The organism is Pseudalkalibacillus sp. JSM 102089 (genome assembly GCF_041366475.1).
GTDB lineage: Bacteria > Bacillota > Bacilli > Bacillales > Guptibacillaceae > Guptibacillus > Guptibacillus hwajinpoensis_B.
This window is the reverse complement of sequence record NZ_JBEWYW010000014.1, coordinates 1-57,671: the sequence shown is the minus strand read 5'-3', so window position 1 is coordinate 57,671 and position 57,671 is coordinate 1. Positions and strand designations below refer to the sequence as shown.

56 protein-coding genes, 10 tRNA genes and 2 rRNA genes (1 of these 68 running past the window's edge) are annotated in these 57,671 nt (G+C 40.4%); 11 read left to right on the top strand and 57 right to left on the bottom strand.

Features of this window, described 5'->3' with window-relative positions; all coding sequences use genetic code 11:
- The 4 genes from alr to acpS all read right to left on the bottom strand — a co-directional run.
- A protein-coding gene (alr, locus tag ABVF21_RS20220) for an alanine racemase (RefSeq protein ID WP_371018854.1) crosses the window boundary here: on the bottom strand, positions 1-1,007 show its 5' portion. It extends 160 nt beyond the left edge of the window; the window shows 1,007 of its 1,167 coding nt (coding positions 1-1,007); it begins with the start codon at positions 1,005-1,007; the stop codon falls past the left edge of the window.
- A gap of 291 nt (positions 1,008-1,298) precedes the next feature.
- Positions 1,299-2,303, bottom strand: a complete 1,005-nt coding sequence (locus tag ABVF21_RS20215) for a LolA family protein (RefSeq protein WP_371018853.1) — start codon at positions 2,301-2,303, stop codon at positions 1,299-1,301.
- A 60-nt stretch (positions 2,304-2,363) separates the two neighbouring features.
- Positions 2,364-3,896 (bottom strand): NAD(P)H-hydrate dehydratase, encoded by a 1,533-nt coding sequence (locus ABVF21_RS20210; protein WP_303535779.1) that lies wholly within the window; start codon positions 3,894-3,896, stop codon positions 2,364-2,366.
- Between the two features lie 57 nt (positions 3,897-3,953).
- Positions 3,954-4,313: a holo-ACP synthase gene (gene acpS, locus ABVF21_RS20205; RefSeq protein ID WP_303535775.1), complete on the bottom strand. Its 360-nt coding sequence runs from the start codon at positions 4,311-4,313 to the stop codon at positions 3,954-3,956.
- 175 nt (positions 4,314-4,488) lie between these two features.
- Here acpS and ABVF21_RS20200 point away from each other — a divergent pair, with 175 nt between their 5' ends.
- On the top strand, positions 4,489-5,250 hold the full coding sequence (locus tag ABVF21_RS20200; protein WP_303535773.1) for a rhomboid family intramembrane serine protease: 762 nt from the start codon (positions 4,489-4,491) through the stop codon (positions 5,248-5,250).
- 47 nt (positions 5,251-5,297) lie between these two features.
- Here the strand turns inward: ABVF21_RS20200 and ABVF21_RS20195 are convergent, their stop codons facing one another.
- From ABVF21_RS20195 to ABVF21_RS20175, 5 genes are all read right to left on the bottom strand, one after another.
- Complete coding sequence (locus ABVF21_RS20195) at positions 5,298-6,068, bottom strand: STAS domain-containing protein (protein ID WP_303535770.1); 771 nt, start codon at positions 6,066-6,068, stop codon at positions 5,298-5,300.
- Positions 6,058-6,711: a cobalamin B12-binding domain-containing protein gene (locus tag ABVF21_RS20190; RefSeq protein ID WP_371018852.1), complete on the bottom strand. Its 654-nt coding sequence runs from the start codon at positions 6,709-6,711 to the stop codon at positions 6,058-6,060. Before ABVF21_RS20190 ends, ABVF21_RS20195 begins: the two co-directional genes overlap by 11 nt.
- A gap of 82 nt (positions 6,712-6,793) precedes the next feature.
- Positions 6,794-8,236, bottom strand: coding sequence for a PH domain-containing protein (locus tag ABVF21_RS20185; RefSeq protein WP_371018851.1), 1,443 nt, complete (start codon positions 8,234-8,236; stop codon positions 6,794-6,796).
- The gene (locus tag ABVF21_RS20180) at positions 8,229-8,711 is read right to left on the bottom strand and encodes a PH domain-containing protein (RefSeq protein ID WP_303535758.1); all 483 of its coding nucleotides are present in this window, start codon (positions 8,709-8,711) and stop codon (positions 8,229-8,231) included. Before ABVF21_RS20180 ends, ABVF21_RS20185 begins: the two co-directional genes overlap by 8 nt.
- Before the next feature lie 317 nt (positions 8,712-9,028).
- Entirely contained in the window at positions 9,029-9,928 is a 900-nt protein-coding gene (locus tag ABVF21_RS20175) for a hypothetical protein (RefSeq protein ID WP_303535756.1), read from the bottom strand.
- A 356-nt stretch (positions 9,929-10,284) separates the two neighbouring features.
- On the opposite strand from ABVF21_RS20175, the gene ABVF21_RS20170 reads away from it, so the two are divergent.
- Positions 10,285-10,923: an O-methyltransferase gene (locus ABVF21_RS20170; protein ID WP_303535754.1), complete on the top strand. Its 639-nt coding sequence runs from the start codon at positions 10,285-10,287 to the stop codon at positions 10,921-10,923.
- A 95-nt stretch (positions 10,924-11,018) separates the two neighbouring features.
- Here ABVF21_RS20170 and ABVF21_RS20165 read toward each other — a convergent pair whose 3' ends face one another.
- A complete protein-coding gene (locus ABVF21_RS20165) occupies positions 11,019-12,008 on the bottom strand; it encodes an NADPH:quinone oxidoreductase family protein (protein WP_303535752.1) in 990 nt (329 codons plus the stop codon).
- A 129-nt stretch (positions 12,009-12,137) separates the two neighbouring features.
- Between ABVF21_RS20165 and ABVF21_RS20160 the strand changes: the two genes are divergently transcribed.
- Positions 12,138-12,725 (top strand): TetR/AcrR family transcriptional regulator, encoded by a 588-nt coding sequence (locus ABVF21_RS20160; protein ID WP_303535750.1) that lies wholly within the window; start codon positions 12,138-12,140, stop codon positions 12,723-12,725.
- A gap of 260 nt (positions 12,726-12,985) precedes the next feature.
- On the opposite strand, the gene uvsE is transcribed toward ABVF21_RS20160, so the two are convergent.
- Entirely contained in the window at positions 12,986-13,951 is a 966-nt protein-coding gene (uvsE, locus tag ABVF21_RS20155) for a UV DNA damage repair endonuclease UvsE (protein ID WP_303535746.1), read from the bottom strand.
- Between the two features lie 147 nt (positions 13,952-14,098).
- Here uvsE and ABVF21_RS20150 point away from each other — a divergent pair, with 147 nt between their 5' ends.
- A complete protein-coding gene (locus ABVF21_RS20150; RefSeq protein WP_303535744.1) occupies positions 14,099-14,956 on the top strand; it encodes a DegV family protein in 858 nt (285 codons plus the stop codon).
- Positions 14,957-15,170: 214 nt separating this feature from the next.
- The gene (locus ABVF21_RS20145) at positions 15,171-17,114 is read left to right on the top strand and encodes an FAD-dependent oxidoreductase (RefSeq protein WP_371018850.1); all 1,944 of its coding nucleotides are present in this window, start codon (positions 15,171-15,173) and stop codon (positions 17,112-17,114) included.
- Positions 17,115-17,172: 58 nt separating this feature from the next.
- Here ABVF21_RS20145 and ABVF21_RS20140 read toward each other — a convergent pair whose 3' ends face one another.
- From ABVF21_RS20140 to mscL, 5 genes are all read right to left on the bottom strand, one after another.
- Complete coding sequence (locus ABVF21_RS20140) at positions 17,173-17,925, bottom strand: nucleotidyltransferase domain-containing protein (RefSeq protein ID WP_303535740.1); 753 nt, start codon at positions 17,923-17,925, stop codon at positions 17,173-17,175.
- A gap of 95 nt (positions 17,926-18,020) precedes the next feature.
- Positions 18,021-18,350: a tRNA-binding protein gene (locus ABVF21_RS20135; RefSeq protein WP_194222513.1), complete on the bottom strand. Its 330-nt coding sequence runs from the start codon at positions 18,348-18,350 to the stop codon at positions 18,021-18,023.
- An 89-nt stretch (positions 18,351-18,439) separates the two neighbouring features.
- Positions 18,440-19,078: a nucleotidyltransferase domain-containing protein gene (locus ABVF21_RS20130; protein WP_303535738.1), complete on the bottom strand. Its 639-nt coding sequence runs from the start codon at positions 19,076-19,078 to the stop codon at positions 18,440-18,442.
- Positions 19,079-19,181: 103 nt separating this feature from the next.
- Positions 19,182-19,868 (bottom strand): alpha/beta hydrolase, encoded by a 687-nt coding sequence (locus ABVF21_RS20125; RefSeq protein ID WP_371018849.1) that lies wholly within the window; start codon positions 19,866-19,868, stop codon positions 19,182-19,184.
- Positions 19,869-19,958: 90 nt separating this feature from the next.
- Complete coding sequence (gene mscL / locus ABVF21_RS20120; protein ID WP_303535810.1) at positions 19,959-20,468, bottom strand: large conductance mechanosensitive channel protein MscL; 510 nt, start codon at positions 20,466-20,468, stop codon at positions 19,959-19,961.
- Positions 20,469-20,641: 173 nt separating this feature from the next.
- Between mscL and ABVF21_RS20115 the strand changes: the two genes are divergently transcribed.
- Positions 20,642-21,859, top strand: coding sequence for a DUF819 domain-containing protein (locus tag ABVF21_RS20115; protein ID WP_194222516.1), 1,218 nt, complete (start codon positions 20,642-20,644; stop codon positions 21,857-21,859).
- 54 nt (positions 21,860-21,913) lie between these two features.
- Here ABVF21_RS20115 and ABVF21_RS20110 read toward each other — a convergent pair whose 3' ends face one another.
- From ABVF21_RS20110 to ABVF21_RS20085, 6 genes are all read right to left on the bottom strand, one after another.
- Positions 21,914-22,663, bottom strand: coding sequence for an SDR family oxidoreductase (locus tag ABVF21_RS20110; RefSeq protein ID WP_194222517.1), 750 nt, complete (start codon positions 22,661-22,663; stop codon positions 21,914-21,916).
- Between the two features lie 113 nt (positions 22,664-22,776).
- A complete protein-coding gene (locus tag ABVF21_RS20105; RefSeq protein ID WP_371018848.1) occupies positions 22,777-23,241 on the bottom strand; it encodes a thioredoxin family protein in 465 nt (154 codons plus the stop codon).
- Positions 23,238-23,675 carry a disulfide oxidoreductase gene (locus ABVF21_RS20100; RefSeq protein ID WP_303535728.1) on the bottom strand — a complete coding sequence of 146 codons (438 nt, stop codon included), beginning with the start codon at positions 23,673-23,675 and terminating at the stop codon, positions 23,238-23,240. Before ABVF21_RS20100 ends, ABVF21_RS20105 begins: the two co-directional genes overlap by 4 nt.
- 132 nt (positions 23,676-23,807) lie before the next feature.
- Positions 23,808-24,908 carry a M24 family metallopeptidase gene (locus ABVF21_RS20095; RefSeq protein ID WP_303535726.1) on the bottom strand — a complete coding sequence of 367 codons (1,101 nt, stop codon included), beginning with the start codon at positions 24,906-24,908 and terminating at the stop codon, positions 23,808-23,810.
- A 174-nt stretch (positions 24,909-25,082) separates the two neighbouring features.
- Positions 25,083-25,622 (bottom strand): hypothetical protein, encoded by a 540-nt coding sequence (locus tag ABVF21_RS20090; protein WP_303535724.1) that lies wholly within the window; start codon positions 25,620-25,622, stop codon positions 25,083-25,085.
- Between the two features lie 299 nt (positions 25,623-25,921).
- Positions 25,922-26,122: a hypothetical protein gene (locus ABVF21_RS20085; RefSeq protein ID WP_303535723.1), complete on the bottom strand. Its 201-nt coding sequence runs from the start codon at positions 26,120-26,122 to the stop codon at positions 25,922-25,924.
- Between the two features lie 145 nt (positions 26,123-26,267).
- Between ABVF21_RS20085 and ABVF21_RS20080 the strand changes: the two genes are divergently transcribed.
- Complete coding sequence (locus ABVF21_RS20080; protein WP_371018847.1) at positions 26,268-27,170, top strand: aldo/keto reductase; 903 nt, start codon at positions 26,268-26,270, stop codon at positions 27,168-27,170.
- 184 nt (positions 27,171-27,354) lie between these two features.
- On the opposite strand, the gene ABVF21_RS20075 is transcribed toward ABVF21_RS20080, so the two are convergent.
- From ABVF21_RS20075 to ABVF21_RS20065, 3 genes are all read right to left on the bottom strand, one after another.
- A complete protein-coding gene (locus tag ABVF21_RS20075) occupies positions 27,355-27,747 on the bottom strand; it encodes a DoxX family protein (RefSeq protein ID WP_303535719.1) in 393 nt (130 codons plus the stop codon).
- Between the two features lie 64 nt (positions 27,748-27,811).
- Positions 27,812-28,378, bottom strand: a complete 567-nt coding sequence (locus ABVF21_RS20070) for a biotin transporter BioY (RefSeq protein WP_303535716.1) — start codon at positions 28,376-28,378, stop codon at positions 27,812-27,814.
- Positions 28,379-28,450: 72 nt separating this feature from the next.
- Positions 28,451-29,194, bottom strand: coding sequence for a divergent polysaccharide deacetylase family protein (locus ABVF21_RS20065; RefSeq protein WP_303535808.1), 744 nt, complete (start codon positions 29,192-29,194; stop codon positions 28,451-28,453).
- A 145-nt stretch (positions 29,195-29,339) separates the two neighbouring features.
- On the opposite strand from ABVF21_RS20065, the gene ABVF21_RS20060 reads away from it, so the two are divergent.
- Positions 29,340-30,074, top strand: coding sequence for an arylamine N-acetyltransferase family protein (locus tag ABVF21_RS20060; protein ID WP_303535714.1), 735 nt, complete (start codon positions 29,340-29,342; stop codon positions 30,072-30,074).
- A 98-nt stretch (positions 30,075-30,172) separates the two neighbouring features.
- Positions 30,173-30,685 (top strand): acyl-CoA thioesterase, encoded by a 513-nt coding sequence (locus ABVF21_RS20055; protein ID WP_226616780.1) that lies wholly within the window; start codon positions 30,173-30,175, stop codon positions 30,683-30,685.
- Positions 30,686-30,962: 277 nt separating this feature from the next.
- Here the strand turns inward: ABVF21_RS20055 and ABVF21_RS20050 are convergent, their stop codons facing one another.
- The 11 genes from ABVF21_RS20050 to ABVF21_RS20000 all read right to left on the bottom strand — a co-directional run bounded on the left by ABVF21_RS20050 (position 30,963) and on the right by ABVF21_RS20000 (position 44,432).
- Positions 30,963-31,292 (bottom strand): DUF1516 family protein, encoded by a 330-nt coding sequence (locus tag ABVF21_RS20050; RefSeq protein WP_303535712.1) that lies wholly within the window; start codon positions 31,290-31,292, stop codon positions 30,963-30,965.
- A gap of 211 nt (positions 31,293-31,503) precedes the next feature.
- Entirely contained in the window at positions 31,504-32,649 is a 1,146-nt protein-coding gene (locus ABVF21_RS20045; RefSeq protein ID WP_371018846.1) for a mannitol-1-phosphate 5-dehydrogenase, read from the bottom strand.
- A gap of 2 nt (positions 32,650-32,651) precedes the next feature.
- The gene (locus ABVF21_RS20040) at positions 32,652-33,089 is read right to left on the bottom strand and encodes a PTS sugar transporter subunit IIA (protein ID WP_160921705.1); all 438 of its coding nucleotides are present in this window, start codon (positions 33,087-33,089) and stop codon (positions 32,652-32,654) included.
- Between the two features lies 1 nt (position 33,090).
- Positions 33,091-35,214 (bottom strand): BglG family transcription antiterminator, encoded by a 2,124-nt coding sequence (locus tag ABVF21_RS20035; RefSeq protein WP_371018845.1) that lies wholly within the window; start codon positions 35,212-35,214, stop codon positions 33,091-33,093.
- A gap of 27 nt (positions 35,215-35,241) precedes the next feature.
- Positions 35,242-37,008, bottom strand: coding sequence for a PTS mannitol-specific transporter subunit IIBC (locus ABVF21_RS20030; protein ID WP_371018844.1), 1,767 nt, complete (start codon positions 37,006-37,008; stop codon positions 35,242-35,244).
- Between the two features lie 290 nt (positions 37,009-37,298).
- Positions 37,299-39,413 carry a heavy metal translocating P-type ATPase gene (locus tag ABVF21_RS20025; protein ID WP_303535699.1) on the bottom strand — a complete coding sequence of 705 codons (2,115 nt, stop codon included), beginning with the start codon at positions 39,411-39,413 and terminating at the stop codon, positions 37,299-37,301.
- 102 nt (positions 39,414-39,515) lie between these two features.
- Entirely contained in the window at positions 39,516-40,235 is a 720-nt protein-coding gene (locus ABVF21_RS20020) for a ZIP family metal transporter (protein WP_303535696.1), read from the bottom strand.
- 141 nt (positions 40,236-40,376) lie between these two features.
- Positions 40,377-40,583: a copper chaperone CopZ gene (copZ, locus tag ABVF21_RS20015; protein ID WP_194222535.1), complete on the bottom strand. Its 207-nt coding sequence runs from the start codon at positions 40,581-40,583 to the stop codon at positions 40,377-40,379.
- Positions 40,584-40,604: 21 nt separating this feature from the next.
- Complete coding sequence (locus tag ABVF21_RS20010) at positions 40,605-43,010, bottom strand: heavy metal translocating P-type ATPase (RefSeq protein ID WP_371018843.1); 2,406 nt, start codon at positions 43,008-43,010, stop codon at positions 40,605-40,607.
- A gap of 13 nt (positions 43,011-43,023) precedes the next feature.
- On the bottom strand, positions 43,024-43,353 hold the full coding sequence (locus ABVF21_RS20005) for a metal-sensing transcriptional repressor (protein WP_303535692.1): 330 nt from the start codon (positions 43,351-43,353) through the stop codon (positions 43,024-43,026).
- A 137-nt stretch (positions 43,354-43,490) separates the two neighbouring features.
- Entirely contained in the window at positions 43,491-44,432 is a 942-nt protein-coding gene (locus tag ABVF21_RS20000) for an arginine deiminase family protein (RefSeq protein WP_303535689.1), read from the bottom strand.
- Between the two features lie 134 nt (positions 44,433-44,566).
- On the opposite strand from ABVF21_RS20000, the gene ABVF21_RS19995 reads away from it, so the two are divergent.
- Positions 44,567-45,877 carry an amino acid permease gene (locus tag ABVF21_RS19995; protein WP_303535687.1) on the top strand — a complete coding sequence of 437 codons (1,311 nt, stop codon included), beginning with the start codon at positions 44,567-44,569 and terminating at the stop codon, positions 45,875-45,877.
- Here ABVF21_RS19995 and ABVF21_RS19990 read toward each other — a convergent pair.
- From ABVF21_RS19990 to sigW, 8 genes are all read right to left on the bottom strand, one after another.
- Positions 45,874-46,632 carry a YqcI/YcgG family protein gene (locus ABVF21_RS19990; RefSeq protein ID WP_303535685.1) on the bottom strand — a complete coding sequence of 253 codons (759 nt, stop codon included), beginning with the start codon at positions 46,630-46,632 and terminating at the stop codon, positions 45,874-45,876. The two genes, ABVF21_RS19995 and ABVF21_RS19990, sit on opposite strands and share 4 nt — an antisense overlap.
- A gap of 63 nt (positions 46,633-46,695) precedes the next feature.
- Entirely contained in the window at positions 46,696-47,325 is a 630-nt protein-coding gene (locus tag ABVF21_RS19985) for a LysE family transporter (RefSeq protein WP_303535682.1), read from the bottom strand.
- A gap of 149 nt (positions 47,326-47,474) precedes the next feature.
- Positions 47,475-49,280 carry a glutamine--fructose-6-phosphate transaminase (isomerizing) gene (glmS, locus tag ABVF21_RS19980; protein WP_371018842.1) on the bottom strand — a complete coding sequence of 602 codons (1,806 nt, stop codon included), beginning with the start codon at positions 49,278-49,280 and terminating at the stop codon, positions 47,475-47,477.
- A 493-nt stretch (positions 49,281-49,773) separates the two neighbouring features.
- Entirely contained in the window at positions 49,774-51,117 is a 1,344-nt protein-coding gene (glmM, locus tag ABVF21_RS19975; protein WP_303535678.1) for a phosphoglucosamine mutase, read from the bottom strand.
- A 39-nt stretch (positions 51,118-51,156) separates the two neighbouring features.
- Positions 51,157-52,395, bottom strand: coding sequence for a CdaR family protein (locus tag ABVF21_RS19970; RefSeq protein ID WP_303535676.1), 1,239 nt, complete (start codon positions 52,393-52,395; stop codon positions 51,157-51,159).
- A complete protein-coding gene (gene cdaA, locus ABVF21_RS19965) occupies positions 52,395-53,213 on the bottom strand; it encodes a diadenylate cyclase CdaA (protein WP_194222558.1) in 819 nt (272 codons plus the stop codon). Before cdaA ends, ABVF21_RS19970 begins: the two co-directional genes overlap by 1 nt.
- 239 nt (positions 53,214-53,452) lie before the next feature.
- Entirely contained in the window at positions 53,453-54,082 is a 630-nt protein-coding gene (locus tag ABVF21_RS19960; protein ID WP_303535674.1) for an anti-sigma factor family protein, read from the bottom strand.
- A gap of 16 nt (positions 54,083-54,098) precedes the next feature.
- A complete protein-coding gene (gene sigW, locus ABVF21_RS19955) occupies positions 54,099-54,662 on the bottom strand; it encodes an RNA polymerase sigma factor SigW (RefSeq protein WP_194222545.1) in 564 nt (187 codons plus the stop codon).
- A 216-nt stretch (positions 54,663-54,878) separates the two neighbouring features.
- Between sigW and ABVF21_RS19950 the strand changes: the two genes are divergently transcribed.
- Entirely contained in the window at positions 54,879-55,091 is a 213-nt protein-coding gene (locus ABVF21_RS19950; RefSeq protein WP_303535673.1) for an aspartyl-phosphate phosphatase Spo0E family protein, read from the top strand.
- A 22-nt stretch (positions 55,092-55,113) separates the two neighbouring features.
- Here the strand turns inward: ABVF21_RS19950 and rocF are convergent, their stop codons facing one another.
- The 13 genes from rocF to ABVF21_RS19885 all read right to left on the bottom strand — a co-directional run.
- Entirely contained in the window at positions 55,114-56,016 is a 903-nt protein-coding gene (gene rocF / locus ABVF21_RS19945; protein ID WP_194222547.1) for an arginase, read from the bottom strand.
- A gap of 259 nt (positions 56,017-56,275) precedes the next feature.
- A tRNA-Ala gene (locus tag ABVF21_RS19940) sits at positions 56,276-56,351 on the bottom strand.
- 3 nt (positions 56,352-56,354) lie between these two features.
- Positions 56,355-56,428, bottom strand: a tRNA-Gly gene (locus ABVF21_RS19935).
- Between the two features lie 10 nt (positions 56,429-56,438).
- A tRNA-Gly gene (locus ABVF21_RS19930) sits at positions 56,439-56,513 on the bottom strand.
- 3 nt (positions 56,514-56,516) lie between these two features.
- Positions 56,517-56,592: transfer RNA gene (locus ABVF21_RS19925), tRNA-Lys, on the bottom strand.
- A gap of 4 nt (positions 56,593-56,596) precedes the next feature.
- A tRNA-Tyr gene (locus ABVF21_RS19920) sits at positions 56,597-56,681 on the bottom strand.
- Between the two features lie 11 nt (positions 56,682-56,692).
- Positions 56,693-56,768: transfer RNA gene (locus ABVF21_RS19915), tRNA-Thr, on the bottom strand.
- A gap of 78 nt (positions 56,769-56,846) precedes the next feature.
- Positions 56,847-56,922, bottom strand: a tRNA-Val gene (locus tag ABVF21_RS19910).
- 22 nt (positions 56,923-56,944) lie between these two features.
- Positions 56,945-57,019 (bottom strand) — tRNA-Glu (locus ABVF21_RS19905).
- Between the two features lie 6 nt (positions 57,020-57,025).
- Positions 57,026-57,101 (bottom strand) — tRNA-Thr (locus ABVF21_RS19900).
- Positions 57,102-57,105: 4 nt separating this feature from the next.
- Positions 57,106-57,180: transfer RNA gene (locus tag ABVF21_RS19895), tRNA-Asn, on the bottom strand.
- Between the two features lie 10 nt (positions 57,181-57,190).
- Positions 57,191-57,307 (bottom strand): 5S ribosomal RNA (rrf, locus tag ABVF21_RS19890).
- A 133-nt stretch (positions 57,308-57,440) separates the two neighbouring features.
- Positions 57,441-57,671 (bottom strand): 23S ribosomal RNA (locus tag ABVF21_RS19885); the annotation flags it as partial.

Here is a 57,671-nt window from a genome sequence, read left to right as displayed (position 1 = left end):
ATTAGCGTCACATGAGTTCCTATTTCAACTTCAGAAGAAAGACGAACCATGAGTTGATCCATACAGATACGGCCCACAATAGGTGCACGCTCGCCATTTATGAGAACATAAGCATTACTTAGTTTACGTATCCATCCATCAGCATATCCAATAGGAACTGTTCCAATCCATTCCCCTTCAGCTGTGTGATACGTAGACCCATAGCTAATCGGCTCTCCTGTGCTCATTTGCTTCACGTTAACTAGCTGACTATGAAGACTAAATGCAGGTTTAAGCTCAAAAGGTTGAATGGACTTCATCTCTTGAGAAGGAATCAATCCATACATTGAAATACCGATACGAATTAAATTTCCAATTCGATCAGGATAGCGAATCGCTCCTGCACTATTTCCAAGATGAACCCATTTAGGCTCAATACCTTCACTTTGAAAATAATCTTTCATTTTTTTAAAAGTTGCTATTTGAGATTCAATGAAAGCATTATCCGGTTCATCCGCTGTCGCGAAATGAGTGTAGATCCCCTCAACGATAAAAGAAGTGTACTTTCTTAAACTTTCTATAATCGTAGTTGCTTCTGTTTCCTTTTTTATTCCAAGACGCCCCATCCCAGTGTCAACTTTCAAATGGATATTAAGTGATAGTTCCCCTAGTACTCTCGCAGCTTGTTCGATCCAATCTTTTTGGAAAGCAGTAAGGGTAATGTCATGTTCTGCTGCCATTTTCACATACTCAGGAGGCACCCATCCCAATACAAGAATGGGAGCATCAACTCCTTCTTCACGAAGTGCAAGTGCCTCATCAAGAATAGCCACCGCAAGGTATTTAGCCCCGGCGCTTAAAGCCTTCTTAGCTGTCGCAACAGCTCCATGTCCATACCCATTTGCTTTCACAACAGCCATGATGGAAACATCTTTCGGCACATATTGCTCATATGATCTTACATTCTGTTCAATGGCATCCAGATTAACCTCAGCCCAAGTTCCACGATAAAACGCCCGATTGTCCATTCCAACTTCCTCCTAAAACAAATCACTCTGCCCTCTATTTTAGGAGATTTCAAGAAAAGCGCAAGTGTCTCGTTAGTTCCGACAAGCGCTGGAAGCTTTTTTCCTGAACACGCCCTTTGTGTTCTGGGAAAAAGCTGAAGCGACTCGAGGAACTAGACACTGGAGCTAGACAATAAAAGCGCAAGTGTCTCGTTAGTTCCGACAAGCGCTGGAATATTTTAAATATGGTTAGCTGTAGCTATTTCTAAAAAAGGTTCAGCCATGTAATCATAGCTGAACCTCTTTGAAGTGTTATTTAATTTCCGTCATACCATACACTGACCTTGCCACAGATGCCATCTCTTCTTGAGTTAAATCATTTGAAGCCAGGAAGAAATCAACACCATTATGGTTCCAGGTAACTGTCGTATCTGTCATGACACCCATTGTAAAGCCTAAGTCCACCGGTTGACCCTCGCCTACCGAGACGGGGGCACTTGTTTCGAGCACTGCCTCACTTTTCTCTTCTATTAACGTAAAGGACTTTTCACCAGTGAAGCTTAACATAACTTTGTTTGTGCCTACTTCTTTCTCATCTGTAAGACCTGTGCCTTGTGGTTCATACATTGGATACACAACTTCAAACGGTTCATTTGTTGTAGCAATGACAGGTACTTCTAACTGAGCAGCTGTCATATTTCGTTCCATATCAAATGCACCCTTATCGAATGAAGCGTTGAATTTCATATTAGAGAATTCAATATCAACAAGAGGTTTCTGATCTTGATTCATAATTGTAACTTTCTCTGGCGCAAGGTCTTTCTTATTTAATTGGATAGACTGTTTTGATAAGTTCTTGTTCTGATAGTTTGTTTTCGTAGTAAACACATAATCATTTTCTTTTGCTTCAAATTCTGCTCCTGAATCATTTAGTATATCTAGAACAAGCGTGTTATAGAGATAAGCCTGGCTACCGTTCTCAGGCCAATCACTCTGGAATCTAAAACTTTTATTAAGAGCAGGTGTCAGAACAAATACCCCTTCATCGTTACGCAAGATAATTTGACTCTGTTCTTTTGAAGCGTTTTTTAACTCAACACGATAAAAAGAGGGCTTTTGGTACCAGATCTCTACATCATAACGCTGTGGTTCTTCACCTGTTTCAAGCGTCATTTTGGCATTTACTTTATAGCTCTCCATCTCATTCAACTTTTTGTCTAAAGCATCTACAACATCCTGCTGACTTTTCTGTCCGCATCCCGATAGCGCCACAAGCATCAGTACTCCGATAAGAAAAACGACTCCGAACTTTTTCACTCTATCCAACTCCTTTGCCTCATTTAAAACGACAAAGGAGGTTCCTGTCATGTGAAAAACCTATCCGTGATGTTGGTTAAGAAATGAATGCAGAACGGTTGGAATCGTAGCAATAACATCAGTCGCCAGTACGTCAAGAGTAGTGTGAGTTGTTTGAACAAGGGTATCTGCTGCTTGCCCATGTAGAAATACCGCATTGCTTATCCCTTCTTGGATGGACGAACTGTGCATAACGAAAGCAAGTACCATACCAGTCAGGACGTCACCGGTTCCTCCCTTAGCAAGCGCTGGATTACCTGTTGTGTTAACGAACTGACTTCCATCCGGGGAAGTTACAATCGTATTTGGGCCTTTCAATACAAGGTAAACACCGAATTCTTTAGCAAATGAACGAGAGATCTCGAATCGCTTACGCTGAATTTCCTCGATTGGCAAGTCAGTTAACCTTGCCATCTCTCCAGGATGGGGCGTTAGCACAGTCGGTGTTTCCCTTGCCTTCAGACATCCTTTCAATTCTGCCAGGTGGTACAAAGCATCTGCGTCCAGAATGAGGGGGGAAGTTGTTGATAACGCTGCTTCAACGACTGTTTTACACCCCGGTTTTCTCCCAAGACCTGGACCAACAGCAATTCCATCGAAAGAAGAAAGGTCCTCCGGCACTTCTCCAGAGAAAAATCCTTCGCGAGATGACCACCCCTGGAAAATTGTTTCAACGACTGTTCCAGCTACCACAGAAAGAATCTCATCAGGTACTGAAGCCTGAATTAACCCCGCTCCGCTCCTATAGGCAGCTTTCGCTGTCATAACAGGCGCTCCAACCATTCCTTTTGATCCTCCAATCACCAGCCCTTTTCCATGGCTTCCTTTATGAGAGGACGCCGATCGATCAGAAAGCGTGCGATGTACATCTGACTTTTGCCAGAGTTCTCTATTGAATATAGATGAAAAAGCAGCCTGTGGTAGACCAATATCAACTACCTCTAAATCTCCATAAAAATCGGCATCTGGATAAAGGAAGGCTCCTAATTTTGGACACTGAATCGTATAAGTTTTATTCGCACGAACCGGAACGCCTTCGCCCACGTATCCTCCATTCGCATGTAAACCGCTCGGAAGATCAACAGATAAAACCGTTGCAGAAGACCGATTCAATTGCCTAATTACCTCATCGTAGGGAGCACGAATTGCTCCTGATAAGCCAAGTCCTAGAAGACAATCGATAACTACAGAATAGTTTTGAATGTCCCCAGCGAATGCAACTCCATCTTCATACGATCTGTAAGAATACGAGAGGCTACGATAAATATCGAAGTGAGTTCTAGCGTCTCCCCTGACCTTTGAATATGGTGGGATCAACCAGATATCTACATCATATCCATGCTCTTTTAAATATCTTCCCAGAACAAAACCGTCGCCTCCGTTATTCCCTGTGCCAATTAATACAGCCACACGCTCTTCTTTTTGAATTCTGCTCTTCATCGCCTCAAATAGAGCTTTCCCCGCATTTTCCATCAACATCACACCGCTAATCCCGATTTCCTCCATGGCAAAACGGTCTGCTTCATACATTTCTTCTCCGGATACGATTCTCACAACAGGTCCCTCCTGACCGTGGTAAATTATATGAGGCAAGTCTCCACCTTATGCAGACTAGCTTGACGAGCACTCAATAATTACTTGTGCAATAGCATGCTGCTTCGTATGTGAAATGGATATATGTACCTTCTCATCTTGATCGGCTGATTCAATATACGGCGCACCCTCTGGCGATTTCCGCACACAAATGTCTTGCCAGCTAAGTCTACCAATCCCAGTACCCCTCGCTTTTGCATACGCTTCTTTAGCTGCAAAACGTCCAGCCAAAAATTCCACACTTCTATGCCCACTTATTTGCTGATATTCTCTACGTTCACGTTCAGTTAGGATACGCCCAGCAAATGCAGCATTCCTCTGAATAACCTGCTTGATGCGATCAATTTCAATCATATCTATTCCGATTCCTCTAATCATCTCTATACTCCTTCGTACTAATTCGTCACAAGCCTGCATAGTGTTTTCAATAGTGATTATACCTCTAGCTATGCTAAACTAATAAGAAAACGAGTGAGCTTAATTTACCAGCCACTCCTACAACATTCCATTGAACCAAATTGATAATAAATTCTCTGAAAAAGGTGGTCGAATTATGTTTGTGCGAAATGAAGATTTTCGCTCATTTATCCGTTATTATCCTATCATTTCCATACTTATTGGTATACATATCCTCCTCTTTGTTCTCGCAAACCTTTTTGGTATGTATTCGATCTTAAGACTTGGAGTAGGCTACAATCGAGCGATTGAAATTGGTGAATATTGGAGACTTGTCACACCAATATTCCTCCATGGTGGATTTGCCCACGTCTTATTCAATTCCTTTTCACTCTATCTTTTTGGTCCGGCCTTAGAACAGATGTTAGGGAAAACCAAGTTCTTGGTCGGCTACTTCGGAGCTGGAATTATCGCCAATATTGCCACCTTCTATTTGCAAGATAGCAATTTCAGTCACGTAGGTGCTTCTGGTGCAATCTTTGGGCTTTTCGGGATATATTTTTATATGGCTTTCTATCGCAAAGAATTAATTGATCAAGCAAATTCACAATTGATTTTAATGATTCTTGGTATAGGGCTCGTAATGACATTTGTAAGTCCTAATATCAACATTCTTGGTCATCTCTTTGGGTTTATAGGCGGGGCAGCTCTGGCACCTATTCTTTTGATTGGGGCTAAACCATTTATCAATCGCGGCATTATTCGCGTCAGACGAACGGCTGACAGTGGAGAAATACGGTTTAAACCAAACCGTTGGCAACGGAGAAAAATCCGTACAGGGTCTGGGCGCGGCGGAAGAATTCTATGGGGGATTTTCATTTTCCTTGTCGTGATTGGTTTTATAGCAAGATTTGTTTAACGAAGTTCACACAAAAAACCAGTGATTTTAACTAATCACTGGTTTTTTTACGTGAAAGACTGTTTTAAATAATAATCTACAGCATCTTTTAAGCTTCCCGTAACCTCAAAGTTTTGATTTAATTCAAAATCATTCTTCATTAATTGAAGCACATGGTTCGGTTTTAACCCACATAAAACCACGGAAACGCCAATAACTTCGAGCATCGAGCAAAATGATAACAGTGGAAGAACTCCGCTATTTTCAATTTCTCCAATACCACTAAAGTCTAGAATTACACGTTCATACTTTCCATTGTTCAAAATTTGTAAAAGATTTAACTCGTTAACAAGGAAGAGCTCCTTTTCAAGTTCACCAAACAAAGGAATAATCCCCATATTATTAGATATTGGTAAAAAGGGGCTTGATAGCTTTTTTATTTTCATTAATGCAGCTTCAAGCTCCTCCTTTTTATCTAATAAATCAAAGTTTGTATCAGCTAGTCTCTCTCGTTGCTTCTGTAGCATCGTGGACAACTTCTCAATGCGATCATCCTGTCTGACACAAACTATCTGCCCAACCCCACTTGACCATTTTGCAAAAACCTGAAAAAGAGAATAGGGCGACTGCACCGTATTCATGACTAATTCTAATTCAACTTCATCTTGAGAGGGTCTCAACATACGTACCGCTTTATCCCTGCTATCAAAATCAACAAGATCCAAAAAAGACGAATGGATTGAGAAAGCTTTCGCAGCATTTTCCGACTGTGAAAGGATCGTCAATGTCTCATCAATTAAAAAAGCTGGAAGAGGATGATCATTTATATCATAAATCATACTGTACACTATCCTTCCAACTTTCAAGCCATTCACGTACCTGATGCAAATCAGCTACTAGCTTAGTTTGTTCAGAGCAGTAGCTAGACAAATCATACTGTGATGCAAGCCTACCCCCTACTATTATCTCAGGTGAATGTGGCAAACCTTCTAGTTCGGTTACATATCGATTTAAGCGCTCCGCATGGTGTCGAATAGAGACCGAAATCCCTACTACTGATGCTCCCCACTTCTTAGCTTGATCTAAAGTATACTCAAGAGGTAAATTTGCTCCAAAAAGCTTTGTTTGAAATCCGTATTCCTCAAAGAGCAATGAAATCATTTTCACTCCCAAGTAGTGCTGCTCTTGTTCAATACAAAGAAAAAGAGCCTTTGGTCCTTCTGAATTCCGATTCGCCATCTTTCTATAATGCGCATATCGTGATAGAACATAATCACAAGTTGTTGTAGCTAAATGCTCGTCCGCTACAGATATTTTGTTTTCCTCCCATAGTATTCCAATACGATGCATCGCTTGTGTAAGAACTTCAAAGGTTAAATAACTGTTTTCCATCAACTCAGAATGATCCATTATTCTTTCCCATGCTTGATTTTGATCACCTTCAAGAAAGTCATCTGTTAACATTTCAATATTGATCGCCATGTTCACACCCCTTTCTATAAGATGAATGATCGTTCTAAAAGTTTTGCTATTTCATATAACCTGACATTCTGCTACAAGAAATTCACTCTTCATGATCCTTCCTTTTATTTGAACGATAGGAATACCAATACAACAGTTCTTCTGCATGAGAACGACCGAGGTCTTTCACTCTAAACTGTTTTCCAGCAAAACTTGATAAAATCGATACTTTAAAGGTAGCTAATTGTCGACGCTTTTGGAAGAAAGTTGTCTCGATTTCCAGCGATTGAATCTTCTTACGAGAAACATAGACTCTCGTTCTTCCAATTTGCCTAAATTGTAACAGCGCCACGTCATTTTTCACACCAGCAGCCGCATCTCGATAATGAAGATAACCAATTAGAGCAGAGATCGGTAGCAACAATATCGACATAGCGCCATATGGAACAAAGTAACTAATGACACCTATTGGTAGTAGAACGGGGATACAGAATCGAAAAAAATACCTTCTCCTAGCACGAACAGGCAAGGAAGTATACTCTTCATGTATCGCTAATTCAGGTAGAATTTCTGCAAGCACCTCGGTAACTTTCTTACGCTTTATGAGTGGAAATAAAATCGTTGAAAACTGTTCATCTTTTCCACCGCCACCGCCGCTCTCCACATAAAGCACAGAGTAGCCGAACGGTTGGCGAAGAACACCCTCTACAATGCGTATGGCCTGGATACGATGCACAGGAATCGTTAACTGTCTCTTCTCTAAAATCCCTCTATTAATGATTAAATCATTCTCCATTCGAGTGAGAATGAACCCTCCATACTTCAAAACAGTCCCCAAAACAGAAAAGATCCAGGAGACTAATAATAAAAAGGCAACACCAAGTAATACATATGGAAGGGTGGCCTCCATCACTCGCTCTGTTATGCTCTTATAAAATGCATCAGGAAGAAGATCATCCACTTGGGAAGCAAAGGCTGCGACGAAAGAGAGCACTACGCCAATCCCGCCCGATGTGGATGCTGCTATAAGTAACTCTCGCCATGAGAGCTTATATTCGTATGTCTTTGGACTTTCTAGTTCTTCCACTTCTTCATCTAATATTGGTTTTCTTTTATCATAAAGTTCACTTCTTAATAACTCTGCATCTTCACGTCTTAGAGCGGACATAACCACTTCAGGTTCACCACCACCACCAGCGGTTTCAATTTGAACTTTCACAAGACTGAACAAACGTTGGATAAGACCTTCAGAAAAATCAATGGATTGAATTCTCTCACGTGGAATGAATCTTTTCTTTCGAAATATAAACCCTTGATGAATTCGAAGCTCATTGTTTTCGACCTGATATGTATAAAAAAACCAACCAAGAACACCATTTCCGATCGTAAACAGTAGAAGTGCCCCTATTGCTATCACGTGCCACCATTCATAGCCGCTTCCGCCCCCAACAAAAACGAAGAAAATAAGAGGGAGCGCCGCTTCTCTTGCATATCTTAAAAGGGATAATAACATAGCAACTGGATGAAGACGTTTCTTATTAGACATCTTCTTCCGCCACCCTTGCAAGCACGGAGATACGGTCTCTTAGCTCATCTGCTATGTCATTTGATAGAGCTGGAATCTCGTGAGTCGTTGCTGCAGTAGAAATAGTCACAGATGATAGACGATAAGCTCTTAAAAGCGGCCCCTGTCTTGTATCAACGTGTTGAACTCGAACCATTGGAATCAACGTTCGCTTCACTATAATAACGCCATATTTAAGCTCAATTTCATGTTCTGTAACTTCATACCTCCATTTTGACCATCGTAATCTCGGTAAAATCCAGGTTTGTAAAAAGAAAAAGAGCAAAGCGAGTATGCAGCTTATCACCAATATCCATAAAGGAATAGGTACTATCATTAAATGAATAACAAACAGGCCACATAGGAGGGCAATGGCTAGTAAAGAAACTAGTCCACCAGTAATTTGCCAAACTTTCAATCCTTGTGGATCAATTTGTTTTGAAGGTTCCAGTCGCATTCTTTTTCCCCCTTTCTACCTCGTATCCTCTATTTTCTTTAAATTAGTATATCATGTTTATTAAATCTTCTATTCTCATTCTTATCCTCTATAACTAGTCCTAACTGTATTCTTTGTTCCATCTTCATTCACCTTTTCATTTCATCATAATCTCTCAAAACAAAAAACTTGAGCAACATTCAGCTCAAGTTTTTTCTGAAATTATAACTATATTAATTCATTATGTTGATTTCTCGATTTTTGGCTCATTTCGAGAGAAAAGTTCTCATAAAGGGTAAATGCCCAAAAAACTAATAACGTTTATGAGCATGGCAGAATTAAAAATGTTTTGATACATAAGGGCGCTCGGATTCTCTCATACTAATGATTTCCTTTTGTTCATGATCCCATATTGATAGTATTTTTGAGTCAGCGTTGTAGAAAGTTAAATGTTGATCTGAACATTGAACAAGCTCACTACTTGGGATAGGGAATTTTTCTTGATGCCCTGTTTTGGAGCATATATAAACGAGCTGATCACTTTTCCCTGTTCGCCCATTGATGCCATGAACAATTAAGCTCCCGTTCCAGGAGTGAATCGTTCGTGGAGAAAAGTCGAGCTTAAAGGAGTTTTTTATCTCATACGAATCATTTAGAAGAAGAATCTGATCTTGATAAGAAGCGGAGATCGATAGCGCAGCAACATATATACCTTCTTCTGCGATCATCATATTAACTGGAGAATATCCAGCTTCTAGCGGGATCACTTTTTTTCCTTTGTCACTGAATGTTGTTAAAAGAGCTTCATTTCCCTCAACATGGTAGGAAGAAACAATAAGCTGATTTCCTTTTCTTTTTAGATCACAGAAAATGCCATTCACGTGCCACTGGTGTGTGATACGCGGGTCTTCCTTTGAGAACTCATAAATCCATCCATTCCATTCTTCCCCTTCACAAGCAATGCAAATTGACTCAGGGTATTCATAGAAACTTGGCTTCCCGTTTACTTGAAATGTTCTCAATTGAGCAAGGTTGTGAACAAAGACATAAACCTCGACATGGTTAGATGAAAGTTGCTTGGTAAACCAATAATTCTGGTTTGAATCCCTTACAACATTAGAAAAGCCTTCTTCACTTGCAATTGGTAGCTTGGGTACATTGACCCGCTCTGATGTTTTAGTATTGTGATGGGCATTTTCACCGGATTTGAGTGCTTTGTTCCCTTGCTCTAACGGCATTCCAAACTCTCCCTTCATAATCAGCTGCCTTCTTCCGTTTAGGCAAGTAGGAAAAAGGATAGATATTTATAACCGATCCTTGCTGTTAGTACTAGTTTAACAAACAATTCGTCAAGGGGGTATTGGGAAATAACAATAACTTTCGTCGGATTAATAAAGCGAATTGTTTCCTACTTTCCCAAGTATTGTAGAATCGACTAGGACTTTATTCCTCGTTCTCTCCATTTAACAGGAGCACGCTCTCTTTACTACTAGTGTATAAACAGTAGTAGGAGGACGACTTTTACCTTGACACCCTTTCTCTTCTGCATAACAATGATTACGAATCCACTAATTTCAGGAAGGATGAGATTCACTTGGCACGCAACCATGATGAGTATATTCGCAATCTATTCGGAAATGAAGACACAGCACTTCAATCAGTCAATGAAAGCATTCGTAGAAATGGTATGCCCGCAATCTCAATTAAACCTGAAGTAGGACGCTTCCTAGCACTACTCGTCAGTATTGCAAAACCTCGAAACGTAATGGAAATCGGTGCCCTTGGCGGTTATAGTGGCATCATGCTCGCAGGTGCTCTTGAGAAAGAAGGCTCCCTCACATCTCTGGAGTTAGAAGAAACCTACGCCAATGTTGCTAAAGACAACCTCACTAGAGCGGGACTTGGCGATAAAGTGAAATACGTTATAGGACCAGCTCTTCAAAATATGGAATCTCTCCATAGCGCCGGCCAACAATACGATTTCTTCTTTATTGATGCTGATAAAGTGAACTACCCTAACTATTTTAGTATGGCACTAAAATTAGCAACTCCTGGAGCAGTCATCGTAGCTGATAATACCCTTCAAGGTGATAGAGTTTTCGATGAAGATATCCATAGTGAGAATGTGGAAGCTATGCGATCATTTAATAAACAAATAGCGACTGATGATAGAGTGGAGTCCATTCTATTACCTTTGTGCGATGGCTTAACGATTTGTAGAGTAAAACCTTAACTAGAAGAAATAAACAAGAAAGAAGGGAGAGCATTGCTCTCCCTTCTTTCTTGTTAGCTGAAAGGCGAAGGTACCACCTAACATCGCTCTCTTATTTAGAATGCAACGATTGTTCTTCCACGTACTTTGCCACTTAGAATTGAACTCAAGACATCAGGTAGTTCATCAAGTGTCACTTCATTTTGAATCGCTTCAAGGTGCTCAGACGGTTTATATTCGTCAGCGGCTTTCTTCCAAATTTCCTTCCGCTTTTCCATTGGACAATAGACAGAGTCAATCCCGAGTAAATTAACTCCTCTTAAAATAAACGGAAAAACAGTTGTAGGAACTTTAGCGCCTGCAGTAAGACCACTTACGGCAACAGCGCCACCGTACATTGTATTACTTAAAACAGCAGCAAGCGTTTCTCCTCCAACGGGATCGACTGCGCCTGCCCACTTCTGTTTGCCAATCGGCTTAAATCCTTCAGGGGCTACTTCTTCTCGACCGATTGTATGTGTCGCACCAAGTTGCTTCAAGTAATCATATTCTGATTCTTTCCCTGTACTTGCTGCCACTTCATACCCTTTTTTAGCTAAAATAGCTACAGCCATACTTCCTACGCCACCCGTTGCACCTGTCACAAGAACTGGTCCTTTTTCAGGCGTCACACCCGCTTGTTCAAGTTGGTACACGGAAAGAGCTGCCGTAAATCCTGCTGTTCCGTATACCATTGCCTCTTTAAAAGACAATCCGTCAGGAAGTGGGACGATCCAATCTGATTTCACCCTTGCATACTCGCTAAACCCGCCGGAGTGTGACACGCCTAACTCGTAGCTAGTAACAATGACCCGATCTCCTTCCTTCCAATCTGGATGATCCGATTCCTCAACAACACCTGCAAGATCTATACCAGGGATGTGGGGGTATTTCTTAACAATATTTCCCTTTGGATGAGTAGCTAACCCATCTTTATAGTTCACGCTAGAATAATGAACTTTAACTAACACATCTCCTTCAGGGAGATCGTTTTTCGTTAAATTCTTTATCGATACTTTTGTATCCTCATCAATCTTATCAACAACTAGAGCTTTAAATTGATCCATCTAGGATCCCTCCTTCAACTTTCTTTCGGACTCATCTTAACAGAAATTATTCTGACCGGTCAATTAATCTGAATTCTTTAATCGCACATATGGTTTGTGTATAATGATCACTGTAAGGAGAGGAATAAGATGAAACGTAAAGCTGAGTTAAAGCGGCAGCAGATTATTAAAGCAGCCTATCAAGCCGTCTCTGATAAAGGCTATGAGGCAGTTACACTTCAAGACATAGCTGATTATGCAGATGTAAGTAAAGGCGTCCCAAATTATTATTTCCACAACAAAGAGGACGTACTTGCTCATCTGCTCGCTCAAATTACAGATCGAATATATGAAAAAGAGAAACTGGCTGTTGAAAAAGAAACAACTTCAACAAACATGCTTATGGCATATTTAAATACAGTGTTTGTAGGTCCTAAAGAAAATGAGAAATTCTATCGTGTATATTTAGATTTTCTTGCGCAGGCAACCAGAAACAAACGGTACAGAGAAATAAATGAACGCTTTTATCAAAATTGTTCATCCATCTCTAAAGTGATCCTCGAGCAAGGGAAGAAAGAGGGCGCCTTTCGCACGATTGATAACGAAGAGGCAGGGAGAACAATTAGGGCAATGATAGACGGGTATATGATTCAATGGATGATGACGGGTGACCATACGCAACATAACGCATATAAAACAGCTTGTTACAGGAGCGTGCTTTCCTATATACAAAACTAACTTTTGCTACTTTTCAATAAAAATCTCCTCATTTCTTATTGAACTTCATTCTCTCAAAAAAACAAGACGGCCTAATAAAACATCTGAGAACGGGCAAGCTAACATCTAATAAAGGAGGGATGACGTTTGCCTCAGGAAAAAAAACGCAGCATGAAAAAAGAGCTGTCTCAATCTGTTGAACATGCCAACCAAACAAAGCCTTCCACTAAACAAAAAAGCAAAAAAATCACAGAATAAAACCGGGCCAGGAGCGCCCGGTTTTACTTTAGTTTGAACGTAGATTGATCAATAAGTTCAACATCACTTCTTTGTCTAATTCCATCCATCAGTTGAAAGAGCGCTGCATCTTTTTGTTTGGCTTCAATCATACAATCAATTTGGTCTGTGCTTCCTTTGACTTCATTCAGAAAAGAAAAGAACCAATCAACATCTACATAATCAGCATGACTTCGAAATTCCTTTTCACTCTTAGGAGAAGAAATATGCATCTTAACAGGTAGTGAAGAGTCTCTCCAAGTATTAACCACTCTCCCCCATTCTTTCGCCCAATCTTTTGTTTCATGACACGCCAGATGATGATGATAATCAAAAACGAGCGGCACGTTTAACTTCTCACATAAATAAAGAGTATCTAGGAGCGTAAACGTTGTATCATCATTCTCTAAAATAATGGTTTGTTGTATTTTCTGCGGGGTATACATCCAATTATGGATAAACCGTTCAAGTGACTTCTCCTTATCATCATAGGCTCCTCCTACATGAAGGACACACCGATGTGTTGAAGGAAGTCCCATTTCTTCAAGAAGACGTACGTGCAAAGAAAGCATTTGAATCGATGCTTGTAAAATTTCTTTCTTAGGTGAATTAAGTAAGACAAAATGATCCGGGTGAAAGTCCACCCTCATTTTTTCTCTAATTGCAAAATCACCTAACTGTTTCAACGGTTTCTTTAGTGGAGAAAGATAATCCCACCCTTCAAGGGCTTCATGATTGGCAAGCGGGATTAGCCTTGAGCTAAAGCGAAAAAAATGAATCTCGTTCCCTTTGTTGTGCTTAAGAAGACGTAGGCAGTTCTCAAGATTTGAAATAGCAATCCGCTCAAGCTTCCGAATAGCCGCTTCTCTATCTTGGATTTTTTGAAATTGAGCATATGTCATCGTCTGAGACGGAGAGCCGTTATTCAGTTCTGTACTCATTGCGACATACCCTAGCCGAATAATTGTCATCCCATTCTCACCTCCAAACATCTTTCTATTAGGCTCTCCATTCCATTCTTAATTCATTAGCCACAACTTACGTTCGATTAGGCGTTGAAGCGTGGTACAATAGACATAATACCTGGATGCGGGTAATAACAAAAAAGGGGTAATTGTATGGCAACTCGAATCATTACTGACAGCAGCGTCGACTTCCCTGAAGAACTGCTAAATGAATTGAACGTAACGGTCGTTCCACTCAACCTTCTCTTTGGTGAAGAAGAATACAAAGCTGGAGTAGATCTTGATACGCAAACGTTCTACCAAAAACTTAAAAAATCGAAAGAGCTTCCTAAGTCCTCTGCCCCAGCACCACAGGACTTTCTTACAAAATTTGAAGAAGCAAGTCCTGAGGACGATATTCTTGTTATAGCGCTGTCCGGATCATTAAGCACTACTTATGACAACGCTGTACTTGCAAAGAAAATGTTTCATGAGGAACATCCTGACAGGAAAATCGAAGTCATCAATTCAAAAACAGCCTCATCAGGTCTTGGGATCATTGTTTATCACGTTGCAGAAATGGCACGTGACGGCGAAACCTTTGAATCCATCGTTGAACAAGCATATGAATACACTGAAGATACGCTAACAATGTTTTTATTAGACACCCTTGAGAACGTTATCAAGGGGGGACGCCTCGATCGTGTAAGAGGAACGATTGCTTCAGCCTTGAATATTAAATTACTTATGAAGGCAAGTGATGACGACGGTTCACTTGAAGTCCTTGATAAAATCCGCGGAAACAAGCGAGCAGTACGCCAATTCATTCAAAAAATTGGCGAGTATGGACATAATTTTGAGGATAAAGTCATTGCTGTAGCTCATAGTAATTGTGAGGATAAAGCAAAGGCATTAATCGAGCAAATTCAAGAACGCTATAAATTCAAAAACGTGATTCTTTCGACGATGGGGCCGCTTATTGGCACTTATGCTGGCGAAGGTGGCCTTCTAGTCGCATTCAAGAAAAATTAATAACCATTTAGGGAGCGCATTTTGCGCTCTTTTTTTTTGGATAAATCTATGTTTGTTCATATTGTTGATTACTCAAATGAGCCAAAAATCAATAATATTCATTACCATATCCTTGAATAAAATAAAAATTTAAAATAAAAAAGCGCTTTCTTTACAGGAAATGAATGACCATTCATCGAAATGTGTTCAAAACAAAGAAGTGTGGTGAGCAGTTATGAAATGGGAAAAATTATTTAAACCAATTCAATTAAGGAGATTAACCCTGCCGAACAGAGTAATGATGGGATCCATGCACCTTGGAATGGAAGGAAATAAAGATCAAGAGGATGCTCTCATTTCGTTTTATACTGAACGGTCAGGAGAGAACGGTCCAGGTCTCATTGTTACAGGAGGGATATCTGTTTCACCTGAAGGCGATGGTGGACACCATTTTCTAGGATTCTATCGAGACGATGATCTTCGAGTCATGAAACGATTAACAAGCAGCGTGCATACAGCAAATGGGCGTATTGCGGCACAGCTTTTTCATGCTGGACGATATGCTTACTCTGAGATGAACGGAATTCCGTCTGTCGCTCCATCTCCTATCAAATCGCCCATACACAGAGAGACTCCCAAGGAACTAAATGAACTTGATATTCTTAATTTACTTGAATCCTATGCAGAAGCCGGTAGGAAAGCGAAAGAAGTTGGATTTGACGCAGTAGAAATCATGGGCTCTGAAGGATATTTAATCAATCAATTCCTATCACCAAGAACAAATAAGCGAGCAGATAAATGGGGCGGAAACTTTGAGAATCGCACCCGTTTTGCAATCGAAGTCCTTAAAGCAGTTCGAAAAGCAGTCGGAGAGGATTATCCGGTGATTTTTCGTATGTCTGGACTCGATTTAGTACCCAACTCCTCAACACCAGAAGAAACCGTTCAACTAGCTACAAAATTAGAGGCCCATGGTGCTGATATTCTAAACATCGGAATCGGTTGGCACGAATCAACAGTCCCAACGATTTCAATGATGGTGCCTCGTGCTGGTTTTATCGAACCCGCTCTACAAGTTAAAGAAGCGGTGACTATCCCGGTGATTGGAAGTAACCGAATTAATGACCCGGTTCTAGCTGAAGAGTTACTTCAGAAACTCGATATGGTCTCAATGGCTAGACCTTTTCTTGCCGATCCTCATCTATTAGTGAAGGCGAAGGAACAGTCACTTGATCAGATCAATACATGCATCGCTTGTAACCAGGCATGTCTTGATCATGCCTTCGAAGGCAAAGCCGTCTCTTGTCTTGTTAACCCCAGGGCTGGGAGAGAGCACAAGTGGACCATTAAGAAAGCTGCAAAGATAAAAACAGTTGTAGTGCTCGGTGGAGGCGTCGCTGGCATGGAAGCTGCAAGAGCTCATGCTGAATTAGGTCATAATGTGACACTTTATGAAGCAAGCTCTGCGATTGGTGGGCAATTTAATCTTGCTAGAAAAATTCCAATCAAGAAAGAATTTGACGAAACCATTCGCTACTATACAACGGAACTCAACCGATTAGGTGTTGAGATTTATTTAAATCATAAACCAACGGAACAAGAGCTTTTAAATCACTCACCAGATCTCATTGTGGTAGCAACTGGTGTGACACCAAGGCAACCGGTTATTCCTGGTATAGAACATGCCATAGCTTATCCAGACGTTCTTTCTGGTAATGTAGCTGTGGGCAAAAATGTGATTATCATTGGCGCCGGCGGCATCGGATGTGATGTGTCTCATTTCTTAATCGAAAAAGGAATTAATAATATTCTCCTTCTAAGACGTAATGGAAAAATGGGTGAAGGCCTTGGCAAAACAACTAAGTGGGCGATGTTGCAGGATTTAAAACAAAATGGTGTGAAATTTCGAACGAATCTCTCATATAAAGAAATGACAAAGGATGGTCTTACGATCATAAATACAGAGACAGACGAGAAAGAATTTCTCAAAGCCGACACCATCATTCTCGCAGCTGGACAAGAATCGAATATACCCCGTGAATACGAATTACTTTCACAAATAGGTGTTGAAATCGCCATTATCGGTGGCGCACGTCTTGCTGGTGAGCTAGATGCGAAACGCGCCATTTATGAAGGTGCTAAAATCGCGTTTGAACCCGAAACCATATCGATTAACTAGCTAGGTCCCAAAACGAAAAGAAGAGACGCCAGAGAGCGCCTCTTCTTTTCATTCTATATCAATTCCAAATCATACGTTTAAGAAAAGGCACACTATAAACCGTACCTTCTAACTGCTCTATGATCCAATCTTCCTCTTCCTTCAACCAGTTTCGAATAAACTTAGCAGACATCTCATGCTCTTCAATCGTCATAAACTGAAAAATTTCTTTCGACTTCTCAACCTCTTTCTCCCCTAGTGTTCCATTCAATGCTTTTAAACCAAGCTGGGCTCGATCCGGGTGATAACGGTGCAATATCACTCTTGAATAATGAAGCATAACTTGATTTAACATATGAACAGACCAAATATCGTTTCCTCTTCTTCTGGACTTCTCGTATTGAAATAAGAAAAAAGCTGTATCATCCACGTGATTGATAAACTCCTGCCTCGATAAGGTTAACTGCTCATTAAAATGACTCAACCGATTGTTGGGATCATAAATCACTTTGCAATAATCTTTCTCTATCAACGATTCCGCTGTCACTGTAAATAAATCAAGATGGAGCATATTATCGAACACAGCGATGATCTGTGGAGCAATAATAAAAATTTCATCATAAAAGAGAAGATTAGCATATGCTTCTAAATGATGCTTTCGATTCTTAAGAAACAATTCCACATCGTTCTCTTCTACAAGACAATAAAGATCAACATCCGAATTTTCATCATGTTCGTTTCGTCCCATAGATCCTTTAAGAAAAATCGCTTTTACAAGAGGATCTTGCTCCAGACTGTTAGATATCACTCGAACCGCTTCTTCTTGCTTCACTCCCTCACCTCGTTTTTACATTTTTTAGACATTAAACCATTATATAGGGAAAATACGTAAATAGACAAGAAAAAAAGAATGCTTAAATGCACTCTTCACCCTAATTTATCGCCTTTTTTCACTTTTTGATCAGGCTGTATTAGCACGACTCCTTCATCTCCATATACGCCTAATACAAGCACTTCAGACATATAATCTGCAATTTGCCTTGGGGGGAAATTCACCACCGCCATCACCTGTTTACCGATTAAATCATCCTGATTATACAGGTCCTTAATTTGTGCACTGGACTTCTTTATACCAATTTCCTCCCCCAGATCTACCTTTAATTGATAAGCCGGTTTTCTAGCCTTTTTAAAATCATTCACTTCAATAATTTCCCCAACACGAATATCAAGTTTCATAAAATCATCAAACGTCGCCACTTCATCCACCCGACCCTTTCATCTAAGTATAGAATCCTTTCTTTCAATACCTCTATCATTTGTTTCTCGAGATGATTTCAAAATCCTTCCTATTCCAATCTCTTCTCCATAAATAGATGAATCCCGCTATGAATTTCATCCTCACTTTTGTGTCGCTCTCCAAATAAAAATGAAGAATAACACTCTACTAGGAAGCGATCGCTCTCTTCAAATTGTATGGCGTATAGTTCAGATAGGGTAAGGGGGTATTGTGAAGTCTTGATAAACTGTTCGATGCGAAGGGCGTACATGATGTCATTTAATAATTCGTAGTGGTTGATTGGCGGCATACATTGTTGCAAGCGAGTATCAATGGACTGTAGCAGGCTCACAAGACCACGCTTGATTTTAGTTCTTGAAGGAAGAACAAATGGTGTGTCTCCATATACGTTTAATTGCTCAAAACAAGGAGCCACATACTCTCTTGACCCATCAGCCATTTCGCTAAATTCCTGTAGACTAACTTCTCTTAGATCAAGTGAAATACCCGTTAGTTCAGGGAGACATGGAGACTTACTTGGGAGTTCCTTATAAAAACACCAGATATCCAGATCGGAATACGGACCAGCTTCCCCTCTAGCAAAGCTTCCTGTCAAAACAATCCCAGATAACGATGGTTGTTTCAATCGGACTACAAGTCGTTTAGCGTATTTTTCAATCATTATTGGAGTAAGTAGTGGATTTCGCATCTCTTTTTCTCCTTTTCACCGAGACCCTAAGAAGGAGCTAGCAAGTATGAAGCTGTTCTTTATAGTTAAAAACAAGCTCTTTTTATTATAATCAATCATCCCGCTAGTTTATAAGGAAACGGTACACCGTATGAATAACATCATCCCGATCCTCTCCGTGACAGATCAAATGCTTTGAATTCTCCATCAATCTAACCTGTTTCTCATCCGAACGAATCAATTGATAAATCGTATCAGCGGTTTTATAAGGTACCATTCCATCAAGCTTTCCCTGTAGGATGATCGTTGGAATAGAGACATGTTCAAAGGATGGCTTGAGGTGTTGGACAAGCTTTCGAAATTCTAATGAAGCAAGGAGTGGCGTTGTCTTCACCTTTTTGCTATAGCGAAGAAACAATTCATTTTGAAGAAGCTTTCCTCTGTAGAGATCGGTCATCATTTCTCTTATATCCTTCACCATCTGCAAAGGATGAATATATTGTATAGCTGCACTTAATAACACTAATTTATCAACTTGATACTTCGTTGCTAAATAGCCAGCCAGAACGCCACCCATTGAAAATCCAATGAGATAAATCGTATCGCAACGTTCTAACAACTGCTTTAAATGCTCCTCAGCTGTATCTATCCATTGTTGAAAAGTAATCCCTCTAAGTGAATCCTTTTCCCCATGTCCCGGAAGCGTCGGTGATACTACAATCCAATCCGTTTGACGTCTAAAATAATTTGCCAGAGGTTCAACTTCAAATGGTGACCCTGTAAATCCATGTATGAGCAAACAACCAATCATGTTTGGCCCCTCACCTTTCCTTCTGTCGTTACCACTTTATATTCCCATCAGAAGAAAAAGTTAATCACTTGTAGTCCTTACATATCATCCCTATTGCTTAAATGAGGTTCTTGAACCTTTCCGAACATGAACCTTTAGTGAAGACGGTTCTAGTTCTTCACGAAGAGAGGTAGAGCAATTCGGACAAATCACTGCTTTCGAAGGTATCGGCGTACAGCAAAACTGGCATTCTTTTCTAGTCATAGAATTAATAGGATCTTGTCCTGGTTTTCGCCATCTATTCAACTGACGAACGACAAGAAACACCGAAAAGAAAATGATTAAAAAGCGAATGGACGTTGTAAGGAAGACTCCATAATTGATTGTCGCCGCCCCAGCTTCTTTTGCATCAGAGAGAGACGGATAATAATGCCCATTTAAACTAATAAAAAGATCGGAAAAATTAATTCTCGCTAATAGTAAACCTACAGGTGGAAGAATAATATCTGAAACAAGCGAATCGATAAAATTACTAAATGCTGCGCCTAGTACAATTCCAATTCCCATATCAGCCGCGTTACCTCTAATAGCGAAATGACGAAATTCATTTAATAGACCGATGGAAATTCACTCCTTTATCCTCGCTCTACACAATATGTATGCTTCATTAATACAAGCTATGAATTTTTTAATGTTTTCAATTTTTCTTTAATTAGTTTTAAAAGCGAAGAATGTCACTTAGATGATATAATGTCTATTTGCGACTATAGTCTAACATCAAGGAGTGAAAAATAATGACATTTGCACTAGCCTGGTCAAAGGCTAATCCATTAATTGAGGATCCGATGGCTGTATTTGTCTATCTAACGGTTGTAGTTGGAGCAATCTTCATGCTTGGCGAATCAAAAAACAACGTTCTGCAGAAGATATTTCATTATGCCCCACCGTTAATTTGGACATACTTTATCCCAATGCTATCAACGACATTTGCGATTATTCCGCAAGAGTCGACTTTATATGGCTTCGTTTCTACGTATATTCTTCCAGTTGGGCTCCTGCTGTTATTATTATCAGCTAACGTCCCAGCTACGTTAAGATTAGGACCAAAAGCCTTATTAATGTTCCTAGCAGGAACAATCGGTGTTATTATCGGTGGACCGATTGCGCTAGCCATCTTCCAACCTTGGCTACCTGCAGACGCATGGACAGGAGTTGCTGCTCTCGCAGGAAGTTGGATTGGCGGCTCAGCGAATATGGCTGCAATGATTGAAGCAGTGGGCACACCTAAAGAAATTCTTTCCCCAATTATTGTCGTTGACACTGTTGTCGGCTATAGCTGGATGGGGATTATGATTTTTCTTGCAGGATTCCAGCACAAGTTTAACAAATGGAACAAAGCGGACGATTCCGTTATTCAAAGTGTGAATAAGGAAATGAATGATATTCAACGTAAAAATGAACGCCCGATTCAAGTACCTCAGCTACTAGGATTACTTGGACTTGGCTTTGGCGTCTCTTATATCGTATTGAAAATTTCCGAGAATCTTCCACAATCAGCTGTGCTATCTACAACAACATGGACAGTCATGATTATTTCTGCCATCGGTATTTTGTTCTCATTCACTCCTATTAAAAAGCTAGAGGGTTATGGCGCTAGTAAAGTCGGCTATACAGCCATTTATCTTTTGCTTGCTACAATAGGGGCAAGAGCGGATCTTACTTATGTAGTGGATTCACCACAATATGTCCTAATGGGCATTGTGTGGCTCAGTATTCATATTCTTGTTATCTTCATCGCAGCGCGCTTATTACGTGCCCCTCTTTTCTTTGTGGCCGTAGGTTCACAAGGAAATATTGGTGGGACAAGCTCGGCACCAATCGTTGCCTCTGTTTTCCAACCCTCACTTGCTCCTGTTGGACTTTTGATGGGAATTGTAGGTAACGTTGTCGGTAGCTACGCAGCGGTTCTCTGTGCGCAATTGGCCAAGATGGTCGCCACAATGTTGCTCTAGAACCTCAGTCTAGAAAGTTAAAAACCGTTCTCCTATATGGAGAACGGTTTTTCATTATCCTTGGGATGTTGGACGCACTAGTACTTCATTGATCGATACACTGTCAGGTTGACCAACAGCATAATAAACGGCATCAGCAATCGCCTCTGGATCCAGTGGATCAAGACCATTTGGTCCGCGATTATTCAACTTCTCTTGAACATCTTCATCTGTAATTGTGTTCGTTAACTCTGTTGCAACAGCCCCTGGTGATATGATCGTTGCACGAATATTTGTTGAAGGAGACATTTCCTTACGCAGTCCTTCTGTAATCGCTCGCACAGCAAATTTCGTACCACAATACACTGCACCAGCTGGCATAATTTCATGACCGGCAACAGAAGATACATTAATTATATGTCCAGATTTTCTTTCTTCCATATGTGGAAGAACTCCGGCAATACCGTAGAGGACACCTTTTATATTCACATCAACCATCTTATCCCACTCATCAATCTTAAGCTTATTCATGAATGATAGCGGCATCAATCCTGCGTTATTGATCATGACGTCAATCTGTCCATAATGCTCAATCGTTTTATCGGCAAGAGCCTGCATTTGTTCCCTTGAAGTTACATCTGTTGTTTGGATAATTGCTTCTCCGCCATTGTTTGTAATATCGTTCTTTAATTCTTCAAGGCGGTCCTCACGTCGAGCTGCAAGAACAACTTTTGCACCGTCTCCTGCAAGTTTCTTCGCCGTTGCTTCGCCGATTCCACTGCTTGCTCCAGTAATAATAACTACTTTTCCATTAATATGACTCATGATTCTCCACCTTTCGTTTTATCCTCACATCTCTAGTTCCCGGTTGAATGACGTGTAAACATTCCAATGTTTTATTGTATACAAAAAGCACCCTCACAGGGTGCTTTTGTATGTTAATCATTCTTTTCAATCCACTGTTTAAAAGTGTCTTCTGTTTGCGTACCTACAATACGATCAACTTCTTTACCATCTTTAAATCGTACAAGAGTTGGCGTTGATTCAATTCTGTAATCATTCCATCCTTGTTCAAACTCAAGAACATTGTATTTTTTCAAGTCAATTCCCATATCTTCTGCAAGTGGTACAAGGACTGGGGACGTATTTTTACAATGGATACAAGTTGGACTATAGAAATAGACGAAGGCATCTTCTTCATTAGACAGTGCTTCATCAAGCTCATCAGGTAAAATTTGATTTTGATATAATGGATCGTCGAGTTGTTCTATAGTAGCTGGATTTAGAGAGCTCTTCCCGTATGGATTCCCTTCTGTCTTCTCACTATTACTATAGTTTGTAACGAAGGCGAGTGCTCCGAATATTACGATGACAATACCAAGAAAGATAATAGCTTTCTTCATATGTTTTCCTCCCTCTTTGTTTGCTTATGTAAGGCAACCATTAGAATCGTAATGGTTAGAAATGCAATAAGTGCTAGAAACGGTATCGTAATAAATCCAAGGTAATTAATATATTCACCTGTACAAGGAACCCTACCACATGATGGTGCCGATTCTGCTAGAAAAGATGTTTTTTGTAGCAAATAATGGTACAGCGAAACGCTTGCACCAATGATCGACAATGGGAGAACATAAAATCGTTGGGATGCGTCTTTGCGAACCACAGCGATACCTAGAATCATAACTAGAGGATACATAAGAATTCTTTGATACCAACATAGTTCACAAGGTTCGTATCTAAGAACTTCAGAAAAATACAAACTTCCAGCAAGGGCAAGAACTGAAGCAGCCCACGCTCCAAATAAAAGATACTCACTTTTTTTCTCAGTATTCACAGCTGTACCTCTCTTCTTTCAAGCCAAAATATATTATTATTATACACTACTATTGATGACGTGAAATAAACAGAATGATGACAATCCATTTAACTCTTTTTTAAGCCGGCTCTTTGAAGAGCCGACTTTATCTCACTTAATAATTTGTAGATCCTTCGGATACTTTGTTAACGTCTCATAACCAGTCTCTGTTACAAGAACATCATCTTCTATACGCACGCCGCCAACATCTGATAGATAGATACCCGGCTCAATCGTATACGTCATACCTACTTGAAGCAAGTCGTCATTCTTCTCGCTCATGGAAGGATACTCATGTACTTCAATTCCAATACCATGTCCAATACGATGTGGAAAGTGTTCGCCATATCCTGCTTTAGAAATGATGTTTCTTGCTGCAAGGTCAATATCACCTAGTCGTGTCCCAGGTTTTGAGATATTAAGTGATTCCGTTTGTGCACTTAGTACCGTCTCATAAATTTCTTTTTGCTTATCGTTAACCTCACCAAAAGCCACTGTTCTAGTAATATCAGAGCAATATCCGTTTAGTACAACTCCGAGATCAAATAAGACGAGATCTCCTTTTCTTAATTGCCGCTCTCCAGGATTACCGTGTGGTTGTCCAGATTTCTCACCAAACAAGACCATTGTTGAAAATGACATCTCACGAATTCCTTTTTTCTTCAATTCAAATTCAATTGTAGCAAGGACTTCCATCTCAGTAACACCTTCGCGTAAAGCCTTAACACCAGTTTCTACACCAAAATCAGCAAACGCTGCTGCTTCACGTAATACTTCAATTTCTTTCTCATCCTTAATTAGGCGCAATTGATTCAGTCCAAGTTCTGCAGAGTGATAGCTCAGCTCAGGATAACGTGTTTGCAGTTCTTCAGCACGCTCATAAACAAGCATACCTTTTTCAATCGAAGCACTAGTTGGCTTATGGACGCCACGTTGTTTCAGTGCTTCATAAATAAAGTCAAATGGTTGTTCTGAATCACTATAGCCGATAATGTCATATTTCCACCCTGCATCTCTAGCCTGTGAAACTTCCATTCCAGGACAGACGAGAAAAGGTTCCTGATTCGGCACCACAAAAAGTCCAAGCAACCTTTCATGAGGCTCACAATGAAAGTTAGTCAAATAATAGACGTTAGAAGGAGAATGGATGTACGCAAAATCTTGATTCTGCTCAATAAGGTAATTAGTAAATTTCGATAAACGTTCGTTCATAGTGACACTTCCTTTTTGAAATTAACCTGTTCACTTTTTCATTCAATTAGAACACAGGTCTCTTGATTATTAAGATCGTTACCTACCCTAGCTTATCATACGTGAAATCGTATACGTCATACAAAAAAATACTATGTAAAAAACCCTGCATTTAATATGCAGGGTTAAATCTCTCTATTCTAGTTCTTTCGCAAAGCTTGGCTTAATTAAATCAGCATCTTCAAAGACTTTACCCATTTGATCTTCAAACATCGTAAAATGCTCTAATGCCTTCTCCTGTACTGAAGAATCATCAATAGTAGCTTGCTCAGCGCGAATTTCATAGGCTTCCGTTAGTTCATCAAGCGCGCTTTCAATTTCTTCTTTCGAGTCGTTCAATTCAGATGGAACTTTTAGGTTTTCAATACCTTCAACAGTGGCTTTGCTTGCTTCTACAGCATTGCCTTTCAGTTCTTTAAGTTCTTCGGTTGAAGGCTTTTCCTCTTCGGGTGTTTCACTGTCACTTAAAGCAAACTTAGCTGACTCATATGCTGCAATGTCTTCATTATTTTCTTTCAAAACGCTAACGATTTCAGATTGAAAATCAAGTAGAACACTCTTCGTGTCCATCTGCTCTGCCTCTCCGCTAGTTTCATTAGCACTATTTGTATTTGAACCGCATGCTGCTACGACGAGAAGCATTGATAAACTCAAGACAAAAAAGACCTTTTTCATTGGTATAACCCCCATTATAAGTGTACTTCCAAAAATTAGTTTAGCACGTTATTAAATTTTGTAAATGAAAATATATGGATAAAAACCCTTTCTAAATCACTGGTATAAAAGGATTTATGTATATTTATTAAATGAGACAAATAAAAATAGCTGCCGGCGTTGGCAGCTACGATATTCAAACAATTGGAGAAGGGGGAACTTCTTTGGCTTTGTTTGAGCTATATATGACAATTTGTGTCGGGGAACACCATGTCTCTTTTCTTCTATACTGATAATGATAATCTTTATCAATTAGAAAGTCAATAACTTTTCTTAAATGAAATTGGTGGTGTTGATTCAAAAGCACTCGTTTTCTTTTTACGTACATAACCACTTCTTAAAGCCTCTGCCCTAAGAACAAGTGCAAATGCTGTAAAGGAAAAGACTAGTATTAAGAAAAACATGGAGATTTGTAACGTTTCAACCATATTACCCACCTCTTCATTGACTATTTTTTTCATTATAGCACGCCTTAATGATAATGAGAAGCATTATCATTAAGGATGAGCACATTTGCACACTAATAAAGGTTCAACAAGTTGCGCAAACGATTTCATTACATTATGATAAGAAAAGTACATATAAAACCATTTTGGAGGATTAATGATGCAGCGTATTCATTTAACAGAAGATTTATCATTCTCTCGTCTCGTCCATGGTCTCTGGCGACTTGCAGACTGGAATCAAACGAGTGAAGAAACACTTTCTTTAATAGAGCATAATCTCGATCATGGCATTACAACGTTCGATCACGCTGACCTTTATGGAAGTTATGAGTGTGAAGAACTTTTCGGGAAAGCATTATCACTCAAACCATCTCTACGTGATCAAATGGAGATTGTCACAAAATGCGGGATTGTAATCGAGTCTCCTAATCGTCCCTCCCACCAATCTCATCATTATAATACAAGTAAAGATCACATCATCGCTTCTGCTGAACAGTCCCTTACAGCACTTGGGATTGAGCATATCGATGTCCTGTTAATTCATCGACCTGACCCCTTTATGGATCCAGAACAAGTGGCCGAAGCTTTTTATGAATTAAAACAAGCTGGAAAGGTTCGTCATTTTGGAGTCTCTAATTTCAAACGTCATCAACTTAACATGCTACAATCTTATGTGGATCAACCATTAATTACAAATCAGCTGGAACTTTCAGCCTATCATCTTGAGAACTTCGAAGATGGCACGCTAAATCTTTGTCAGGAAAAGCGAATGAAACCAATGGCATGGTCTCCTCTTGCAGGAGGAGATGTGTTCACATCGCAAGAAGATAAAGCAGTTCGTCTCCGCAAGACGATAGAAAAGATTGCCTCTGAGATCGGTGCTGAAGGGATCAATCAAGTGCTTTATGCATGGCTACTTAACCATCCGGCAAACATTATGCCAATCGTTGGATCTGGAAAGCGTGAGCGAATTGATAGTGCTGTTGAAGCTCTTTCTTACTCCTTATCACGCGATCAATGGTTTGAAATTCTAACAAGTTCTATGGGACATGATATTCCATAAGAGCCTCGCTAACCGAGATATATTCTAAATTTGATCTGGATATGACACAAACAGAAGCGCCTATCTATAGAAAGGCGCTTCTTCTTATTATTCATTTTTAAACAAACGTGTATTTAGCTCTATTTAGAGCTATATTGCTGTACAATATTTACTGAAAAACCTTCTCTTCAAATACCGTTCTGTTTCATCTTTTTATTTTTTTACTTGAAATAATTTCAGATAATGCCAGCTTCCTACTACCTGTAAATGCTAGTATAAGTGATAATCCAAAAAGGGAAAGTGGAAATTCGTAGCCTCCTATTAGCCCCATAGGAAGCTTTGCAAGAACAATAGCACCAATCATCGTTAATCCAAGGAGGATCGCAGATGGGATAACGAAAATCCCCGCAATAAGAAACGCTCCTCCAACGGCTTCAATAATGGCTGTAGCATAAGCTAACCAGGCAGGTTGACCAATTTTTTCAAACATCGCAATGGTATTTCCTATTCCACCTAATTTTTGTATTCCATGAGCTAGCATAATGAAACCGAGTATTACTCGACCACCCAGAAAGCCCCACTCCATTCTGTTCTTCATAATGGACACCTCACTTGTTGTATTGTTTCTTAGCTAACGTGTCAGGCAGGGCCAATGGATCACTTTACGCTTGAATCGTTCCCACGGGGCTTTGTAAGAGCCTTGCTTGAATCAGACGTTTGCGAACAGTAATACCTATCCAACTTGCAAGAAATGCTTTGATTAAACCAACGAATAAGAAAGGATAAACCCCCGCGACCATCGCTTCATGCCAGTTTAGATCTACAACAAATTTTAATTGAATCGTACCGATTAATAGGATGATAATCATAGACACTGTGTTCGCCAACATCGCATGCACCATAGTATACGATGTTTTCTCTAGGATAAGGCCAGTAACATATGCCGCAATAATGAATGCAAAAATATATCCACCAGTTGGTCCTAATAAGACTCCTAATCCACCTTTTGCCTGTGCAAACACCGGAAGACCAATACCCCCTAATATTGTATAGCCTGTCATCGTAATGGCGCCGTATTTACTACCAAGAATTGTGGCCGTTAAACCGACAGCTAAAGTCTGTCCACTAATTGGAACAAGTGGTAAAGGAATTTCCATTTGTGCAAGAATAGATGTGACCCCAATAAAGAATCCACATAAAATTATCACTCGAAAATTTGATTTCTCCATTTTCTCCCCCCTAAAATGTTAACCTTAATAAAAACAATGTTAACACTTATTCGAGGAAGGAGGAAGATCTATTTAAGGCATGCTTTCATCAATCATTTCAAAACCTGGAATCATCTGCGAAAGAGGTACAATTGTTGCTTCATTTTTGTACATTGGAATAAATTCATTTAAAACAGCTACCATCTTTTCCCCCGCGATTCCTACATGTCCAATTGCGATATGAGCCTCATCATCTTTCAGTTTTTCCGCCAACTCTTGAGCTTGTCTGCTCATATGTTGAATTGTATAGACATCATCAAAAAAAAGCTCATTCTCAAGATAAGGTACCCCTATTTCTTCTGCTAGTTCAGGAATGACACTTTTCCCTGTTGTCTTGCTATCTAAATAATAGAGTCCCTTTTCTCGACACACTTCAAGAACTATCCTCATCACTCGTTCATCAGCTGTCGCTTTTGAACCCATATGGTGATTCATTCCTACCGCATGAGGAACAGCCTCAATCGCTTCGTTTACTCGCTTTCGAATTTCTTTATTAGGAAGATCAGTTGTAATTGCCCCTGGACCTAGCCAGCTTCTCTTTCCTCTAACCGGTTCCATCGGAATATGAACGATCACTTCATGTCCATAACGATGCGCTTCCTCCGCATCTCTTTCAGTCGTTTCAAGAAACGGCATAATGGCTACCGTTAGCGTAACAGGTAATCGAAGCATTTCATCTGTCCCACCCATGTCATTTCCAAAATCATCAATAACAATGGCCAACTCGCGATTATTCTCCGCATACACGTGACTTGGAAAAAGTATGATCAACATCATAATACAAATCCACCTGTTCACATCCTCACACCCCTTTTCTCTTTAATATTCCCATATAAGCCATCTTCATGAATGCCGAGGTAGATCAGTTGCGTTATCCATACGACTGCATGAAAATAGAGAGAGGATAGAAAGGAGTTTCAGTATGAACGTAGAGGAGTATTTACTACGCATCTGTACAGAAAGTGAGCAAACCGACCTTCTCTCTCTTCAATTACTTCAAAAAAATCATATACATCACATTCCTTTTGAAAACCTCGATACCTCAAAAAACATATGGATCGATTTAAACCTTGAGACTATGTATCAAAAGGTAATCACACAAAAACGAGGGGGGCTATGTTTTGAACTTAACCCCCTATACAATTGGCTTCTTAACGAAATTGGCTTTTCCCCTATTTTGATTACAGGTACAGTAGCAATTAATGAAAAAAATTGGGGTAAAAAAAACACACACCTAACAAATCTTGTTGAACTTGAAGGAACGACATACTTAACAGATGTAGGGTTTGGAAATTCAAGTCAAACTCCTATTCCCCTAACTGGAGAGGTTGTTTACGATGGTTATCACCATTACAGGATTGTTCATCACTCTGAAGATGAGTTTGATCTGCAAAAAGCAGAATATGAAGAATGGCAGACTCAAGTCCGCTTCTCAACTGAAGCCCGAACGTTGGCTGATTATGAGCCATTAAGTTCTTTCGTTCAATCAGACCCGAACTCACCTTTTACTAACGGTGTAGTAGTCACTATTGCGACTAATGAAGGACGAACGACACTAACAAAAGATTCACTTAGTTTTACAAAAAATGCACAAAAAACGGTCTTTGACGTGAACGAAGATGAGTGGGACTATTTATATAACCTCTACTTTAGATAACTCTTCTACATGTACATGTAAGACATAGGTTTTTCAACTCTTGATCAAGGGCATAGTAAAGATAGACTACAAGAAAAGCATAATAAGGAGAGACGAATATGGAATCTAAATACATTCGCGAATCACGTGTTGTCAAAACAAGTCACGTATTCCCAGAAGCAACAAACAATCATAACACTTTATTTGGTGGCCAGCTGATGAGAGACATTGATGATATTGCATCAATCGCAGCAATGCGCCACTGTCGTAGTGAAGTTGTAACAGCCTCAACTGACTCTGTTGACTTCTTACACCCAATTACACCAGACGATTCCGTTTGTCTCGAAGCATACGTGACATTCACCGGAAAGTCATCTATGGAAGTATTTGTGAAAGTGATAGCAGAGCATCTCCTATCAGGCGAAAGACATATCGGAGCAACAGCATTCCTTACATTTGTGGCATTGGATGAAAAGAAAAAACCACTACCTGTTCCAAAAGTCATCCCTGAATCAGAAGAAGAAAAAAATCTACACGAAACAGCTCCCGCCCGAGCAGAAAAACGCAAAGAACACCGCCAGGCCAGTAAAGAACTAGCCGGCCTCCTAACCACAGAAAAACCTTGGGAATAACAAAAGCAGAAGGGACCGGTTAGCCTCGACAAGCGCTGGAGGCATTTCAAATGAACACACCCTTTGTGTTCATTTGAAATGGTGAAGCGATCGAGAGGCTGGGCCCTGCAGCTGGATGATAACAAAAGCGGAAGGGACCGGTTAGGCCCGACAAGCGCTGGAACCATTCAAAATGAACACGTCGTTTGTGTTCATTTTGAGTGGTGAAGCGATTGAGGGGCTTGGCCAATAACTAAAAAAAGCGACAGCCAATATAATTGGCTGTCGCTTTTTCACATTAAATCCAATTGTACCCGATTGAAATAATCACTAAAATAAGAACAATACACGCGATCCAAAGCATCTTTGTTGATTCGGCACGCTTTCTTCTCCCAACGATCATTTCCATAACCCCGATTAATACAATCGCCAGGATTCCTTTAAGCACATAGATCAGCGGAAAACCAAGGATAAAGAGCATCCCAATTCCAGTACCGAGCATAATCAAGTAAAATAATCGCTGAACCATAAGCGAGATCTTCTGCTTAGGAGCAAAATAACTAATCACTAATAGCAAAACAAGAATCGCCCATGAACCTGAGTGAGACTGAAGTAATATATTGAACATTCGTGTTCCCCTTCCCATTGAAAATGGATATGACTAATGCCATACCCTAATAGTAGAATTGTATTGAAGTTGGCACAAGTCCTAATGTGAAATCGTAACAAAATTATACGAATTAAGATATTATTTATCCCTATTAAATAATTCCGAAACGAACAGATTTCAAACAAATAAAGGGAAGCTCCATTTAATGAGCTCCCCTTCTGCGTAGAGATTACGCCATTTCTTTATAATGCTTGCTAATTAGATCAAATAGAGTTTCTCCTTCGGTTACTCCTGTAAAAGCAGTAATCGCACTAGAAAGTCCTTCATTTTTGATTTTACTCTGAATCGTTACAGCATCTTCATCTTCTTTTGGATCAAATCGCAATGCTGCTGCAATTCCTTTCGCGAGGTAGTTTGGTTCTTTGTTTAATTCCGCAAGCTGACGTGCCGGGCCAACAAGTCGATCGTCAGGTCCAATTTTACGAATTGGAGCTCGTCCAACGCGAGTAACTTCATCCACTAGATGTGGATTTAGAAAACGACCAAGAATTTTTGTAATATAAGCCTCATGCGCCTCTTTTTCAAAACCGTGCTTATGCTGAAGCAATTCACCAGACTCTTCAAGAGCATTCTTCACATCATGATAGATATCTTCGGTGTCTAGTGCTTCCTTGATTGTCTCATACCCTGCTTGATAACCAAGGTAAGCTGTCACTGCGTGTCCTGTATTAACGGTGAACAACTTCCGCTCAATGTAAGGAGCAAGATCTTGAACGTACGTAAGGCCAGCTATTTCCGGAACTTCTCCAGCCATCATTGTTTGATCGACTACCCATTCATAGAAGGGCTCAACCGCAACCATTAATGGATCTTCATGCGTCTGGTTTGGAACAATACGATCCACTGCAGCATCTGGGAAACCAGCATATTGATCAAGCACTTTACGATCCGCTTCATCCATCTTTTCTTCAACAGCATTTCGAAGCATTGTACTGCCACCGATCATATTCTCACATGCTATGACGTTAACGGGAGCTTTTCCATCTGCGATACGTTTTGAGATGCCTTCTTTGATAGCAGAAGAAATCAATTTTAATACGGTCGGACCAACAGCTGTCGTAATAAGGTCAGCTTGATAGATCGCATCAATCACCGCTTCAGGATCTTGTTGGCTGTTAATACCTCTTACGCCTTCAACAGCAATCTGCTCCTTATTCTGACCTAATATTTCTACTGTATAACTATTTCGTTCATTAAGCTCGTTGATCACAGTCTCATTGATATCTACGAAGCATACTTCATATCCTGATTGAGAAAGAAGCTTTCCAATAAAGCCTCTTCCAATATTTCCAGCACCAAAATGAACGGCAAGCATGATTAATTCACCTCGTTAAACATTGAGATTAACGTTTCTTTGGAATCCGCTTGAATCAACTCTTCCACATTTTCTTCTTCAGAACAAACAATCGCAATTTGAGAAAGGATCTCTAAGTGCTCATTGTCCTTACCAGCAATACCAATGATAATCTTCGCAATATTTCCATCTCCGAAATCAACGCCTTCTCGCAATTGAATGATGGATAGTCCAGAATGCTTCACAGCTTTCTTAGCATCCTCCGTACCGTGAGGAATAGCAACAGAGTTGCCCATGTAAGTCGTCGTGATCTTTTCACGTTCTTGCATTTGCTCAAGATAACTTTCATCAACATAACCGTTGTCGACAAGGATTTGACCAGCCATACGGATAGCCTCTTCTTTAGTTGCAGCCGTTTCGTTTAGTAATACGTTCTCAGTTGATAGAATTTCTTTTGCCATTTTAATCGTCTCCTTTAAATCCTAATTGTTTTTCTACATGACTTTTCATTTTGTTTGCGAGATACAATCCAATTGATTCTTGATTGCTCCCCGAAAAAAGCGCGATACTTTCATTTGATTCAATGATAAGAGAACTAATGTAGCTCATGATCTCAATGCTTTCAATCGGCGAATCCTCTGGTGCCAGTTGTAAAAGAACGGTGTCCATTTCAATGAATGAACCATCCATTGCCTTTCTCTGAACAGGTTCCATTAATCGAACAATTGTAAACACAGGCTTCTTAACTTCAGGAGTCCGTGTATGGAATAATCCAAGTGAAGTCTCAGGAATCCCCACTCCACTAATGTTTTCGCGCTTTAGAAGCGCTTCTTTAACCTCTGATGAATGGCTAATAGCATCAAGTGTTTCTAGACGCCTACACTCTTCTACTAAAAGCCTCTCCACCTCTTTGTGTTCAGATTGGTTTACTCGAAATAATTCCACTATTGAAGCTGCAGTTGTGGTATATAATTCAGCTTTACGAAACCAGGTACTTGCTTCATCACTTGAAAAAAACAAGGGTTCCTTATCCGTCTTTGGCTTCTCGCCCGTGCTTCTTCTTTTCAACATCGATTTCTTTTGAAGTGTCGAACGAATTCGCGTTGCCTCTTCCTCCGTTAAAAAAGGATTGACCTTTATATACTCTCCTTCATATTCAGGGAGAGGGATCGTAGAAACAATCAGATCATAATTCTCTGGATCTTCATCTCGTAGTTCAAATAATGAAGCGCTTTTGATGGTTTGGATTTCTGGTAACTCCTGTTTCAATCGAGTCGCCAGCATTTTGGATGTACCGATACCACTTGAGCATACAGCAAGAATATTCACTTCGTTATGTTGAAAGCGACCTTCAAGGGCCGAACCAAAGTGGAGAACGAGAAAACCAACTTCTTCATCAGGAATGGATACCCCCGGAAAAGTATCTTTTAGCGCTTCTTTAAGCAGTTGGAATAAGTCAGCATAATCTGCTTTTATTTTTGTAAGCAAAGGATTATGGATATTCATGTTCTGCCTAACACGATGCGTTGCAGGACCAAGGTGTGTTACCAAACCCTCTAGAAGTGATTCATTCGTTTCTAAATCCGCATTGAGACGCTTATCTACATAGCGGATTAACTCTTTCGTTTTAACAAGAATCGGATAATTTGTTTCTTCTAAATAGTAGTCTCCAGTGTTTCTTAGTTTGGCTCCGCGTAAATGCATGGTGATATAACCGATCTCAGCTTCAGGTATTAAGACATTAAAAGATTCTTCAAGTTTTGTAGCGATTATTCTAGCAAAACCAAACTCTTTCGTATTCCTTAGTGTGCTTAAATACTCTTCATCAATCTCGATCTTTTCACCCTTTTGAATACGCTCCACAGCCAGAGTCAAATGCACAATTAAACCAATATATGCGCTATCCGCGATCATATAAGGTAACTCATTATTTACATCATCAACGATTGTTTCAACTTTCAAAAGCTTATCTCGATCAACTAACCCTAGCAATCGTTCGGAAGCAGATTCGAGAACATTGCCTTGAGATTTCTTTTGAATAGACTTCTTTAACAACGTAAAAAAGTCTGAATCATTAAACTCAGAAGCAAGCAAGGAACTCATGGCGTGCCTTTTCAGGGCTTCAGTCCCTTCAACCTGCACGCCATATCCCCGCCTTCGTATTAATGAAAGCTGCATCCTTTCAAGCCATTCTTCCGCTTTGTCTAAATCATGACTGACAGTAGCAACTGTCACTCTCAAGTCATTCGCTAGACCAATTAACTTAATAGGATCAGCTGATTCCAATAGCTTACATAGAATCAGCGTCTCCCTTTCTTGTTGCGTGTATTCCGTAATGGTTAGATCAACTAGATAGCTTTTCAACTCATTTCGGTTGGATTCTTCACCATCAATTCGAACCCCTACTCCAGCTTTCTTGTTTAAGGTTAAATCATACTGAGTGAGAATATCCTCTACGCCTACTAAATCACGGTGAACCGTTCGTTCGCTTACCTCAAGTTCTTGAGCGATTCCTTTAACCGTATAATAGTCATTACTCTCTAATAGAAGCTGAAGAATTGTTCGTTCCCTTGCTGAAATAAACACATGGTTCACCTCGAATTCTGGCTATACCTATTTTTTAAGTCTATCAACAAGCTCTTCGTATTTCGGGCTATTCATAAAGTTTGCCACTGAGATATGCTCAGCATCAGGACGTTTTGCTTTTGCTCGATCTGTTAAGTCCTGGTGCGTTACGATTAAGTCGGCATCATCTGGTAAGTTACTAATAGCCGTATTTGTCACATCAATGTCTTGAAGTCCAGCTTTCTTGAACTTATTGCGAAGGACTGATGCGCCCATTGCACTTGATCCCATTCCAGCATCACATGCAAACACTACTTTATTAATATCTTTCTTCTCAACTTGCTCTACTTCTTCTTTCACTGGCGCTTCACCTGCGGAAGTTAACTCAGCAACAAGTTCATCATATTTTGGACTGTTCATAAAGTTTTTAACCGAGATGTGATTCGCTTCTGGAAGCTTATCCTTTGCACGATCGGTTAAATCTTGATGAGTCACAACGAGATCGGCATCATTAGGTAAATTGCTAATCGAAGTATTTGTTACTTCAATGTCTGTTAAACCAGCTTTTTTGAATTTATTACGTAGTACGGATGCCCCCATTGCACTTGATCCCATTCCAGCATCACATGCAAAGACTACTTTGGCTATATTGCTATAAGAAGATGTTGTTTCTTCTTTTGGCTCTTCGGCATTCGTTTTTAGGTTAGAAGATACGCTGCTCTTCTTCCCTTTCATTGCTTCCATTTTTTCAGTCGCTTCTGAAATATCTTCTCCGCTATCTTTTGAGCGTTTAAGGATTACGGCAGAGACTAAGAAAGAAACTACCGTTGCCGCAACAACCCCTGCAATAACACTTAGATACTCGCCACGCGGTGTCATAATCATAAGTGAAACGATACTTCCTGGTGAAGTAGGTGCTAACAATCCTGCATTTAGAAGCGTGAATGTGAACACACCACTCATTCCCCCAAGAATAGCAGCAAGAAGTAGTGCTGGTTTCATCAAGATGTATGGGAAGTAAATTTCGTGAATTCCACCTACAAAATGAATCAGTGCAGCTCCTGGGGCTGATTGTTTTGCTGTTCCCTTACCAACAATTGAGTAAGCAAGAAGAATCCCTAAACCTGGTCCTGGGTTGGCTTCCACCAAAAAGAGAATCGATTTACCAGTATTTGCAGCCTGTTCAAGTCCAAGTGGGCTAAAAATCCCGTGGTTAATCGCATTATTTAAAAAGAGCACTTTACCTGGTTCAATTAATATACTTACTAATGGTAATAGACCTGCAGCAATAATAGCTTCTACACCTGCAGCAAGCGCTTTGTTTAATCCTAAGACAACTGGACCAATTGCTAGAGAAGCAATAATAGTTAAAGCCCCACCAATAATCCCAGCTGAGAAATTGTTAACGAGCATTTCAAAGCCTGATTTAATCTTGCCATGAATAGCTTCGTCGAATTTCTTAATCAAATATCCCCCAAGCGGCCCCATAGCCATAGCTCCAAGGAACATCGGAATGTCTGCTCCAACAATAACACCAATGGTTGCCGTTGCACCAACAACTCCGCCTCGACCACCGTATACAATTTTACCTCCAGTGTAACCAATCAAAAGTGGCAATAGGTAGTAAAGCATTGGTTCTACTAACTCGGCAAGGCTTGCATTTGGTAGATAACCATCTGGTATGAATAAAGCAGTAATCAATCCCCAAGCAATAAATGCGCCAATATTTGGCATAATCATACTGCTTAAGTAACTTCCGAAACGCTGAACTTTTACTTTAAATCCAGATTTCTCTGCTGTGTTCTGTTCACTCATTATATATCCTCCCTTTCTTCCGCACCGTTAAAGCGTTTTCATTTTTTTAGGAGACTTGTTGACATGATCTTATATTTCGCTTAATTGGAACCCATATTCCCCGGCACGTATTGTTTGTCTTAATTACTTACTATGATAAAGGGAGACAAAGTCAGTTACAATGAAATCCAAACGCGAATTCGGCATATCACTTGTTGACATGATTAAACAAAGCTATACTTTCTGTTAATTTTTAGGGTGAATAATATAGAATGCCAACATAAACAAAAACCCTCTAGAAATCTAGAGGGTTACGAATGCTGTGGCTCTGCTTCATTATGAATATGTGTTTTTTCTTTTGTTTTCCGTTCCCATAGAATCGTTAAACTAATGAACGTCACGAGAATTGTTGCTCCCATATCAGACAGTATCGCAATCCATAGCGTTAATAAACCAGGAATAGTAAGAAGTAAAGCAATCAGTTTTAAGCCAAGGGCTAACGCAATATTAACCCGGATCGTTCGATTTACTCGTTTAGCGATGGAGACCGCTTCAGGCAATTTACTTAGATGGTCCTGCATCAATACGATATCGGCTGTTTCAATTGCGCTATCTGTCCCTTTTCCCATAGCGATTCCAAGGTCAGCTGAAGCAAGAGCCGGAGCATCATTAATCCCGTCACCAATCATGGCTACTTTACCTTCTGTTGTTAATTCTTTCACTTTAGCCACTTTGTCTTCAGGTAAGAGACCGCCGAAATAAGAACGTACGCCAACACGGTTTGCCACTTTCTCAGCCGTTTTTTCATGATCTCCTGTTAACATCACCGTATTTTTAATACCTATATGATGTAAAGCGCGAATAACAGACTCACTTTCCTCTCTAATTTCATCTGCAACTCCAAACACGCCAAGAATATGTTTCTCATCGGCTACAAGGACAAGCGTTAACCCATCATGTTTCATCGCATCAATCGATGTTCTCACATCCTCAGGGATGATTACATGTTGAACACTTTTTTCATTTCCTACCCAATGTCTTTTTCCATTAATGTCGGCTATGATCCCCTGCCCTGATATCGTTTCTGTATTTGTTGCTTCGATTTCACGATAAGGAAAGCTATTTACTTTTGTCATGATTGCTTTTGCTAACGGATGTGAAGAATGTTTCTCAACCGCTGCCGCTACTGATAAGAAATGCTCCTGGTCATAAACTTCATATTTCTCCACATAAGGTAGCCCTTTTGTAAGCGTACCGGTTTTATCAAAAGCGAGCGTATCAATTTTTCCTAGCTGTTCAAGATAAATAGATCCTTTTACGAGAATACCGTTACGCGCATTTCGAGTAATACCCGAGATGTTGGCAATAGGTGATGAAAGAATAAGTGCACAAGGACATCCTACAATAAGCACGGCAAGTCCCTGGTAAAACCACTCACTCCAAATCCCTCCGAACAATAAAGGCGGAACAAGCATCACGAGTGCTGATATAAGCATAATAATCGGTGTGTAATACTTTGAGAAACGATTAATAAATAATTCCGTAGGTGTCTTTGTTTCCTGAGCTTCTTCAACTAAATGCAATATTTTTGCAAGGGATGAATCCTCATAAGCTTTCGTGATTTTCACACGAAGAATTCCTTCATTATTAATACTTCCGCCATAAACAGACTCATTAGCACTTTTTTCAACCGGCATAGCTTCTCCAGTAATAGCCGCTTCGTTCACTGAACTATAGCCAGATTCGACGATTCCATCCGATGGAATTTTCGCGCCTGATTTGACCAAAACAATGTCTTTCACTTTTAGATCCTGAATCGAAACGATTTCTTCTCTTCCCTCTCGAATAAGAAGGGCTTCTTTCGGCGCAATTTTTAGTAAGGACTCCATAGACTTCCTTGCCTTCTCCATACCAAGTCCTTCTAAATATTCATTCAGTCCAAATAGGATTGCAACAAGCGTGCCTTCCTTCCACTCTCCAATAGACACCGCACCTATTAAAGCAATTGTCATTAACGTCTCAATGTTAAATGTTAGTTTCATTAAGTTCTGTAGACCTTTAATAAACGTTTGATATCCACTTAAAATAATGGCCGTTAAATAGAACGGGATAGCTGATATATTTGATAGTCCATCGAAAAGAAGAGCAGTAGCGAAAATCGCCGATGAGATAGCAAGGAGCCACTTCACCTTGTTGTGACCATTACCATGTTCATGGGCATGTCCATTCTCGTTTTTAATCAATGATGCGTGATCTGAAGCAAGGATTTTCTCAACTTGTTCAAGATTCACTCTCTCATCCAGCTTTAATTTACCGGAATTATATTGAATTTGAGCGGAATCGCCGTATTCAAGTTTTTGAATCTGTTGTTCCATTCCCGCTGCACAATTCGGACAGGATAAACCTTTCAAACGATATTCTTCCATCGATGTGAACTCCTTTCTTATGTGATTTTTCTATTTTATTCAATATATGAGCATGTGTTCATATTAGTCTATGTACAATTTTACTGAATCTTATATATGTTGTCAAAAAAGCTTATGAGTTACCTCAAGATAAATCGCCAGTAAAAGTATTCCCAGACTTGTATATAAGTACAACTCCTGATTTAAAACTCTTCCGACAACATGACCGATCATTTCGTGAATAGCTACATACGATAAAGATCCAATTGCTACGCCCATAAAGAGACCATTTAGTAGATTCGATTGATAAGAAACCACCCCGAACCAGGCTGATAGCGTTAATATAATGGTTACAGAGCTTGCTGCTAAAATCACAAACAACCGATGGAGTCCGTTCATTCTAGTGAGTATATACAACGCCACTCCCTCTGGTAAGTGATGGATAAATAAGGCTAGCAGCAATGACATGCCAATTCCGCTACTAACTGACGTCATTCCAAGAGCGATCCCGACTGGGATGTTGTGCGAGATGACAGCAAGAACGAAAGCAAACACTGGAAGGTAACTCTTATCTTGAAACTTTCTGTGAACCACTTGCTCTGTCCAAATAAATAAAAGAACAGAAAGCGACGCACCTGCTAGTAGTGCCCAAAACGAATACGAACGAACGCTTTCTGGTATCAGTTCAAAGGAAATCACGCCGATGAGCATACCACCACAAATCAGATAAAGAGCTTCCAAACGATGTTGATAATAGGTAAATGCCACCTTCCCTGCAGTAGCTCCTATCAAAAGTCCCCCGAAGCCTATCATAAATAAACTTGTGAACAGTGAAGTGTTCATGGGCGTCTTCCCCTCCTCAAATTAATTCAAAGATAATCTTATTCTTCCACTTGTCCTATTAGCGAATTTTATTATCAAGAAACGAAAGTTATGAATTTAAAAAGCCGAAGAAAGGATTCACTCCCTTCTTCGGCTTTTTATTTAGACAATGTCATATCCTTGTTCTTCTACCGCTTCATTCATTTCCGAAACGCTAACGCTAGAAGCATTATAAGAAACTTTTGCCGTTCCTTCTTCTACGTTCACATTTACTTCTGAAACTCCTTCAAGTTCCTGTAAAGCCGTTGTTACTGCTGCTTTACAATGATCACATGTCATTCCTTCAATTTTTAATGTTGTTTGTTCCATCGTGATTCTCCTCTCAATGAATTATAGTTTCACTCGCTTCAAACGAAGGGAATTGGTTACGACTGATACAGAGCTAAAGGCCATAGCAGCCCCCGCAACCCAAGGTGCTAGTAAACCAATTGCAGCAATTGGAATCCCAATTGAATTATAGAATAACGCCCAGAATAGATTCTGGCGAATATTCCGCATCGTTTTACGACTTAAATGAATCGCTTTTGCAATATTTTCAAGATCGCCACCAACAAGTGTAACGTCGGCTGTCTCAATGGCGACATCTGTGCCAGTGCCGATCGCTATGCCTATATCGGCAGTTGCAAGAGCTGGGGCATCATTTATACCATCCCCTACCATCGCCACACGTTTTCCCTGTGCCTGTAATTCCTTCACCTTAGTAGCCTTTTCCTCAGGAAGCACTTCAGCATACACACCATTTAAGTTCACTTGCTGACCAATAGCTTCAGCTGTCCGTTTATTGTCACCTGTAATCATATACACATCGATTCCGAGCGACCGCATTTTCTCAATGGCTCTTTTCGACGTTTCCTTCACTGTATCTGCAACGGCGATAATTCCCTGCATGCGACCATCGAATGCAATAAACATGGCAGTCTTCCCGTCAAGTTCATATGTTTTCATTTGTTCTTCATGAGTGGAATAAGGAATTTGCTCTTGTTCCATAAGTTTTCGAGTCCCAACAAGAACCTGCTTTCCTTTGACAGTAGCTACAATACCGTGACCTGGTATGGCTTGAAACTGCTCTGCTTCAGCAACAGTGACATTGTGGTTCGCACCATGCTGCACAATGGACCTGGCTAGAGGATGTTCAGAAGCTTTCTCAGCGGCAACCAAGTGTTCTAACACTGTTGTTTCATCGTTTTTGAAAGCAACAAAATCAGTTACTTCTGGTTTTCCCTTCGTGATCGTACCTGTTTTATCAAGTAAGATCGCATCAATTTTATGAGTGGCTTCTAGAAATTCCCCACCTTTAAACAGAATCCCTTGCTCAGCACCCTTCCCAGTCCCTACCATGATAGAAGTTGGTGTAGCTAATCCTAATGCACAAGGACATGCGATAACGAGCACCGCAATCCCCGCTTCAAGTGCCTGTGGCAAATTGTAGGGATCAACAAGGAAATACCAAACTAGAAACGTAATCGCTGCGATCGCTACCACAATAGGTACAAATATGCCTGAAATCACATCTGCTAAACGCTGAATCGGTGCCTTTGAGCCCTGCGCTTCTTCAACAATCTTAATGATTCCAGCAAGTGCGGTGTCTTTCCCTACTTTTTCAGCCCGCATTGTTAATGTCCCATTTTCATTAATCGTAGAGCCAATCACACTCGCCCCCACTTCTTTCTCAATGGGAATGGATTCACCTGTAATCATGGACTCATCTACGGATGAATTTCCTTTTTCCACGATACCGTCTACTGGTATCTTTTCACCTGGGCGAACGACGATTCGATCAGCTACCTGAACCTGATCGACAGGTACCTTCACTTCAACGCCTTCCCGAATAACACTCGCTTCTTTCGCCTGAAGGTTTAGTAATTTCGTAATGGCCTGCGTCGTTTTCCCTTTCGCTAGATCTTCAAATAACTTCCCTACTAAGATGAGCGTGATCAGAATGGCGCTTGTTTCGAAATAAAGCGACGGATTGTTTCCATCTGTCAAATAACTTCTGATCCCTTCAATAACACTATAAAAATAAGCGGCTGAAGTCCCAAGCGCAACAAGAACGTCCATATTTGCGCTTTTATTCACTAAGGCACGATAAGCTCCAGTGTAAAATGGAGCACCTATCACAAATTGAACAGGTGTTGCTAAAAGAAACTGAAACCATGGTTCCATAAGAAGATGAGGAACAGGAATAGCCGACTCACCTGGTATATGGGCAAGCATCGTTAACAGAAGTGGAAGGGAAAGAAGAGCTGAAATCAATAATCGACGTTTCTTCTTCTTAATTTCATCATTTTTATGGCTTTTTTGATTTTCACGATTCTCTTTAATCACCGCTTCATAACCAAGTTTTTTCACCTTCTGGAGAATGTCATCTAACGTCACTTCTCCCGACTGGTATTCGACAACGCCAGACTCTGTTGTTAAGTTAACAGAAGCAAGCTCAACACCCTTCGTACGGTTTAAGCCTTTCTCGATTCTTGTGGAGCAAGCTGCACAAGTCATTCCGTGAATATCAAGTTCCACTTTTTCTTTCCGAACCCCATAGCCTAGTTTTTCAATTTTCCCTACGATATCTTCTGTCTTCACTTTATCGTAATCGTACAAGATCGTTGCTTTTTCCATCGTTAAATTGACGTTTGCCTCGACACCATCCATTCTATTTAATACCTTCTCGATTCTTGATGAGCAAGAAGCACATGTCATCCCCGTCACATCAAGAGAAAGTTGTTTTTTCGAATCCATCTGACTCACCTCTTTATTTAGAGAACTGCTGAATCACTTTCATTAATTCCTCTATTTGCTCATCTCCATTACCTTCTTGTATGGAACTAGCAACACACGTTTTAGTATGACGCTCAAGTAACGTATAGCCTACCTTTTTTAAAGCTGCCTGAATGGCAGACAGCTGAATCAGAATATCAACGCAATATCGATCATCTCCAACCATTTTTTGAATCCCACGTATTTGACCTTCGATACGTTTTAATCGGTTCTGAAGCTGCTGTTTCTCTTCATCCGTTCTCGGCTCAGTTGGCTTTTTATCTGGCTGTAAAGGGATGTTTAATTCATCTGTCAACCCGATCATCTCCTCTCATTTAGTTTACCACCAATATACCCCCCTTAGGTATAATAGTCAACCAAAACACATCTAAAAGAACCCTACAAAGGTTTGTAGGATTCTTTATGAAATAAATATTGAATTAGCCTTCAAGCCACTTTCTCTTATCCCCTCTCAAGTGGTAAGGTCATACATCGAATTCCTCCACCACCGTTTTCCAATTCATTTACCTCTATCTGAATAAGCTTCTTTTTACGAAGGGTGGGATTATTCTTAAGAATAGATTTATTGGCTTTCGTACTAACCAATAGCGTCTCAGGATTTAAATTCAAGAAATTAATATCTGCAACAGTATGTTTGATCTCCGATGTCCATTCGACTTCATATCCATGTCGCCTTAAAAAATCACCCGTCATCTCATATCGAAAATCATTTTCCGTTACAACCTGTACAGGAAGATAGCTCATATAGCTTTTCGCTATAAATATACTCTCCCCCGCTACATTACAATTCATATCAAGATGCATCGTATCTGGACGTCGTGGTAGATCAATAACACCGATTTCCTGGAACCCCGCTTTAAAAATACTCCCTTGCAGTGCTTCTATACTTTCTATGCTTGTCCGAATTCCAGAATTAATAAAAACAGCATCCTTATTAAGTATCATGACATCGCCATATTCCAATGCCTTTAACTGATTATTTGATTGCATTTGAAACGTCCGCTCATCAAACCACTGTTGAAATAGCCTGTGGCTTTGAAAATATTCAGGTCGCCTCATGGAAGTTCCTGCTGCTCCCGGAAGAATCGTATTTCCAAATACACAAGCAAGATCACGAACAAAAATACGATTGATTAATTTTTCATTTAGTAAAAGTTCTTCTCGTGATAAATGAACGGAATAATCAATAACATGAACCCCAGCATCCTCCATTGCGCGAATCATTTCTTCATGATTTTCTTGGGCCTTCTTTTGTTTCACTGTTTTTTCCCACTGCACATCTGTAGCAGTTTGCTGATCTGGTACATCTAAGTGTGAAGGAGAACAAACGACAACCGTTTTTAATTCTCCATATTCATTCCAACAATTCGGATGGATGTTCATTCAACCAAACTCCTTTATCATACATAGTCTCCTTACTTTCTCCTCATCCGAAGAAAAGATTCTCCAATTCAAGAAACACACATAAACACTGCCAGTGATTCTCAAACTAAAGAAGATAAGAGGGGGATGCAATGATGAGTAAATCGACAAATCACGAAAAGAAATTAACCTGGTGGCAAATGTCGTTTATAGGGGTAGGGTGTATTATCGGGACCGGGTATTTCCTTGGTTCTAGTATCACGATTGAAAAAGCAGGCTATCTCGTTTTATTGGCTTATTTTCTGGCCGCGATCGGCACATGGATTGTTTATGAAGCACTTGCGAAATTAACTGCTGAACATCCAGAAAAAGGGTCTTTTCGCACTTATGCAAAACAAGCTTTTGGCCAATGGGCCGGCTTTAGTAACGGCTGGGTATACTGGTCATCTGAAATGCTTATTATGGGTAGTCAACTTACAGCCCTCGCGCTATTTGCACAGTTCTGGTTTCCCAATGCCCCTTTATGGCTCTCGGCATCTGTATTCGCTTCACTTGGCCTTATCGTTATTCTTATCGGTGTTCAACTCGTAGAAAAAATGGAGAACGTATTTGGGGTAATGAAGATTGCTGCCATTGTGATGTTTCTCGCTATCGGAATCGCTGCCTTACTTGGTTGGCTTGAACCAGATAAAGGTCACGCTAGAATTGAAATCACGTCAAAAGACTTTCTCACAGGTAGCGCAATGGGTCTCTGGGTTGCCTTTGTTTATGCGTTCTATGCATTTGGTGGAATTGAAGTGATGGGACTGATGGCGAATGAACTTGAAGATCCCAAAAATGCCCCGAAAGCTGGCAAGATCATGCTGTTAGTCTTAACGATCCTTTACGTGATGTCTTTCTTCGTTGTGTTAAAACTCATTCCTATCAAAAGCATTGATCCGAATGAAAGCCCATTTTTAACAGCTTTAACTCAGTTTCATCTACCCTGGATCCCACAAGTATTTAATGCGATCCTCATTATTGCCGGTTTCTCCACAATGGTCGCTTCCCTATATGCCGTAACGACCATGCTTGTAACACTTGCTGAAGAAAATGATGCACCGGCCATCTTCGCAAAGAAAAGCAGGAAGATTCCTCTCCCTGCTTTTGGTCTCACAACTCTAGTCGTCTTACTTTCAATTGTTGTTGCACTACTTTTACCGGAGAACATCTTTGAGTATTTGACGACAGCTGCTGGTTTAATGCTCCTCTATAATTGGATGTTCATTCTTTTTTCATATCGGAAACTAACCAAAACTACGTTTAAAGATCATTTGAAAATAGGAATCGGCGTAGTCCTGATCGGTACAGCTATTTCAGGAACTTTATTTGACAAAATTAGCCGGGCTGGTTTTTTAGTTAGCTTATGCTTTCTAGTTCTCATTGCCGGGGCAACTTTTCTGAAAATGAAAAGAAAACACAGTTAAGAGCGAATGCTCTTCCACTTGTTTTTCATCGCCATAAAGGGGCACTTGGAAAGAGAAGAATCATCATCAGATAGAAAATATTGCTCCCATTCATAATTATCTTGTTGACCGTACCACTTCAAGGCGGGGTGAGCTGGCATCCCATCGTAAGAAACCAACCGTTGCCGGATCGCTTTTTTAAGCTTTTGACCAAATGTTGTTTCTGCATTAATTTCATCAAAAACCCATCTTGGTTGAAAAGCAATCAGAAAACATGGAAACTGACGACTCTTTCGAACTTGGTGAGCTGGTGTCGCACAGAATGCAAAATACGGTTCTCCATTGAAGCAGAACTCCCATTTAGGATCATGTGGGTCTTTAGGGATATGTTCTGGCCACTGCGCCTCATCAAGCTCATGCAAACTGTTTAGTAGCGACCAGAATAATTCCTGGTATTGATCTACTTCGGCTTTTTGTTTCTGTAACGTCGTGGAGTCAAAAAAAACAACAAGAGAGGCATATTTCCCCGTTTCCCTCGCTACTTCCCCATACTGTTTCAACAAGGTAGCTAACTGTACACTTGCTACGTCTGTTGTAGGATCTTCCGCAAATCCAAATCGTAAATTATCTTGATGGAACCCCTGCTTCCCAGGAATGCAAGGGTAAGGTTGTTCACGATCTGATAACATCGCTCCAAAATGAGCAAATGCAGTTCGCTCCCAATCTTCCATTCCTTCTCCATGTTCTTCAATCCATGATTTCGTATATAGTTCCAAACGGAATCCCTCCTTAACACTACACGCGTTATCCTATTAGGAGGGACAAAAAGAGGTGCCAGTCTAACCAAGGAACAACCTAACAGCTTGCATACCGAAATAGAGTCCAAATCCGATTAACGTGATACCGGATAAGATCGATATTCGCTTCAAAATAAATGGATTTACCCACGCTCGTGCACCTGCTGATGCACTCGCCATTGTGAGATCCCATAGGGTGATACCTAAAAAAATGCCCGTACTATAAAGAAACAGTTGGGCGGCACCAAACATACTAGATGTTTGGGCTAGAATCGAACCATAAATGCCAAGCCAGAACAAAATGTTCAGCGGATTTGAGATTGCGATAAAAAAACCAGTTCGAAACGATTTGCGGTTCGTTTCATATCGACCACTTGTCTGTTTAAGTCCAATTGAATCAGCCTTCACGATATTTTCAATTCCTGTATACGTTAAAACAAAAAAACCGAACAGCCAAAGAAATGTTTTCATAAACGGCGTCTCAATAACATGAGCAAGTCCAAAGTAAATGAGCATCATAAAGACGCCATCCGCTACCATCGCTCCAAACCCTACTAACCAGGCATTCATAAAACCAAATCGAATCCCCCTGTCCAGCTGTGCCGCATTAATCGGCCCCATTGGAGCTGAAAGGGAAAGTCCTAACAATATGTAGCTTACAAAGATACTCATACGCCTCCACCCTTCTTCGTATTCGTATCATTGTATTCGGACATGCTTTTAAGTAGTCGAAAAAAGAGAGGCGAGTCTTTTTTAACTATGATAATCAACAATAAAACGGCCCTCCCTAGTAAGGAAAGGCCGTTCTAATCTATCTATGGTTACTCTACCGTAACTGATTTAGCAAGGTTTCTTGGCTTATCTACGTCGCATTCTCTGTGTAGCGCTGCATAGTATGCAAGTAATTGAAGCGGTACAACAGAAGCTAGCGGAGTAAGATGCTCATGTACTTCATCAAGGACGATGGTGTCGCCTTCTTCTTCAAGGCCAGCCAGAGAAATAATGCATGGTGAGGCCCCACGAGAAACGACTTCTTGTACGTTTGAACGGATGCTTCCATTAACGTGCTTCTGCGTAGCAAGAGCAATAACAGGAGTACCTTTCTCAATTAGAGCAATCGTACCGTGCTTCAATTCACCGCCAGCAAATCCTTCAGCTTGAATGTAAGAGATTTCTTTCAGCTTAAGAGCTCCTTCAAGACAAACGTAGTAATCTACACCGCGACCAATAAAGAATGCATTACGCGTAACTGAAAGGAAGTTACGTGCAACTGTTTCGATCATTTCCTTCTGATCAATCATGGACTCCATCGCTGTTGCAACGATTCCAAGCTCCTGAATTGGGTTGAAATCAAGCTTAATGCCTTTTGCCTGAGCAGTATCAACAGCAAGTAGTGTTAGTACAGCCATTTGTGCAGTGTAGGCTTTTGTTGAAGCAACTGCAATTTCAGGGCCTGCATGTGTGTGCAGCGTATAGTCAGCCTCACGAGAAAGCGTTGATCCTGGAACATTCGTTATCGTAAGAGATTTAAATCCTTTTTTCTTCACGTTCACAAGTACGCCACGGCTATCTGCCGTTTCACCACTTTGTGAAATAAAGATAAAGAGTGGATTCTGTGAAACAAGCGGCATATTGTATAAGAACTCACTTGCGATATGCACTTCAACAGGAACCTCAGCGATGTTCTCGATCAGCTGTTTACCAACAAGGCCAGCATTGTAACTTGTGCCACACGCAATGATGTAAATACGATCCGTTTCTTTCATTGCTTCACGAATATCTTTATCAAGTTTGATGTTATCATTCTCATCTTTGTACTTTGTAATAATGTTACGAATCGCAAGCGGCTGTTCGTCAATTTCTTTAAGCATATAGTGAGGGTATGTTCCCTTTTCTATATCACTTGCGTCGATTTCAGCTGTGAATGGTTCGCGTTCCATTACTTTTCCACTCATATCTTTAATTGTGACAGAATCACGCTTCACAATCACTACTTCTTCATCCATAAGCTCGATGAATTTACTTGTTACTTGAAGCATAGCCATTGAGTCACTTGCTACTACGTTGAAGTCATCGCCGATTCCAACTAGAAGCGGACTCTTATTTTTCGCTACGTAGAGCGTTTCTGGATTATGATTGTCAATAAGTGCAAGTGCATATGAACCGTGAAGTTCATTCAATGTGTGATGAAAAGCATCTTCAACAGACATATTTTGATCTTCAACAAGAGTAGCAATAAGTTGAACAACTACTTCTGTATCTGTAGCACTTACGAAATTAACTTCGGATAAGAAGTCACGTTTGATTTGTTGATAGTTTTCAATTACACCGTTGTGAACAAGCGTGAAGCGTTCAGTTGAGCACTGATGTGGATGAGCATTTACCTGACTAGGTTCACCGTGTGTTGCCCAGCGTGTATGTCCAATCCCTGCTGTCGCTTCCACACTTGTATCCACTTTTTTTCTAAGGTCAGCAATACGACCTTTTTCTTTAAAAAGGTGGAGTCCACCGTCATTAAGAAGCGCAATACCTGCTGAGTCGTACCCTCTGTACTCAAGCTTCTCCAGACCTCGTAATAGAATTTCTTTAGCATCCTGATTTCCAATATATCCAACAATACCGCACATGTAAAAGTCCTCCTTCAATTGAAGGAGCAGGCATACAACGGGGCAGACCTGCCCCTTCTTTTCCGATTAATAGCTTTTTTGTCACCATAGTTTTGCTTTTGTTCAGAAAGTCACCTCTCTGTTTTTCACAAAACCATTCAATTGTGGTGGAGCAATCGAGAGGTATCCGCCGATGATCGATAAACCTCTTCCTCGTCAACTGTTTTCTACCGTTCGAAAACAGTCCAGGCGCTTTTATATCAAAAGTAACCCAACTTCCCTCACTTTCCCTATTAGAATAAAAACCAAACATACTTCTATATTATATCAATTGTAAAAAGCTGGTCAATTCTTTTTTCTAGAACAAGTCGTTCTCGCTATAATTTGCTCTATTTTGACTCATTTTAATGAGAAAATCACTTGTGAAAATCCCCTTATATATAAAAATATGCATGGGTAGCTTTTTCTGTGCTTCCCATGCATACCTTTCGTACAAACTTTTCATTTTTGTCGATTAAGCTCCAAGTTCTTCTTTCACCATAGATACAACGCGATCGACGTACTCATCACACAGATCTTTTGTAGGGGCCTCAGCCATGACGCGAACAAGAGGCTCCGTTCCAGATGGACGAACAAGAATACGTCCTTCTCCGTTCATGTCGCTTTCTACTTGCTGAATCGTTTCTTGAATACGCTCGTTTGAATCTACCTTGTTTTTATCTGTTACCTTTACATTCACAAGAGATTGAGGGTATTTCTTCATTTCTCCAGCAAGCTCTGACAACGATTTGTTTGTCACTTGCATAATGTTAGCAAGCTGAAGTGCTGATAGCATACCATCACCTGTCGTAATATGATCAAGGAAAATAATATGTCCAGACTGCTCTCCGCCAAGGTTGTAGCCTTCTTTACGCATTTCTTCCATCACATAACGATCGCCTACCTTAGTTTGAAGCGATGTTATACCTGACTCTTCCATCCCTTTATGGAATCCAAGATTGCTCATTACAGTTGAAACGACCGTATCATGGCGTAAACGCTTTTGATCTTTCATGAATTTAGCGCAGATAAACATAATCTGATCGCCATCTACGATATCTCCATTTTCGTCAACGGCGATTAGGCGGTCTCCATCTCCATCAAATGCAAAGCCTACGTTGGCATTCTTTTCTTTCACAAATTCAGCCAGTGTTTCTGGATGCGTCGATCCGACACCGTCGTTAATATTTGTTCCAGTAGGATTCGTACCTATAGTGGAAATATCAGCTTCAAGATCAGCGAATAAATGAGCTGCAAGCGAAGACGTTGCACCATGTGCACAGTCGAGCGCAATGTGAAGTCCAGAGAAATCTTCATCAATTGTTTGTTTCAAATACTGAAGGTACTTCTGACAACCTTCGAAGTAATCACTAACGATACCTAGATCAGCACCTGTAGGGCGTGGTACAAGATCCTCATCGCTATCAATAAGCGCTTCAATTTCTTCTTCCTGAACATCTAAAAGCTTAAAGCCATCCGGGCCAAAAAACTTAATTCCGTTATCCCCAACTGGATTGTGGGAAGCAGAAATCATTACTCCCGCTTGAGCACTTAGTGCCTTCGTTAAATGAGCAACTCCTGGCGTAGAAATGACACCAAGACGCATTACTTCAGCCCCAATGGAAAGGAGACCCGCAACTAGCGCCCCTTCAAGCATATATCCAGAAATACGCGTATCGCGTCCGATTAAAATCTTAGGTTTCTCGGTCTCTTTCGTTAAGACATAACCACCGAGACGGCCCAATTTAAATGCAAGTTCTGGGGTAAGCTCTGTATTAGCTATCCCTCTTACACCGTCAGTACCAAAATATTTACCCATCGTTATACTCTCTCCTTTATTATCGCGCAGTTCCCACTATTATGAAGGACTATTCTCTATTTGCAGCGTTACCTTCTTCGATGAACCAGACCAGCGTACATAAGACGGCCCGTTCCATTGTAATTCTAATTCATGTTCTCCCTCGGAAAGACCACTTGCATCAATATAAGCCTGAAAATCATCATTCTGAATATTTTCAAGCACGCTAGATACACCATAAATCTTCATATCCGTAGATCCCGTTTCAGGTTCTGAAATATTTGCTGTTAACCCATCAGATACTCCAGTTACTTTAATTGGTACATCTTCAAATGCTTTTTCATCTTCTTTACCAACTTTAATTTTTGCTTCAACCGTTTCTGGATCTACTTTTTTCATCCCATCCGGAACTGGTACATCAAGCTCAACCGTTGTATCCTTTGTTATTTTTGATAGATCAAGTGGAATACCGTCCAGAAACTCTAGTTTGCCAAGTTCCTCTTCAGGACCAAAGACAGAAACCTCCGAAGGTTCAAGATCAATTGATGAGATACTAACACCATCAGGAAGCTTACCTTTTTGATCAAGTTTAATCGGCACCTTTTTGTATGGGGCAGTAATTGGTACTTTCACATCAACTACGGCAGGATCAATCGATACCCCCTGTATTTCTTCCATATTCGCATCATACACATTTAGTGTTATTCTTTCATTAACTTCTTCTTTTGCACCGCTCACATTTACATAGCCTCTAACAAATGCAATTTGTTCAAGCTTTGAATTTGCGCCAGTAACTGTAACGGTTTTAGGGGAAACGATCGGCTCTTCTGTCGCATAACCTTCCAGAAGCTCATCTTCCTTCAATAAGTTGATCCCAACTTGAAAAGTACTCGACTTTTTCTCTTCAATCGTTACAGAAACTCTGACGGGATCAATCGCAACATCTACATTTTCAGGAAAATCTCTGTGTTTTACGGTAACGAGATGTTGACCTGGCGTTAGGTTTCGCAAATCGACATAAACTTCTTTATTCGTTAACTTTGATAGCATTAAACCATCTGTGCGGCCTTCAACAATGACATCTACGGTTTCAGGTAAATCAGAAACCACCACGCTATCTTCATCGTATAGCACTTCAAGCTCCATATCTGGTAAACGTTCTGTTTCTGTTTGTTGAGTAAGTAATCCATTAGGATCAGTAGTAGAACCATCAGGCATCGCAACAATTGTGTAAAGCATGAGAGCGAGAAGAAAAGAGATGATTTTGACAAACCAGTTGCTCGTTAACAATTTGTCCATTACTTTTTCCCCCTCCAATTACTAAAGCGGTTGGAAGTCTCAGTCTTAGACACAGAAGGATTTAGCTCAGCATTAAGAAGATCACGTAATACCTCTTCAGATAAATTTCGATGAAGTTCTCCGTTCTTTGTCAGGGAAATACTCCCTGTTTCTTCAGACACAATGAGTGTTAGGCTATCTGTTACTTCACTTATTCCAAGAGCAGCTCTGTGCCTTGTACCGAGTTCCTTCGAAATAAAAGGACTCTCTGAAAGTGGCAAATAACATGCCGCAGCTAAAATTTCATCCTTCTTTAGAATAACCGCTCCATCATGAAGTGGTGTATTCGGAATGAACACATTAATTAAAAGTTCAGAAGTTAATTTTGCATTCATAGGAATACCTGTCTCTACATAGTCATTGAGACCTGTTTCCCGCTCAATAGATATTAACGCGCCAATTCTTCTCTTACCCATATAGGATGATGACTTAATAATGGCTTCCACCATTTTATTCGTCTCTTCCTCTTCAACAGCGGAGCGAGCAAACAATCGACCGCGTCCTAACTGCTCAAGTGCTCTTCGAAGCTCAGGTTGAAAAATAATAATGATGGCAAGCAGTCCATAAAGAACGACCCGCTCTAGAATCCAATGTAGCGTGTTCAGTTCGAAAAAACTACTTAAGAACCATGCGGCAATAATGACCGTAATTCCCTTAAGTAACTGAACAGCCTTCGTGCCGCGAATAAGCATAATAATTTTATATATCACATACGTAACGAGCAAAATATCAATAATCTCAGTTATGTAATCAAGTACATTTACATTTCCAACAGGCAGCACGGCTCTTCCTCCAAACGTATTGTATTTAGCCTGAAGTTCACTTCTAGTGCATTGCTAAAATACATTTGTAACTTTTTAATTATATCATATTTTTGACAACTTCAAAAAAAGCACATCTCTTTTATTATGAAGTTTCATATAATTAGTGACTCTGTGATCAGATGTTGAGTTAGGGGAGAAAAATCATTTTTAACTATAGCAAAGCTACACAAAAATAAACCGCCCTATTGGACGGTTTATTTCTGCTCATCATTTGTAAATACACTACCTATATCTTGAAAAAGGTGTTTCAACTGAAACCACGTCCAGTCAAGAATATGATCCACCTCTTCTATTTCACCAGTTACCTGTCCAGCAGAGGCCATATATTGTTCTCCATTGATCACAAGAACATCACCTTTAACCTGTCCTTCAATTTCAAGATTACGGTTTTTCACTGTTAGATCTCCTTCAATGACTTCACCCTCAGGAACAATAACTGTATTCGTTTCCTGGTCAAATCTTAAATTACCAGAGAGCGCAGATAATTGATCCTCACTCGTCCATGATGAGTAAACAGATCCTGCCATTAATACTAAGAATAAAATCGCAGCTGTTACGAATGGATGAGATTTCATCCATCGTTTCATCCAGACCGTGCGTTTCTCTTGTGGTAGCTGTTGCATTACCTTTGATGTAAAACCATCGGGTGCCTTCATAGAAGGTGAGCTGAGGAGAAATGATTCCGTTTTCTTCAGTTCTTCATAATGCTCTTTGCAATCATGACATGTCTTTAAATGATCAAATAGCTCTTTACGCTGTTGATCTGTAGCTTCTTCATCAAGTACGTCATGCATAATCGCAACTATTTCTGCAGGGCATTTCATAGCTTCTCCCCCTTTCTTACTGCTCTCGAAGCTTCTTTCTAAGCGCTTCTCTACCCCGATGTATTCGGGTTTTGACCGTTCCTACTGGTAAATCCAGAATTTCACTTATTTCCTTTAGCGATAACTCCTGGATATACTTTAATGTTATAGCACTTCGATACTTAGCTGGCAAACTCAGAATAGCTTGATGTATCCCATCCTGTGCCTCTAACGATACAACTTCATCATCAGGTAATGGTTCATCTGTCGACACTTGAGAATACATTGTCAGGCCTTCCGTACCCGAAATTTCAGCATCGAGGTAATAGTCTGGCTTTTTCTTTCGCATACGATCAATCGATAAGTTCGTGGCTATACGATATAACCAGGTAGAGAATTTCCGATCAATCTGATAGCGATCAATATTCGTATAAGCACGAATGAATGCCTCCTGAGCCACATCCTCAGCTTCCTGCCTGTTACCAAGCATTCGGTATGTCAAAGCAAAGACTCGATCTTTATAGAGCTCTACTAACTCCCCAAATGCATTATGGTCCCCTTTTCTTACTTTCAACACGATTCTTTTTACGATTGCATCCATTTTTTCAACCCCCGCTGATTCCTGCGGCTATTATAGTTACGTATCAGGAAAAACAAAGTTTCACTTTTTCTAAAAAAATATTTTCTTATCTTTCCCTATTCTATCACGTTTGAATTACTGTTTTTAATGAAAATACATAATTTTCTAGTGAAAATAGTTTATTCTTTTAATATATAGGGTAAAAGGCTATAAATTATTGAGAGGGTGGTTCGGCTCATGGAAAGGTTGAATCGTAAAATAAGCTTTCAAATAAAAAGCGAGAAAGATCATCTCCTTCAAGAAATTGAGGCTTCCCGCAATAAAATGAATTTATTAGCAAGAAACAAACCACTTAGTTCTTCCGAGATCATTGAAATAAGCACTTATTTGGACTATCTATTAAACGAATATGATCAATGTCGAAATAGAAAAACAGCGGCTTTATCTTAAGATAAAGTCGCTGCCTTTATGTCTATTTTAATTTTTCCCCAAATAAAGATCCCATTAAAGCAACGGCAACAGTAGCCGTTTTATTTTTCTCATCTAAAATAGGATTCACTTCAACGAATTCTGCAGAGGTTAAAATGTTTGACTCTGCTAGCATTTCCATCGCAAGATGACTCTCGCGATAACTAATTCCCCCAAGTACTGGTGTACCTACTCCAGGAGCATCGTGCGGATCAAGTCCATCAAGATCAAGACTTAAATGCACCCCATCAGTGTCTTTCGATACATACTCAATAGCCTCTTCCATTACTTGCGTCATACCCATACGGTCAACTTCATGCATCGTATATACTTTAATACCTTTTTCTTTAATCAATTTACGCTCACCATCGTCAAGAGAACGAGCTCCGATAATCACAATGTTTTCTGGTTTAATTTTAGGTGAATATCCTGAAATGCTAGTTAAAGACTCATCACCAATGCCAAGACTAACTGCAAGTGGCATTCCATGAATATTTCCTGATGGTGATGTTTCAGAGTTATTTAAATCACCATGCGCATCGTACCAAATAACACCTAAATTTTCATAATTACGTGCTACACCGGCAAGAGTGCCAATAGCAATACTATGATCTCCACCAAACACTAGTGGAAAACGCTTTCGATTAATCACTTCATTTACAACATTTGAGAGCTTTTCGCTTGCATCAGCAACTTCTTTCAAATTTTTAAGTTGATGATCCTGTTCTTCTGGACGCTTTTCTGGCCTTCCAATTTCAATATCCCCAAGATCTTCTATATCGTAATTCAAATTTGATAACCGTTCTACAATTCCAGCATATCTGATCGCACTTGGACCCATGTCTACCCCGCGTCTCATCTGGCCAAGATCCATTGGTACTCCTATAATCGAAAGTTTATTATTCATTATGTAGCCTCCTCGTATCCTAGTCTAGCTCTATTCTACCCATATTCCAGTAAATGACTCAACCTGACATAAAACACGAATAAATATTCATACAATTACGTAAATTGATGTTCTTTACGGATAAATATAAGCAACAGTAGCGTGGACATGGAGGATCTGAATCATATATCATCTGCAAGGTGCATTAGAAATAGAAAGCTTTCCGACTTCCAAAAGATTTTATGACATAAAAAAAACCCTAAACATTGTTTAAGGAAAATGGTGGAGCCTAGCGGGATCGAACCGCTGACCTCCTGCGTGCAAGGCAGGCGCTCTCCCAGCTGAGCTAAGGCCCCATTTGGAGCGGGTGATGGGGATCGAACCCACGACATCAGCTTGGAAGGCTGAGGTTTTACCACTAAACTACACCCGCATATAAAGTTTGGAGCGGAAGACGGGATTCGAACCCGCGACCCCCACCTTGGCAAGGTGATGTTCTACCACTGAACTACTTCCGCATATGGTGAGCCATGAAGGACTCGAACCTTCGACCCTCTGATTAAAAGTCAGATGCTCTACCAACTGAGCTAATGGCTCTTACTGGTGGAGGGGGACGGATTCGAACCGCCGAACCCTGAGGGAGCGGATTTACAGTCCGCCGCGTTTAGCCACTTCGCTACCCCTCCACTGGAAAAAATGGTGCCGGCCAGAGGACTTGAACCCCCAACCTACTGATTACAAATCAGTTGCTCTACCAATTGAGCTAGGCCGGCAAAATATATAGTACTTACAAATAAAAAAGAGTGCACTCTACTGAGTACTCCTGAAGGTAAATCATTTATTAAGAAAAATGGTGGAGGATGACGGGCTCGAACCGCCGACCCTCTGCTTGTAAGGCAGATGCTCTCCCAGCTGAGCTAATCCTCCACAGAGTATAAATAAATTAAATTGGTGACCCGTACGGGATTCGAACCCGTGTTACCGCCGTGAAAGGGCGGTGTCTTAACCGCTTGACCAACGGGCCATGTCCTGGAGCTTCCAACCGGATTCGAACCGATGACCCCTTCCTTACCATGGAAGTGCTCTACCTGCTGAGCTATGGAAGCATAATGGCTCCACAGGTAGGATTCGAACCTACGACCGATCGGTTAACAGCCGATTGCTCTACCACTGAGCTACTGTGGAATATTGGTCAGCCTGGCAACGTCCTACTCTTGCAGGGGGAGATCCCCCAACTACCATCGGCGCTGAAGAGCTTAACTTCCGTGTTCGGCATGGGAACGGGTGTGACCTCTTCGCCATCATTACCAGACTAATCAAAGGTTGTTCCACTAGAAAGTGTTTAACCAAGGACAAGATATATCTTACTATAATTCTTTGTAAAGATCAAGAAAAATTTTCATTCCTTGAAAACTAGATAGCACGCACAACGTTTTCCAATTTAATCGGTTAAGCCCTCGATCGATTAGTATTCGTCAGCTCCACGTGTTGCCACGCTTCCACCCCGAACCTATCTACCTCATCATCTCTAAGGGATCTTACCAGCTTCATGCTGTGGGAAATCTCATCTCGAGGGGGGCTTCATGCTTAGATGCTTTCAGCACTTATCCCTTCCACACGTAGCTACCCAGCTATGCTCCTGGCGGAACAACTGGTACACCAGCGGTGTGTCCATC

Excerpts from the sequence above, each read along its gene's own strand:
- ABVF21_RS20070 (WP_303535716.1), bottom strand. The coding sequence starts at position 28,378 with ATGGAGAAATCAAATTTTCGAGTGATAATTTTATGTGGATTCTTTATT.
- ABVF21_RS20190 (WP_371018852.1), bottom strand. The coding sequence starts at position 6,711 with ATGGCGATCAATATTGAAATGTTAACAGATGACTTTCTTGAAGGTGAT.
- ABVF21_RS20005 (WP_303535692.1), bottom strand. The coding sequence starts at position 43,353 with ATGATCGGGTTGACAGATGAATTAAACATCCCTTTACAGCCAGATAAA.
- ABVF21_RS20050 (WP_303535712.1), bottom strand. The coding sequence starts at position 31,292 with ATGTTCAATATATTACTTCAGTCTCACTCAGGTTCATGGGCGATTCTT.
- ABVF21_RS20000 (WP_303535689.1), bottom strand. The coding sequence starts at position 44,432 with ATGAACATCCATCCGAATTGTTGGAATGAATATGGAGAATTAAAAACG.
- ABVF21_RS20160 (WP_303535750.1), top strand. The coding sequence starts at position 12,138 with ATGAAACGTAAAGCTGAGTTAAAGCGGCAGCAGATTATTAAAGCAGCC.
- ABVF21_RS20095 (WP_303535726.1), bottom strand. The coding sequence starts at position 24,908 with ATGAACGAACGTTTATCGAAATTTACTAATTACCTTATTGAGCAGAAT.
- ABVF21_RS20075 (WP_303535719.1), bottom strand. The coding sequence starts at position 27,747 with ATGAAGAACAGAATGGAGTGGGGCTTTCTGGGTGGTCGAGTAATACTC.
- ABVF21_RS20200 (WP_303535773.1), top strand. The coding sequence starts at position 4,489 with ATGTTTGTGCGAAATGAAGATTTTCGCTCATTTATCCGTTATTATCCT.
- glmS (WP_371018842.1), bottom strand. The coding sequence starts at position 49,280 with ATGTGCGGTATTGTTGGATATATTGGAAATCAGGATGCTAAAGAAATT.
- ABVF21_RS20130 (WP_303535738.1), bottom strand. The coding sequence starts at position 19,078 with ATGCGAAATCCACTACTTACTCCAATAATGATTGAAAAATACGCTAAA.
- glmM (WP_303535678.1), bottom strand. The coding sequence starts at position 51,117 with ATGGGTAAATATTTTGGTACTGACGGTGTAAGAGGGATAGCTAATACA.
- ABVF21_RS20165 (WP_303535752.1), bottom strand. The coding sequence starts at position 12,008 with ATGGATCAATTTAAAGCTCTAGTTGTTGATAAGATTGATGAGGATACA.
- ABVF21_RS20090 (WP_303535724.1), bottom strand. The coding sequence starts at position 25,622 with ATGAAAAAGGTCTTTTTTGTCTTGAGTTTATCAATGCTTCTCGTCGTA.
- ABVF21_RS20125 (WP_371018849.1), bottom strand. The coding sequence starts at position 19,868 with ATGATTGGTTGTTTGCTCATACATGGATTTACAGGGTCACCATTTGAA.
- ABVF21_RS20195 (WP_303535770.1), bottom strand. The coding sequence starts at position 6,068 with ATGATTTATGATATAAATGATCATCCTCTTCCAGCTTTTTTAATTGAT.
- ABVF21_RS19985 (WP_303535682.1), bottom strand. The coding sequence starts at position 47,325 with ATGAGTATCTTTGTAAGCTACATATTGTTAGGACTTTCCCTTTCAGCT.
- ABVF21_RS20185 (WP_371018851.1), bottom strand. The coding sequence starts at position 8,236 with ATGTCTAATAAGAAACGTCTTCATCCAGTTGCTATGTTATTATCCCTT.
- ABVF21_RS20145 (WP_371018850.1), top strand. The coding sequence starts at position 15,171 with ATGAAATGGGAAAAATTATTTAAACCAATTCAATTAAGGAGATTAACC.
- ABVF21_RS20150 (WP_303535744.1), top strand. The coding sequence starts at position 14,099 with ATGGCAACTCGAATCATTACTGACAGCAGCGTCGACTTCCCTGAAGAA.
- uvsE (WP_303535746.1), bottom strand. The coding sequence starts at position 13,951 with ATGACAATTATTCGGCTAGGGTATGTCGCAATGAGTACAGAACTGAAT.
- ABVF21_RS20020 (WP_303535696.1), bottom strand. The coding sequence starts at position 40,235 with ATGAACACTTCACTGTTCACAAGTTTATTTATGATAGGCTTCGGGGGA.
- ABVF21_RS20030 (WP_371018844.1), bottom strand. The coding sequence starts at position 37,008 with ATGAGTGAACAGAACACAGCAGAGAAATCTGGATTTAAAGTAAAAGTT.
- rocF (WP_194222547.1), bottom strand. The coding sequence starts at position 56,016 with ATGAATAATAAACTTTCGATTATAGGAGTACCAATGGATCTTGGCCAG.
- ABVF21_RS20055 (WP_226616780.1), top strand. The coding sequence starts at position 30,173 with ATGGAATCTAAATACATTCGCGAATCACGTGTTGTCAAAACAAGTCAC.
- ABVF21_RS19970 (WP_303535676.1), bottom strand. The coding sequence starts at position 52,395 with ATGGACAAATTGTTAACGAGCAACTGGTTTGTCAAAATCATCTCTTTT.
- ABVF21_RS20180 (WP_303535758.1), bottom strand. The coding sequence starts at position 8,711 with ATGCGACTGGAACCTTCAAAACAAATTGATCCACAAGGATTGAAAGTT.
- ABVF21_RS20045 (WP_371018846.1), bottom strand. The coding sequence starts at position 32,649 with ATGCTTGCCGTTCATTTTGGTGCTGGAAATATTGGAAGAGGCTTTATT.
- ABVF21_RS20040 (WP_160921705.1), bottom strand. The coding sequence starts at position 33,089 with ATGGCAAAAGAAATTCTATCAACTGAGAACGTATTACTAAACGAAACG.
- ABVF21_RS20025 (WP_303535699.1), bottom strand. The coding sequence starts at position 39,413 with ATGGAAGAATATCGTTTGAAAGGTTTATCCTGTCCGAATTGTGCAGCG.
- ABVF21_RS19995 (WP_303535687.1), top strand. The coding sequence starts at position 44,567 with ATGAGTAAATCGACAAATCACGAAAAGAAATTAACCTGGTGGCAAATG.
- sigW (WP_194222545.1), bottom strand. The coding sequence starts at position 54,662 with ATGGATGCAATCGTAAAAAGAATCGTGTTGAAAGTAAGAAAAGGGGAC.
- ABVF21_RS19950 (WP_303535673.1), top strand. The coding sequence starts at position 54,879 with ATGGAAAGGTTGAATCGTAAAATAAGCTTTCAAATAAAAAGCGAGAAA.
- ABVF21_RS20065 (WP_303535808.1), bottom strand. The coding sequence starts at position 29,194 with ATGATGTTGATCATACTTTTTCCAAGTCACGTGTATGCGGAGAATAAT.
- ABVF21_RS19960 (WP_303535674.1), bottom strand. The coding sequence starts at position 54,082 with ATGAAATGCCCTGCAGAAATAGTTGCGATTATGCATGACGTACTTGAT.
- ABVF21_RS20110 (WP_194222517.1), bottom strand. The coding sequence starts at position 22,663 with ATGAGTCATATTAATGGAAAAGTAGTTATTATTACTGGAGCAAGCAGT.
- acpS (WP_303535775.1), bottom strand. The coding sequence starts at position 4,313 with ATGATTAGAGGAATCGGAATAGATATGATTGAAATTGATCGCATCAAG.
- ABVF21_RS20115 (WP_194222516.1), top strand. The coding sequence starts at position 20,642 with ATGACATTTGCACTAGCCTGGTCAAAGGCTAATCCATTAATTGAGGAT.
- ABVF21_RS20175 (WP_303535756.1), bottom strand. The coding sequence starts at position 9,928 with ATGCCGTTAGAGCAAGGGAACAAAGCACTCAAATCCGGTGAAAATGCC.
- ABVF21_RS20085 (WP_303535723.1), bottom strand. The coding sequence starts at position 26,122 with ATGAAAAAAATAGTCAATGAAGAGGTGGGTAATATGGTTGAAACGTTA.
- copZ (WP_194222535.1), bottom strand. The coding sequence starts at position 40,583 with ATGGAACAAACAACATTAAAAATTGAAGGAATGACATGTGATCATTGT.
- ABVF21_RS20105 (WP_371018848.1), bottom strand. The coding sequence starts at position 23,241 with ATGAAGAAAGCTATTATCTTTCTTGGTATTGTCATCGTAATATTCGGA.
- ABVF21_RS20080 (WP_371018847.1), top strand. The coding sequence starts at position 26,268 with ATGCAGCGTATTCATTTAACAGAAGATTTATCATTCTCTCGTCTCGTC.
- ABVF21_RS20010 (WP_371018843.1), bottom strand. The coding sequence starts at position 43,010 with ATGGATTCGAAAAAACAACTTTCTCTTGATGTGACGGGGATGACATGT.
- ABVF21_RS20060 (WP_303535714.1), top strand. The coding sequence starts at position 29,340 with ATGAACGTAGAGGAGTATTTACTACGCATCTGTACAGAAAGTGAGCAA.